The organism is Deinococcus aerophilus, assembly GCF_014647075.1.
Lineage (GTDB): Bacteria > Deinococcota > Deinococci > Deinococcales > Deinococcaceae > Deinococcus > Deinococcus aerophilus.
Genome location: NZ_BMOM01000015.1, coordinates 1 through 56051, shown reverse-complemented (window position 1 = coordinate 56051; position 56051 = coordinate 1). Strand labels below are relative to the sequence as shown.

Sequence of the window (56051 nt, the reverse complement as noted above, 5' to 3'; positions counted from 1 at the left end):
CATGCGGCCCCCCGGCCCGGCCCGCGCTCAGGCCCGCTCACTTCATCACCCGGCCGAGCAGCAGGTAGCGGGTCAGCGCCACGGTGCTCAGAAATCCCAGCAGGCTCAGGACCAGCGCGGCGTCGAGCATCACGATCAGGCGGGTCTTGACGGCGATCAGCGCAATCAGCACGACCAGATTCACGCTCAGAAAGTCAAAGGCCATGATGCGGTCGCCCCAGCTGGGGCCGCGCAGCACGCGCACCGTGACGAGCAGAACCGACAGCGTGACGATGCCCAGGGCCAGGTTGATGATCATGCGGACTCCTCCGGGGCGGCGCTCTGGCCATACAGCGGCAGCAGGGCGTCCTCGACCTTGCGGACGCTGGCGCGGGCGGCGCGCGCACTGTTCAGGCCGATGGTGTGGGCATACAGCACGGTGCGCTCGGGATTGAAGCCCATCGCCACCGAGCCGGGCATCAGGGTGATGGTGGCGGCGAGCAGCGTCTGGGCACTGTCGCCGCGCAGCCGCAGCGGATAGGCGACGATCATGGGATGCAGCGGGGGGTGACGGCGCAGCGCGAACAGCGCGACCTGCACGTTCGCCACCGTCAGCTCGCGCGCGAAGAACCCCGCGAAACGCACGGCGGCCAGCGCGCGCTGGACATACCCGCCGGTGCCCAGCGACAGTGGAAACACGCTCAGGATCAGGAAGCCCAGCAGAAAGCCGACCGCCAGCTCGCGCAGGCTGAATTCCCCCACGAACAGCGTCCAGACCAGGGCGAGCAGGATGTTCAGGGCCAGGCCCCTCATGGCGGTCCCTCCGGAAGCGGGGTGTGGCCGTCCTTGGGCTGCTGCACCTCGTCTCCCTTGGGGCGGGCGGGCAGGTCCACCGGCCGGCTCCCCAGCACGCCCAGGATATAGCGGGTGTTGTTCTTCAGTTCGTCGGCGGTGGCCCCGGCGTAGCCCAGCAGTGGCCCGGCGAACACGGCCAGCGCGGCCACCAGCGCCGAGGCCAGATAGGCGGGCAGGCGCTCGGCCCACGGCACAGCCCCCACCGGATTCTCGCGGGGGCGGCGGCCCCAGAAAAAGCCCCGCCACACGTTCAGCAGGGCGTACAGCGTGATCAGGCTCGACAGCAGCGCGCTTCCCACGGCCACCCCGGCCAGGACGGAGCCCTGTTCCAGCCCGGCACGCACCAGGCCATATTTGGCCACGAAGCCCGCCGTGGGCGGCAGGCCCGCCACGGTGAGCGCACACAGCAAAAAGCACGCGGCGAGCAGCGGCAACACATCGATAAAGCCGCGCGTCCGCACCAGGCGGCTGCGGCCCGCCTGCTCGGCCACGGCGGCGATCAGGAACAGCGCCAGGGTCACGGCCACGCTGACCGCCAGGTACGCCAAGCTGGCCCGCAGCGCGCCGGGCGTGCCCAGCCCCAGCCCAAAAGCCAGGTAGCCCACCGAGCCGACCACCGTGAACGACAGGATGCGCCGCCACTCGCGCTGGCTGAGGGCCCCCAGCGCGCCGTACAGCATGGTCACGGCTCCCAGGATCAGCAGCAGCGTGTTGGGCAGGTCCGGGTCCTGGTTAAAGACGGTGGTGAAGACCCGGATCAGGGCGTACAGACCCACCTTGGTGAGCACTGCGGCGAAGAACGCGCCGGTGGCGTGGGGCAGCGCCGGATAGGTGCCCGGCAGCCAGAAGCCCAGCGGAAACAGCGCTCCCTTGGCCGCGAAGACGATCAGGAGCAGCACGCCCACGGCGGTGACGGTGGCGTTCGGTCCCAGCGCCGCGCTGCGCTGCGCGAGGTGCGCGAAGTTCAGCGTGCCCAGCGTGCCGTAGGCCAGCCCGCAGGCGACCACCAGCAGCGCCGAGGCCGACAGGTTCATCACGATGTATCGGAAACCCTCGCGCAGTTGCTCGCGGGTGGAGCCGAGCACGGCCAGAGCGTAGCTGGCGACCAGCATGACCTCGAAGGCCACGAACAGGTTGAACAGGTCGCCGGTCAGGAAGGACAGCTGCACCCCCGCGAACAGGAACGAGGTCAGCGCGAAGGAATGGTGCTTCTCACGAACCGGGTCGGGCCGCGCGGCCATCAGCCACACCGTGAACACCCCGCACCCGGCGGCCAGAACGCTCATGAACGATCCCAGACGGTCGGCGGTCATGACGATGCCAAAGGGCGCCGGCCAGCCGCCCAGCTCGCTGACCAGCACCGCGCCGCCTGCGGTAACGCCGAGCAGACTCAGCCCGAACAGCAGCGTCAGCACTGCCGAGGCCAGGGCCACGGCCACCTGCCACCCACGCCGCATGGGAGCGAGCAGCAGCACGCCCAGGCCCAGCGGCGTCAGGATCGGGGCCAGCGGCAGCGCGGAGAGCATGATGCCGCTCATGACCGGGCCTCATGATCGGCTTCCGGCTGGTCGGGACTGAGGTGTTCGGGGTCGGCGTACTGGCCGTCGGGGGCGTCGGGGTTGCGGGCCAGGCCGTCGCCGAAGGCCTCCACATCGTCGTGCCCGGCAACCTGATAGGCCCGCAGCGCCACCGTGAGCAGCAGCGCCGTGGTGCCGAAGCCGATCACGATGGCGGTCAGGACCAGGGCCTGCGGCAGCGGGTCCACGTAGGGGCCGGCCAGGGTCAGCAGCGGCGGAGCCTCGTCGCGCAGACCCGCCACGGTCAGAATCGCCAGATTCACCCCGTAAGCGATGAAGGCGAGCCCCAGCACCACCCGGATGATGGTGCGCGACAGCAGCAAAAACACGCCGGCCGCCACCAGCACGCCGACGAGGACAGCAAACAACGATTCCATTACAGGGCCTCCGGGGGAGCGGGAACTCCGGGTGGGCAGGGGAGAGGGCGTGAAACACGGCAGGGGACCGCCTTTCTCTGCTCCGCATCCACGTTCTGCCGCCATGCTGCGCTCCTCATCCGTCTCCCTCCACCCGCTCGTTCGGCTGGACGTCGATCAGGGCGTAGGCCAGCGACAGCCCCGCGCCCACCACCACGAGGTAGACCCCCAGGTCGAAGAACAGGGCGGTCGCCCACTCGAACTCGCCCGTCAGAGCAGTGGTGACGTAGCCGTAATCGCTTTTCAGGAAAGGCAGGCCCAGCAGGTAGGGGACCAGGCCGGTGGTCAGCGACAGGGCCAGCCCCCAGGGAACCAGCTTGGCCGGATTGAGACGCAGGGCGCTTTGGTTGTTGGCAATGCGGTGCAGGATCAGCGCGCACACGGTCATCAGGCCCGCGATGAAGCCCCCACCCGGCGCGTTGTGCCCGCGCCACAGCAGCAGCAGCGCGAACAGCATCACCAGGGCAAAGGCCGCCCGGCTGATGGTTCTCAGGATGGGATCGTGAAGCAGCAGGTCGCCGGGCCGGGGCGGGGCGGGACGGGACGGGTGGGTCGGTCGGGAACGTTTGGGCATTACCGGCGCACCTCCTGATCGGTGGGGGAGGGCTGATTGTTGATGGGGCGAACGGGGATGGTCCGGTTCGGCGACTGCCGGTCGGTATCGGTCTCGGTGGGGGCGCGTCCCCGGCGGCCCAGGCGCACCAGGCTGCCCACCGCCAGGGCCACCACCGCCACCACCACGATCTCGCCCAGGGTGTCAAAGCCCCGGAAGTCCACCAGAATCACGTTCACCACGTTCTTGCCGCCGCCACCTTTATAGGCATTTTCCAGGTAGTACGGCGAGATGGGCGGAGCCAGAAAGCGCAGGCTGGCCAGAATCAGCAGGGTGGCTCCCACCCCCGATGCCCCGGCGAGGACCACGTCCACGGCGTAGCGCGAGCGCCGCCGCGGCAGGTCGCGGATGCCGGGCAGGTACTGAAAGACGAGCAGGAACAGAATGACCGTCACGGCCTCGATCAGCAGCTGGGTCAGGGCCAAGTCCGGAGCGCGCATGGCGAGAAAGGCGGCGGCGCTGCCGAAGCCGGTCAGGCCGGTGAGAATCACGGCGGTCAGGCGGTTGCGCGAGAGCAGCACGCCCATGGCCCCCGCCACCAGCAGCACGGCGATGGGCAGCACGCTGGGGGGCAGCGTTCCGAACGGCTGGAACACCTGTGGCGCGCGCCACACCGCGTACCCGCCCATGAGGCCGGCGGCGGCCAGCGTGATTCGCAACTGGTCGGGCAGTGCCAGCCCCTGCGTCCGCGTGATCAGGGCCGAGGCGAAGGTGCCCAGGCCGCGCAGCAGCGCCCGGTAGCCGCCGTTGGAACTGATCGGCAATTCCAGGCGCAGTTGCAGCGCGTATACCCGCGCCGACTGCCACACCAGCGCCGCTCCCAGGGCCCAGGTGATCAGCGTGGCGATCAGGGCGGGCGTGACTCCGTGCCACAGGTACAGGTGGCCGCCGTATCCGGCGAAGTCCAACGCTGCGCCCACCCGGCGGGTCAGCCACTCGGTGCTCTGCGGCCACACACCGAACAGCAGCGCGCCGGCGGCGAGCAGCGCGGGGGGCAGCAGCAGCCCGGGTCCCGCCTCATGAACGTCCGCCTTCAGGGACCGGCCGCCGTCGTCCACGGGTGCGCGGTAGGAACCGAAGAAAATGGCCACCAGCCGCGCCGAGTAGGCCAGGGTCAGGGCACTGCCCAGCACGGCCACGGCGATAAAGGCGGGGCCAGCGTGCAGCATCGCCTCGTAGAACAGCTCCTTGGAGATAAAGCCGCCCAGCGGCGGCAATCCGGCCATGCTCAGGGCGGCCAGACCTGCGAGCACGAACGTGATGGGCAGCTTGCGGCGCAGCCCCGAGAGCTGGGAGACCTCGCGCGTGCCGGTTTCATGGTCGATGATTCCCACCACGAAGAACAGCGCCGCCTTGAAGGCCGCGTGGTTGAGCAGGTGGGTGGTGGCGGCAAAGCGGCCCTCCGCGTCGGCCAGGCCGTACAGCGCCATCAGCAAGCCCAGCTGCGACACCGTGGAGTACGCGAGCAGCGCCTTGAGGTCGGTCTGTTTCAGGGCGCGCCATGAGCCCCAGAACAGCGTCGCCAGTCCCAGCGGCACGATGATGCCCGCCCACAGCGCGCTGCTTCCAAAGATCAGCCCGAACTTGGCAACCAGCACCACACCTGCCTTGACCATGGTCGCCGAGTGCAGAAAGGCCGAGACCGGCGTGGGCGCTTCCATGGCGGTGGGCAGCCACAGATGAAAGGGCAGCTGGGCACTCTTGGTAAAGGCCGCGAGCAGGGTCAGCAGCAGCGCCGGAACGAACAGCGGCGAGGCGCGCACCGCTTCCAGGTCCAGCTCCGAGAGCAGGGTGCTGCCGCCGGCCATCGAGAGCAGCGCCACGGCGGCGAGCAGCCCCAGCCCGCCCAGCGCACTGATCAGAAAGGCCTTGACCGCTCCGTCACGCGCTTCGCTGCGGGTGTGCCACAGTCCGATCAGCAGGAAGCTGGTCACGCTGGTCATCTCCCAGAAGCCGAACAGGGCGATCAGGTTGTCGCTGAGCACCAGCCCGAGCATCGAACCTCCGAACAGGAGCAGATAGGGATAGAAGCGCCCGAAACGTTCGCGGGGCGACAGGTAGGCCACCGAGTACAGCGAGGCCAGCGTTCCGATCACGCCGATCAGGACGGCAAACAGCAGCGAGAATCCGTCGCCCCGGAAGACCAGGTTCAACCCCAGTTCGGGCACCCAGGGTGTGTTCTGGCTGAGGGCTGTGCCGCCCGGTTCCACGCTGGAACCGGCCAGCGGAGCGGCGAGCAGCAGCGCCGGCACGAAGGCCAGGGCCGCGAGGTAGCCGGTCCGGCGGCCCAGCGGCCGGGCGAGCCACGCACACAGCGCGGCCATCACGAAAGGCAGCAGGACGGCGAGGGTCATGGCCTGGGGGGAAGAGGGGTGAGGAAGGCGGGCATGCGGCCTCTATCAGACCACACTGCGTGTGGGTGCTGCGGTCTGCCGTCCTACCGTCTGCGGCGCAGCGTGTATTTCTCGCAGGTGCGCCCCACCCCGCCTAGACGGCCCGCGCTGCGCCCCACCCCGGCCCCGTACACTGCCCGCATGACCTTCACAGGCGCGTTTTTTTATTGGCCCCGCTGTTTCCGGGCCTAGCGTCGCGCTGTTTTCCGACCCCCTCACCGCCCGGTGCAGCCCCAGAGGCCCCGGGCGGTGTTCGCGTTACGCCCCACAGAACAGTCTTCAGGAGAATCCCATGACCCAGTTGCCCGAGACGGCCCAGTTGCCCGAAACCCAGCCCCTTTCCACCCCCGCCACGCAGACCCCGGCCCCCAGCCGCACCGAGAACCTCAAGGTCTCGGGGTTCACGCCGCTGCCCACGCCGCGTGAACTCAAGGCGGCGCTGCCCCTGACCCGGGAAGCCGAGCGCACGGTGCTCGCGGGCCGCCGGGCGGCGCAGGCCATCTTGCACGGCGAGGACGAGCGCCTGCTGGTGGTGGTGGGGCCATGCAGCATTCACGACTACAGCGCGGCCGTGGCCTACGCCCGCCGCCTGGCCGGGCTGCGCGAGCGGGTGAAGGACACCCTGGAAGTCCAGATGCGCGTGTACGTGGACAAGCCGCGCACCACGGTAGGCTGGCGCGGCTACCTGATGGACCCCGACATGACCGGCGCCAACGATGTGGGCCGCGGCCTGGCCCTGACCCGGCAGCTGATGCTGGAGGTGGGCGAACTGGGCCTGCCGGTCGCCACCGAACTGCTCGACCCCTTCGCGCCGCAGTACCTGTTCGATGCGGTGGCGTGGGCGTGTCTGGGGGCCCGGACCACCGAGTCGCAGACCCACCGGGTCATGGCCAGTGCGGTCAGCGCCCCGATGGGCTTCAAGAACGGCACCGGCGGCGGGCTCAAGCTGGCGGTGGACGCCATTGTGGCTGCCGCGCACCCGCACGCCTTCTTCACCGTGGATGACGATGGGCGCGCGTGCATCGTTCATACGCGCGGCAATCCGGACGGCCACATCATCCTGCGCGGCGGCCGGAACGGTCCCAACTACGCTCCGCAGTTCGTGAGCGAGGCGGCCGCCCTGATGACGGCGGCGGGTCTGGAGGCGGCGGTGATGGTGGACTGCTCGCATGCCAACAGCGGCAGTGATTTCCGGCGCCAGCAGCTGGTGTGGCGTGACGTGTTGCACCAGCGTCTCGCGGGGCAGCGGGCGCTGCGCGGCCTGATGATCGAGAGCAATCTGGAACCGGGCAAGCAGAGCATTCCGGCCGACCTGACCGAGCTGCAGCCCGGCGTGAGCGTCACCGACGGCTGCGTGGGTTGGGCCGAGACCGAGGAACTGTTGCTGGAGGCCCACGCGGCGCTGGCACGGTAGGGCGCTGGCCGCATGCTGGAAGGGACCGCTCCGTCTTGTCTTTAAAGGCCCACCTCTAAAGACAGTCTTCTGCCGCTTCTTGTGTTTCGCCGCCGGGCCTGCGCCAGACTGCGGGGGATGAGAATGATCCTGATGGGGGTGTCGGGCAGCGGCAAGACGGCGCTGGGCCACGCGCTGTCTGCCCGCACCGGCTGGCCCTTTCTGGACGGCGACGATTTTCACACGCCCGCAGCGAAGGCCAAAATGGCTGCCGGAGAGGGTCTGACGGACGCCGACCGCGCGCCTTGGCTGGCCCGCCTGCGCGCCGAACTGCTCGCCCTGCCGCGGGTGATTCTGGCGTGCTCTTCGTTGCGGCACAGTTACCGCGACGTGCTGCGCGTGCCGGGGGCGCAGTTCGTTTTCCTGCACGTTCCAGCCGAACTGCTGGCGGCCCGCCTGCGGCACCGGTCGGGCCATTACGCCCACCTGGATCTGCTGCCTTCTCAGCTGCAGACCCTGGAATTGCCGGGACCGGACGAGGCCGACGTCCTGACCCTGCATGTCACCTCGCAGGACGCCCCGGACGATCTGGCGCAACGGGTGCTGGCCGGACTGGAGGTGGACCATGCCCGGCAGAACTGAAAAGAAGGCCTTTGGCGGAGGACGTCCGCCCTCCGAGCGGGCGAGCAAGGTATGCGCGGTGTGCGGCCGGCCCTTTTCGTGGCGCAAGAAGTGGGAGCGTGACTGGGAGAACGTACGCTACTGCTCGGACCGCTGCCGCGCCGCCGCGAAGACTGCCACCCCGGAGAACCGGGCATGAGCGGGTTGCCCCGGCCCACCTACGGTCTGGTGTGCATGACGGTGGGGCCGGAGGTGCGCTTCCGCACGGTCACCCTGAGCCGTTACCGCGCCCTGTCGCCCGCCGAGCGCGAGGCCAAACTGCTTGACCTGTACACCGACAACATTGCCCGGCTGCGCGGGGCCGCCGAATTCTGTGCGGCGCGCGGCATCCGCCTGTACCGCATGAGTTCCAGTCTGTTTCCCATGCTGGATCTGGAGGGCGACGACACCGGCGCGGCGGTCCTGGCCTCGCTCGCCCCCTCACTGCGCGGGGCGGGGGAGGCGTTTACCACGCGCGGCATCCGCGTGCTGATCCATCCCGAGCAGTTCATCGTGCTGAACAGTGACCGCCCCGAGGTGCGCGCCCGCAGCGTTCATGCCCTGATCGCGCACGCCCGCGTGATGGACGGCCTGGGCCTGGAGCGCAGTCCGTGGAACCTGCTGCTGCTGCACGGGGGCAAGGGAGGGCGCGCCGCCGAACTGACGGCCGTCATTCCTGACCTGCCCGACGGCGTGCGCCTGCGCCTGGGCCTGGAAAACGACGAACGCGCCTACGGCCCCGCCGACCTGCTGCCGGTCTGTCAGGCAGCGGGCCTGCCGCTTGTCTATGACGCCCACCACCACGTCGTCCACGACAAACTGCCCGATCAGGACGATCCCGCCGTGCGCGAATGGGTCCTGCGGGCGCGGGAGACCTGGACGCCGCCAGAGTGGCAGGTGGTTCACCTGTCCAACGGCATCGAGGGGCCGCATGACCGCCGCCACAGCCACCTGATCACGCATCTGCCGTCTGCCTACTTCGACGTGCCGTGGATTGAGGTGGAGGCCAAGGGCAAGGAGGAGGCGGTGGGCGCGTTGATGGGGAAAGCCGGAGCGTAGGGTGCCCAGCGGCCACATTCCGGCTGGCCGGTCGCGCTACCCTGCTCGGCGTGAATGTCGTCGTGTTCGACCTGGAAACCACGGGCCTCTCGCCGGAGCGCGACGCGGTGGTGGAAATCGGCGCGGTGCGCATCATTGACGGCCGCGTGGAGGAGACCCAGAAGTTCGAGACCCTGGTGCGGCCCACCACCGCGGCGGGCGAGCCCCTGCTGATTCCCTGGCGTGCCCAGCAGGTTCACGGCATCAGCAACGACATGGTCCGGGACGCGCCGCACATGGCCGAGGTGCTGCCCGCGTTTCTGGAGTTCGTGGGCCCCTCGGCGGTGGTCGCGCACAACATCGGCTTTGACGGCGGCTTCATGCGGGCCAATGCCCGGCGTCACGGTCTGGAGTGGCGGCCAGCGGCGGAGTACTGCACCGTGCAGCTCTCACGCCGCGCCTTTCCCAGGGAGCGGGCCCACAACCTGACGGTGCTCGCCGAGCGGCTGGGCCTGAGTTTCGCCCCCGGCGGACGCCACCGCAGCTACGGCGACGTGCAGGTCACGGCGCAGGCCTATCTGCGGTTGCTGGAACTGCTGCGGGTCGGGGCCTAGGGAGGAGGCCAGAGTGACCGGGGGCCCAGGCCTCCGGGGAAGGGAACAGTTCCGGGTTGCTGCTCCTGGAGGCTGCCTGCGGTTATTGCGGTGTCTGGACCAGTCCCAGCCCCACGTCCAGCCGGTCCACGTCCGCCACCAGGGGTTCCCGGGTGGCGCTCGCCTTGAGGCGGGTGTCGATGGTCTCGCGGGTCAGGTCGTCCGCCGCGATCAGCCGCTCGAACCACAGCGCCGCGACACCGGCGACGTGGGGAGTTGCCATGCTCGTGCCGCTCATGCGGGTCAGGCCGCCGCCTGCTTTGGCCGACACGATGTCCACTCCGGGGCCGCTGAAGGTCGCGCCGGTGTTGGAAAAGGGAGCGACCTTCAGGTCCTGACGCGGAGCGCCGTTCTGGCCCTGCCCCAGCGCCGCCACCGAGAGAAAGCCGGCGGCGGTGGCGGGCGGGGCCACCCCGACCTCCCAGTCCGGGTTCTGCTGGCGGCGGCTCTCGTTGCCGGCGGCGGCAATCAGCAGGGTGGGGGTGGCGTCTCCGCCCAGGGCGCGGGCGTAGCTCGCGAGCGCGGCGAACAGCTCGAGGTTGGCGCGGTAGTCCAGCAGCGCCTGTGAGGTGGCCAGCTCGGCCGGCAATCCGCGCCGGATCAGCTCGGCCACCCGACCGGGAAAGTCCATGCCCAGTGACATGCTCATCACATGGGCGCGCAGGCCCACCGCCCAGGTCAGCGCGCGGGCGATGCCCTCACTGCTGCCGCTGCCGTCGGCGCCGAGCACCCGTCCGATCAGCGCCCGCTCCACGCCGGGGGCCACGCCGATGCGCCGCCCGTCGACCTCGCGTCCAAAGATGGTGCCGGCGCAGTGCGTGCCGTGGCCCTCGGCATCCACCCCACCATCCTGGTCCCCGCCCGGCAGGGTGAAGTCGCGCCGGATCAATTCGACGCCCGCAAAGGCCGGGTGCTCGGGATCAATGCCCGTGTCGAGAACGGCGACGGTCACGCCACGGCCGCTGTGGGGGCTGGAGTCGGCCCGCACTGCCCGCACCCCCCAGGTCGGGCCGTCGGCCTGCACGTCCACGGCCTCCGAGCGCCGCACCGGGCGAATCAGGCGCATGGGGATGCTCGGCGCGGCCGAGCGCACCGCCGACTCCTGCAGCAGTTCAGGCCATGCGCGGCGGTCCAGGGTCTGAACCTCCAGCCGCAGGGGAGTGGGCGCAGGAACGCCCGAGCGCTCCAGCCCCAGCTCTGCGCGCCGTTCGGCGGCGTCGGCCCGGTTGCCAGTCAAGGTGTCGGCGAGGGCGGTGTCGGCAAGAGAAGTGTAGGTGGACGTGGCGGTGTCCTGTCGCAGGACGATAAAACGATCTTTCTGCATCTGACCCCCAGATGCCCCAGTGTAGGCGCAGAAGATGAATTCTGTCTTGGTGCTAAAAACCCCGGAAAATATGTTCCGGGCGAAAGGGGGTGCAGTCCCCGTACCTAACGGATCGCCGTGCCGCGCGGTACGAAGACGATGGCGTTGGGCACCGGGCGGCTCCAGACGGTGTTGAGGTACGCGCCCAGGTCGGCGTAGCCGCCGCGCAGGTAGGCCGTCGCGCTGCTGCCGCTGTCCATGCGCACGGCGTCGCGCACGCCGGCCCCGGCCAGCGCAGCGGCAAAGGCCTCGGGGGTTCCGAAATCGAAGTAGGCAATGGTGGGCTGGCCGTTCAGAACCCCCAGCGCCGACTGCCGGGTCGGCCGCCAGATGCTGCCCGCCGTATTGAAACCCTCGCGGCGGGGATCGATGGCAACCTTGCCCCCCTGCACGAGCAGCGGCCCCGCGCTCAGGGCGTCCACGGCGCTGTCCCAGGGAGCGTCGGTGGCCTGCCAGTTCAGGGTGACCTTCAGGGGAGCGCCGGCCACCCGGGGCAGCGCCGGAAAGCGGGCCGGGTCGAAGGTCAGCGCGAGCATCCCGGCGGGCGGGATGATCTGGCCGCTCACGGCGCGCGTGACGGCGGCGCTGCCGGGAGAGACGAGCAGGGTGGTCAGTGTGCCCGCGCCCACCGGGGTGCGCCCGTCGCCCACGAAGGCGGTCAGCAGGCTGGCGTCGGGCCGCGCCTTGACGCTGTTCACGGTGACGCTGCCAAACTCGGGACTGCTGAGGACATACCGCGGCCTCGGATAGCCGAACAGGGTCTGGCCCTGGGCCGTGAATCCCACGGTGGCCCGCCGTTCCAGGCTGCCGGCCGTCATCAGGCCGCCCACCGCCACCAGATCGACCGGCAGGCTGCTCGCCGGGTCAAAATAGCCGCCGTTGATCCCGGCCACCCCGGCGACCGACTTCACCAGTTCGGCCACGCCCAGCGCCCGGCCCGGCGGCGCACTGACCACCCGAGGCTGAAACAAGCCCGGGTCGAAGCTCAGCAACTTCAGGGCGCCGCGTTCGCGGTAGGTCACGCCCGGCGGCAGGGCGTCGGGATTCAGCGGTGGGGGCACCCCGGGGTCGGTGTGCGTGGTCGTGTCGATCACCACGCGGTAGGGGTCCTCCAGCGTGAAGATCTCGCTGCGGCCCCCCCCGGTCGTGAGGTGCATGACCGCGCCGCTGCCCAACTGCCGCAGGCTCAGGGTGTCTCCTGAGGGCAGCCGCTGCTCGCTGGCCTGCACGGTAACGCCGGGCAGCGTGACGCTCAGGCCGCCGGCCTCGCGCGCCACGGACTGCGGAGCCGGGGCGCTGAGTTCCAGCACCACCCGCTGCACCTCCACCGTGCGGTACAGCGTGCGGCTGACCCGCACAGTATCCAGATGGGCCACCACCGGTACGTTCAGGGTGGGCGCGGCGGGCGGCACAGGAAGCGCCGGTGCAGGGGCCGCGGGTGCCGGTGGGTGGGGCAGGGTCGGGACCGCTGGGGCAACCGAGACGGCCGGGAGCACAGGAGCGGAGGGGGGAGGCGTGGGCGCCGGCACCCGTGGCCGGGGAGCAGTCACCGCAGCGCCCGCGCTCCCCGGACCGGAACCCGCCGTCTGTGCGGACGGATCCGAGGGGGGCAGGGTGTCCTGCGGCACGCTGACCGGCGCGGCGAAATCCAGCAGGCCGGGGGCATCGGCCAGGGTCCGCACGCCCAGCAGCTTCAAGGCGGCCAGCGGCACGTACAGGCTGACGCCCACCTGCTGCGGCGCGGCCAGCCGGCCGGTCCAGGCAAACCCCAGCGCCCGCCAGCCTGTGGCCGGGCTGTAGCGCAGTTCACGGGTGCCGAGCAGCAGCCGCAGGTCCTCGGGGTCGTTGCGGACCGAGACCCCCAGGCGCGGCAGCGTCCACACCGCCAGCATCTCGCCGCCGGGCAGCGTGCGCGTGTCCAGCGCGGCGGCCTGCGGCAATCCGGCGATGGCCACAGGCCGCGCACCGGCCCCGCTCGGCAGCGTTCCAAACACCAGTCCTCCGAGCAGCAGCGCCGCCCGTCTCCAGCTTTTCCCCGCGGTTCTCCGGCCAGACTTCACGCGGGCGAGTGTAACGCCTGAGCGCCCGCACCGGTCTGACCGCCCGCACACCGAGCGGTGGCCGGAGGCGCGGCTTTCTGTCTTTCTCCCACTGCCTTTACCTCGTCTGCCCCGCCCCGGTTTGTGCTGATTCTGTGCTGAATGCTGTTCATATACTGCTGCATGATCGAACCGTCACTGGCCCTCTATGGCGACGCTTACGCCCGCGTCGACGGCCACATTCAGGAGCTGCTGGACACCACCGGCGTGCGTTATGGCCTGCTGGTCGACCGCAAGGGCTTCGTGCTGTCTCACAAAGAAGCCCTGTGGGCCCCGCGCCCGCCCGCGCTGGACAGCGTCGCCACCCTGGTCGCCAGCAACGCCGCCGCCACCGCCGCGCTGGCGAACATGCTGGGCGAGCGCACCTTCAGCGAACAGATTCACCAAGGCGAGAACGGCACCCTGTACGTGGAATCGGTGGGCGATTCGGCGCTGCTTACCCTGATCTTCGACGTCAGCGTGCCGCTGGGCAAGGTCAAGGTCTATGCCAAGAAGACCGTCGCGCAGCTGAGCGCGATTCTCGAAGAGCTCAAGGACATTCCGCCGGTGCAGTTCACGGAGGACTTCAGCCACGGAGCCAGCGCCCTGCTCGACGACCTGCTGGGCTGAGCGGCCCTGCCCCGCCGCCCGCTTCCCACCCCTATTCTCACCTAATCCCCTGGAGGTTTCACAGCCATGAGTACCATCAACTTTGCCGCCCGCGAGATCAACTGCAAGATTGTGTATTACGGCCCTGGCATGAGCGGCAAGACCACCAACCTCAAGCAGGTGTTCTCCAAGGTGCCCGGCCACCTGCGGGGCGAGATGGTCTCGCTGGCCACCGAGGACGAGCGCACCCTGTTCTTCGACTTCCTGCCGCTGGACCTCGGCAGCGTGCAGGGCTTCAAGACCCGTTTTCACCTGTACACCGTGCCCGGACAGGTTTTTTACAACGCGAGCCGCAAGCTGATTCTGCGCGGCGTGGACGGCATCGTGTTCGTGGCCGACAGTGCCCCCAACCGCCTGCGTGCCAACGCTGAGAGCATGCGCAACCTGCGCGAGAACCTAGCCGAACACGGCATTGACGTGCGCGAGGTGCCCATCGTGCTGCAGGTCAACAAGCGTGACCTGCCTGACGCCCTGCCCACCACCATGATCCGCGCGGTCATCGACCCCCGGGGCGAGCTGCAGATGTTTGAGGCGATGTCGGACAAGGGCGTGGGCGTCTTCGAGACCCTCAAGACGGTCAGCCGCCTGGTTCTCGAACGCCTGTCCAAGAACAAGTAACAAGAACCAAGCAGGCCGCGCTCAGCGCTGGCCGGTGGGCCGGGACAGGGCCCGGTCGGTCACGAAGGTGTGCAGTCCCTGGCGGGCGGCATACTCGCGCGCGAGCCGGGCCAGCGCCGGGGTGTCGGCGTAGTCCAGGGCCACGACGGGCAGTCCCAGATCCTGAAGCCGGACCTGCCAGTAGGCGGTGTAGGCCAGCCCACCCTCGTCGTGCAGGGCATAGGCGGGGCTGTGGGTGGTGCTGAAGGCCTCGAACAGCACGCCGCTGACCTCGGGGGCCAGGTCGGGCATCAGATCGAAGCCGCGGTTGGCAAGCAGGATGGTGTCGGGGTGCCGTGAGCGCAGTTCCTGCACCCGCTCCAGAATGCCGGCGGCGGCGGCGCTGTCCAGCGTGTCCAGCAGCAGGCCGTCTGCGCCGTGGAGGGCCTCGTCGGCCCGGCGGTTCAGGGTCTCGCGCCATCCTGGATGGGCCGCGTCTACCCGCACGCTGCCCCACTCGGGATTGTCGCCCGAGTGGTATGGAGCGCTGCCCGGCACGCAGGCCCAGTCGCCCAGCGCGTGGTCCTCACCCACGCTGAGGTAGCCGAGCACCCGGGTTCCGCCGGCCCGCAGCCGGTTCAGGGCCCGCGGTGGATACAGCGTCGTCTGCACGACCACAGTCTCAAAGGTGCGCAGGGCAGCCAGGGCCCGGGGGGTGGGGGGCCCGTAGTAGATGCTCAGTGGGCGGCGCGGGCGCGGTGCGGGCCGGGTCATGGAGTGGGCTCCAGCGGCGCGACGGTCAGCGACAGGGCCTGATCTCCCAGGCGCAGCTGCGCCGTGGTCCGGGCGCCATAGGTATGGGTGCGGGCGGTAAAGGTGCGGGCCTCCCCGGACTGCGGCGGGTCCGCCACGCCGGTCAGGAACACCACCGGGGAGCCGTCCTGTCCTGCGCCCGGACCACCTCCCCGCAGGGTGACCTGTCCGCGGCGGCGGTCCCAGACCGCGCTGACTCCGTCCTTGGCCCGTTCGTGGCGGGTGCGGTCACTGACATAGGCCCCCAGCTCATTCCAGGTCAGGGTCTGCAGGGGCAGGGTGCTGTGCTGGGTGTACCGGTCCAGCATCGCCCGCACCCAGTCGGTGACCAGGCTGCGGTTCGGCGCGTACTCGCGCAGGTTGCCCTGGTGCATGTAGTGGGGCCATGCGGTTCCCGACAGCACATGAACCAGGCTGCGGGCCGTGTCCTGTTCCAGAAAGGCGGCGTAGTTCAGGGGGGCTTTCCCGCTGGGGGTACGCCGCGCGTTGAACACCCCCACGGCCTCGGCGGGGGTGGTGGCGTTGTACGGCACGTCGTTGGGCCAGCGGGGAATAAGCAGCACCTCCGGGTCCAGCGGGCTGAACACGCCGCAGTTGGGACACGCCGGGTCCCACTGGCTGGGCACGCTGTGGTTGGCCGCGAGATAGCGCACCCCCAGCTGCCGGGCCGCACGGTACACGGCCGGGTTGCCGCCTGCCAGCCCGGAGTCCTGTTTGGCCGCCCCCGGTGTCGGTGCCTTCCAGCCCAGTCCGGAAAGTTCCGGGGTGATCAGCGCCTGCGTGCTCAGCGGCAGGCCCAGTTGACGGCCGATCTCGCGGTTGTGCGCCATCTCGCTCATGGCTTTCTCCTCGGACATGATGTCCATCAGCAGGTGGTCCTTGGTGTGGTTGACCCAGTCGAAGCTGCCGGCAATGCAGCGCGTCACCGCGCTGAGCGGATCCCGGACCTCGGGGCCCGGCCGGCAGGTATCCGGCGCTCCGGGATCGGCGCCCAGCCCGTTAAAGGCCTGGGCCAGCCGGAAACTGCGGGCCACGGCGTACTCCTGGCGGATGCGGCGCTGCTGGTCCCGCAGGCTCAGGGCGTCGGCGGCGCTCAGACGGTAGTCGCGGGGCACGACCTGTCCCGTGGCCGGATCGAAGCGGTCGGCATACAGAAACCAGTCGTCCACGTCCACCTGCAAGAAGCGCCGGTACTCGCCGAGGTGAACGCCCCGGGTCAGCCACTGCACCAGACCGTGACCCAGAAACTGGGTGTGCAGCATTCCCGGGTTCTGGGCCAGCGTCAGCAGAAGCCTCTCGCGCCCGTCCGCCGTGCTGGTGGCGGCGAGCACCCCGCCCTGCGGGTCGGTGATCAGCGGCGTGGTTTCTACCCCCTGGACTGCCGTGCGCTGCGCCGGATAGCGGGCCGCCCCGCGAACGGCCAGCGGCGTGGCGGTCAGGTCGCTGAACAGCCGGCGGCCTGCCGACGTGAGGCCCACGCTGGTGTCGCCGGTCTGGACATCGCCGCCCGCCCGCAGGCCGTAGTCCTCCGGCTGAGTGCCCGGATAGCCGAACAGGGCCAGTTGTCGCACGCCGTAGGCCCTTTCGTAGGCGAACAGGGTGGCCCACTCGCCGGCATCCAGCGCGCTGCCGTACACGCCGGGAGTGGTCTCGATGCTCAGGCCGCTGCTGGTGAGCACCACCCCCTGATACCGGCCCACCCCCTGCGCGTCGATCAGGGTGGCCGCTGTCAGCGGCCGGGCCGTGACATCCAGTTCGGTGAAGGGAATGCCGTGAGAACGCAGCAGGGCGCGCGCCGTGCCTATGCCCGCGCTTTCCTGGCCGGTGTCCAGCACCAGTATTCGCAGCTGAACCCTGTCGGGCTGCACGTTGGCCGGCAGCCGCACCTGCGGGGCCGGAGCACGCAGGTGCTCACCGCTGGGGGGCTGCGTGGAAGGCGTTTGCTGGGTTGAGGTGCCCGTTTTGCAGGCCGTGAGCAGCAGCAGCGCGGCGGCGAGCAGGCGAAAGGAACTCGGCATCAACAAGGCTCTCCCGAAAGCAGGGGTGAGGGAACGGGATGAAGAAGGAGCCGCCGGGAAAAACATGTCCGGCGGCTCCAGCAGCGGTGGTGGTGTCCGGTCAGGCACGCCGCTGGGGCGCGATCCGGGTTACTTGGGGGCCACGAACACGCGGGCGGTGCCGCTGACGTTGCGGTTCTGAATCTGGTAGGCGCCGTAGGGCGTGCCCAGAATCGATCCGGTCAGCGTGACCGGGACGCTGCCTGCCGTGCTCGTCAGGGTCACCAGATTGGTCTTGCGTTCCCAGACCGCGCTCAGGGTGCTCTTGGCCTTGGCCTTCTCTTCCAGGGTCCGGCGCTGCAGGTAGTTGCCCAGGTCATCCCAGCGGTAGGTGTTCACGGGCAGCGTGCTGAACAGCGAGTACTTGCTGAGGGTCGCCTTGACCCAATCGGTGGCCAGGCTCATGCCCGGAGCATACTCGCGCAGGTTGGTTTCGTGCATGTAGTGCGGGAACGCGCCGCCGTCGAGGATGTGCGTCAGGCCCAGGTCGCTTTCCTTGTCCAGGAACTCGCTGTAGTTCAGGGCATGGTCCCAGTACGGCCGGGTGCCGCCCGGCGCGTAGATGCTGTTGTAGGACGCCATGGCCTCTTGCGGGTTGGTGACATGGTAATGCACGTTGTTGGGCCAGCGCGGCACCAGGAAGATCTTGCTGTTCATGGGATGCTGCACGCCACACGTCGGGCACGAGGCGTCCCAGTGGCTGGCGACGCTGTGGTCGGAGGCGAGGTAGCTCACGCGGCTGTTCACGGCGGCGGTGAGCACGTTGGGGTTGCTGCGTTCCAGCCCCAGGTCCTGCTTGGGCAGGTTCACGTCGTCGTCGTTGTGCGTGCCGTCATCGGTGGGGTCCATGTTGCCCAGGCCGCTGTGCTCGCCCGTCACCAGGCTCTTGCGGCTCAGCGTCAGGCCCAGCTTGTTGCCGATGTTGACGTTCTGGATGATCTGGGCGTAGGCGGTGCTCAGATTCATCACGTCCATGCGCAGGTGGTCCCTGGTGTGGTTGACCCAGTCAAAGCTGTCCTTGATGCACTTGGTGACGCTGGTCAGGCCGTCCGGCGAGCTGCTGCCCGGGTCCGTGCATGCCAGGGGCGCGTTGATGTTGGCGCCGCCACCGTTGAAGGCCATGGCGTACCGGAACCCGCTGGCCACCGGGAACTGCTGCTGGACCTGGGTCTGCTGATCGCGCAGGGACAGCATGTCCGCTGCCGACAGCCGGAACGGCGTGTTTCTCAGGGTCATGGTGTCTGGGTCCAGGTGGTCGCTGGACAGGAAGTAATCGTCGATGTCGGCCTGGAAGAAGCGCCGGTGTTCGCCGAGGTGCACGCCCTTGGTCAGCCACTGCAGCAGGCCATAGCTCATCAGCTGGGTGTGCATCAGGGAGGGGTTCTGGGCGGTGGTGACGAGCAGCCGCTCGCGGCCGTCCACGGTGCTCGTCGCGGCCAGCACCAGGCCATTGGGATCCACCATCAGCGGCGTGGTCACCACACCCGCCACCGCCTCCACGGTGGAGGGATAGGTCCAGGCGTACTGCACCGGCAGCGGGGTCCCGGTCAGGTCGCTGAACACGTTCTGTGCCCCTGGAACGAGCTGCATGGACGTGGTGGAGGTCGCCGCGCTGTTCACGGCCCGCAGGCCGTAATCCTCAGGAGACACGCCGGGGTAGCCGTACAGGGCCAGCTGGCGCACGCTGTAGGCCTTTTCATAGGCAAACAGGTCGCTCCACTCGGCGGTGTCCAGGGCGCTGGTGTAATCGGGCAGGTACAGGGCGTTGCTCGTCAGGATGATGCCCTGGTAGCGCCCGATGCCGCTGCTGTCGATCAGCGTGCTCATCGTCAGTGTGGTCTTGCTGGCGTCCAGCACGTCATAGGGCACGCCGCTTTCCTTGAGCATGGAGACGGCGGTGTCCAGGCCGTAGTCGCCCGCGCCGCTGCTCAGCACGAGCACCTTCAGGGCGACCTTGCTGGTCTGGGCATTGGCGGGCAGGGCCTGGGCGCTCAGGCGGGTGCCGCGCAGCACGGTGGCCTCGCCCAGCCGGGCATTGGTGGGCATCTTGCTCAGGTCGGGGCCGGGGGCCACAGCCGTCACGTGTCCGAAGGCGTTGCCGTGGCTATGGCCAGCGTGGCCACCGGTATCGGCCTCTGTGGAGTCAGCGCTGGAGCTGGGAGCAGGAGTCTGAGCGCAGGAGGCGAGGACCAGGGCGAGGGTCAGGGCGGACAGCAGAGTGGATCGTTTCATGAAAGGCTCCTTGGCCGATGCCGGATTCTGTCTGGAGGGCACCATCTGCAAGAGGTAGAGGAAGCGGGGCGGATCAGTTCGGCGAATGGCCGCCTTGCACGGTCTTCAGTGCACAGAAGACGGAGCGGAGTGGTCTCGGGGGCCGGACTCGGGGGAAAGGTCAAGCAGGGCGCGCAAGGAGTCTTCCAGGGTGTACTGGGGCGTAAAGCCGCTGCCGAGCAGCCGGCTCAGGTCGGCGCGCTGGTACGGCACGTCGCCGCTGCGCGGACTGCCGGGGGCGTCTTCCAGCACCTCGCCGTGAAAACCGGTGAGCTGGGCCAGACCCTCGACCAGATCGCGCACGGGCCGGGCCTGACCGCTTCCCACGTTGACCACACCCTGCAGATCGCTGTCCAGGGCGTGCAACACGGCGCGGGCCACATCACGGGCGTCCACAAAATCGCGCTGGGCACCCAGGGGGCCGAACTGCACTGTGGCGGCGCCTTCGCGGGCGGCCCGGGCCAGCTCCTGGGCGGCCCGTCCAGGCAGGGTTCCGGCCCCCAGCCCCGCGCCCAGCGGATTGGTCAGGCGCAGGGCCGCCGCGCGCACGCGCCCGGACCGCACCGCTTCCTCGATGAGGACGGTCGCCGCCAGCTTGGAAGCCCCGTAGGGCGAGCGCGGCGCGGCCACGTCGTCCTCGCGGGAGGCGTGTCCCTCGGGCGTGCGGCCATACTCGGCCGCCGAGGCCAGGTGAACCAGCTTCACGTCGGTCTGGGCCGTGGCTTCCAGCACCTGTGCGGGCAGCAGGACATTGGCGCGGGTGAGTTCCGTCAGGCTGCCGCCGGTGCGGCCCGCCGCATTCACCACGCCCGAGGTGTCGTCCAGCCAGCGGGCCCAGTCGGCCTCAGAAGCGGCCGTCAGGTCGCCCGGCGGGGGTACGCGCACAGCCCGCCCCTCCGCTTCCAGGGCCGCGACCACCTGTCCGCCCAGGAAGCCGCGTGCGCCCAGCACCAGGACGGGGGCCGCGTTGGAGGAAGGGGCGTGCGTCACGTTAATCGGCGGCGCTCAGGGCGAAGTGGGGCAGCAGCACCGGAGCCATCTGTTGCCACTGCTGGTTGGCCATGTCGTAGTCCTCGGGGCGGCCGATGTCCAGCCAGTACCCGCCGAACAGGTCGCTGCCGGGCCGCTGGCCCTCGGCCAGCAGATCGAGCATCAGCGTGTCGAAGCCCAGCACCTGACCGGGGGTGTAGCGCCGCAGCGTCTCCTTGGTCATGGCGTAGATGCCCATGCTGACCTGAAAGCGCACCGTGGGCTTTTCACGGAAGGCCACGATCTGGTCGCCGCTCTCGGTCACGTCCAGCACCCCGAACTCGCTCTTGATCTCGCGGTTGTAGGTCGAGACGGTGACCGGACCGCCACTCTGAACGTGCTTTTTCAGAAACGCGCCGTAGTCCAGGTTGGTCAGCACGTCGCCGTTCATCACCAGAAAGTGCTCGGGCAGATCGTCGAGAACCTGCAGCACCGGGCCGATGGTGCCCAGAGGCGTGTCCTCGTCGGTGTAGGTCACCTCGAGGCCGTAGCGGGTGCCGTCACCGACAAACGCGCGAATCAGGTGGCCCATGTGGCCGATGGCCAGCGTGACCGAGTGGAAGCCGTTGTTGTGCAGCTGGTGCAGCACAATTTCCAGAATCGAGTAGGTGTCCCCGATCGGCACCAGGGGTTTGGGAACACAGGTGGTGTAGGGGCGCAGACGGGTGCCTTTTCCTCCGGCGAGAATCACTGCGTGCATGGGGCGCTCCTTTTCCTGCCAGGACGGGCAGGCGCGGGCGTGGGGCGTACGAAGGGACGGGGGCGTCAGGAGGAGGGATGGGAAGGGGAATTAAAAAGGGGGTTAAACGGTGTATTCGCCTACGCGGTAGCGGGCCAGGTTGGCGGGATCGGTAAACCACTGGGCGGTACGTGCCAGGCCCTCTTCAAGCCGGACCTCGGGCTGCCATCCGGTCAGAGCGGTAAGTTCGGTGTGGTCGGCGAGCAGGCGCATGACTTCGCTGCCTTCGGGGCGCAACCGCTGGTCTTCCTGGGTCACGTTGAGGTCGGCGCCCATCACCTGACCGATCAGCTTCACGGTGTCGCCGACGGTGATCTCGCGGCCCGAGCCGGCGTTCAGGGTGCGGCCCAGCACCGTGTCATTGGCCTCGCCCACGGCCCGGAAGGCGCGCGCGGTGTCCGAGACGAAGTTGAAGTCGCGGGTGGGGCGCAGGTCGCCCAGACGGATCTCCCGCCGGCCCGCCGCCACCTGGCTGATGATGGTGGGAATCACCGCGCGCGCCGACTGACGCGGGCCGTAGGTGTTGAAGGGACGCAGCGTGACCACCGGCAGCCCGAAGCTGAGGTAATAGCTCTCGGCGAGCTTGTCCGCGCCGATCTTGGTGGCCGAGTACGGCGACTGGCCCTGCAGAGGGTGGGATTCATGGATGGGCGCGGTACGGGCGGTGCCGTAAACCTCAGAGGTGGAGGTATGGATCACGCGGGCGGTGCCCAGGTCACGCGCCGCCTCCAGCACGTTGAGGGTGCCGGTGATGTTGGTCTCCACGTACGAGCGCGGCGCGACGTACGAGTACGGAATGGCGATCAGGGCGGCGAGGTGGTACACCGTGCGGGCGTCGCGCATCAGCGCACGGACGCTGCCCGCGTCGCGCACGTCGCCCAGCTGCACCTCGACGTGTTCAAGGACGTCGCCGCTCAGGGTGTCGAGCCAGCCGTACGAGCCCTGCGAGTTGTAGATCGCCATGGCGCGCACGCGGTACCCGGCACGCACGAGCTCCTCGGTGAGGTGCGAGCCAATGAAGCCGTCTGCGCCGGTCACGGCGACCAGGGGACGGTCGGAGGCGGTGGCGGAAGGAGGGGTGGGAACAGCAGTCTGGGTCATCGGTAGCTCCGGGGGTCAGAAAGGGCCTGGACGGTGGGCAGCATCAGGGTGAGGATCAACACGGCGGCCAGTACGGCCAGGGAAACGTTGAGGAACAGTCCGGCGGCGCACAGCGCCCAGATGCCGGAAAGGGGACGGGTCAGGCGCTGGTTGGACAGCCACGCGCTGAGCAGCAGGGCCGCGCCGAACAGCGGCACCAGATACAGGGCGCCGGGCTGCGGCTGAATGCTCTCGGGCAGCGGCAGGGCCAGCGCCAGCGCGGTCCACAGGGCCAGCGCCACACCGTAGCCGCCGGTGCACAGCAGCACCGCCCACAGGCCGGTGCGCCGCAAAGCGCGCAGGTTCCGGCTGCCGCGGGTGGCCGTCTTGAGCCAGTCCTGGGCGTGCCAGACCCCGGCTTCCAGCAGGCCGGCGCTGAGCACGATGGGCAGCAGGGTCCAGGCGCCCAGCCGGAAGGTCAGCACCACGAAGGCGGCGGCCATCGACCAGCCGTAGACGGCGTGGTGCAGGTGCGGGCGCAGGGTGGACCAGCGGGCGGGCAGCAGACCGACCGGGCGGGTGGCGTGCAGGGCCACGCCGGCCGGAACCAGCGCGAGCAGGGCCAGCGCGGCGGCTGTCACTGCCACGGACGGCCACACCAGCAGCAGCAGCGCGGCGAGCACCGGCGCGGCATACGACGCGATCAGGGGCACGGTCCGGCCCAGCGACAGCAGGATGCCCGACGCCGCGATGGCCAGCGAGACCGCGCCGCCCATCAGGGCGCCCACCAGGGCAGTGTCGGCGCCAATCAGTGTGCCGGCGCACAGCGCTCCGCCCAGCACCCCGACCACTCCGCCGATCAGCAGGGTCATGCGCAGGGCGCGCCCCGGGACTGCAAAGGGCTCGCTGTAGCGCACGCCCGCCACCGCCATGGTCCAGCCCCATCCGAAAGCCGAGGCGAAGATGAAGGCCGCCGCCGCGCCCATTCCAAGCTGCTGGGCAATCAGCAGGCCTGCCACCCCGGAGGGCAGGTAGAGGGGACCGCGCAGCAGCATCTGCCACGGAAAGTTCGGGGCCACCGTCCACGCCACGCGGTTGGCGGCCCGTCCGGTGCCTTCCTGGCGGTAGAGCAGTTCGGCCGCGCTGAACAGTCCCGCATGCCCCCGGGTGTTTTTCAGGATGTCGTCGCCCACGCCATCGGCTTCCATATACGCGGCCAGTTCCTCGACGTCGAGGATGTGTTCGCGCTCACGGGCCAGGTGGCGGTCAATCTCGAGCAGGCGCCCGGACAGCACCGGCCGGGGGGTGGCCAGATGCCCGGGCAGCTGGTGCGGCGCGGCGCGGGTCACAGGCCCCTCCCGGACATGGCAAATGGGTAGGCCCGGCGGTAGGCGGTCAGGCAGCCGTCCAGCGTGAACATCTCCATGACCCGCGCCCGTGCGGCGCGGCCCAGCCGGGCGCGCAGTGAGGCGTCGTCCAGCAGGCGCGACAGGGCGCTCGCCACACCCTGATGGTCGCGGGGCTGCACGATCAGGCCGGCCTCGCCCACCGCCTCGGGAACGCCGCCCACCCGGGTGGCCACCGGCGGCCGGCCCATAGCCATGCCCTCCAGCACCGTGTACGGAAAGCCCTCGCTGACGCTGGTGAGGGCCACCACCTGTCCGGCGCGGTAGGCGTCGGTGATGTTCTGGACCCGGCCCTCGAAGGTCACGTGGTCTTGCAGGTGCAGCTCGTGGGTCAGGCCCTGACACTTGCGCAGGTAGCCCTCGTTGCCGGCCGGCGTGCCGCCGAACAGCCGCAGCCGGGCTCCCGTGTTGTGGCGGCGCACCAGATCGAAGGCGCGGATCAGGGTCTCGATGTCCTTGAGGGGATCGATGCGGCCCACCCAGCTCACCACGCTCTCGGCCGGCTCCTGATCGGCGATCGGGAAGATGTCCGGGTCAATGCCGTTGTAAACGCACTTGATCTTGTCCGGGTGCGCGCCCAGCCGCTCTTCCCAGCGCCGGTTGTAGTGCGAGCCGGGCAGCACAAGCACTGCCTCGCGGTACGCCAGGCTGCACAGCAGGCGGTAAAAGCGCAGCAGCATGCTCTTGTACCCGGGGCTGTAGGAACCGCCGCGGAACTCGAGATAGCGCTCGCGCATATAGACGCCGTGCTCGGTGAGCATGAAGGGCGTTCCGTGGGTCCACTGGCCGTTCAGGGCCAGCAGTGCGGCAAATCCATTGCTGACCGCGTGGCCGATCTGGGCCTCGGGGGCGGGGTGGGCCAGCGGACGCAGGGCGTGTTCCAGCCAGACGTGAACATCCAGGGCGTCGGCCACTGTGGGCATGGGCAGCCGGGGGCCGCCGCTGTCTGCGCTGTCGCGCTGCGCGGCGGCGTGCGCCGACCACAGCTCCAGTGTCAGGCGCGAGGCGCGGGCGGTGTCCAGCAGCGCCGTGAAGCTGCCCTGGCGGCCCAGCACGCTCAGGGCCTGCAGCGCGGTGCCGAATGCGTCGAGGTTCATGGTGCACAGGCCGTACAGCAGGTTGCCGTAGGCCTCGTACACCTGTTGCCGGCGTTCACGGCTGGGCCGACCGGCGGCCGGCACGTCTCCCCACAGCGGAACCTGGGTGTATGAGACGTTCGCGGGTACGGTGAGGGCGGGGCGTACAAACGGCAGCCCGGAGATCGCCTGCACCTTGAACTCATGGTCGGTTAATCCGTTGACCAGCTGATCGACCCACACGCTGACGCCACCGTGGGCCTGAGGATAGGTTCCCTCGGTATAGAGGGCAACGATGGGTGGCGCTGAGGATGTGAGGTTTGTCATCTGTAAGCTCCGGCTTGCGTAACGATTCGCACACTGTGACGGCGAAAATTTCAAGTGACCCTACCCAAACAGGTGACGGTTGAGAGGAATTATACACTTTTTACCGAACTGTGTGAAAAATATTGATCTGTCATGCTCCGGGTGCGTCCCATTGGGGGGTTGAAATCTGTCGCTCACTGGTTCATTCAGCGCCGTGCCGGCCATATAGATGCAAGACATAACGACTTAATGATGAGGAAAATAAATTTCCTTTCATTTAAGAATCATCTTCGACTTTTTCATCGGCTGGCGGCTGATCGGCGGCTGCTGAATGATATTGATGCGAATGCCATGTTTTTTAATGAGAATGGTCTCTCGGTATATTCAGAAAGCGGGGTGATGGAACTCTTCTCATACAGCCCGTGTGCGCAGAGACCTGACTTGGTGGCCCGCGCCGTCGCTGCGGCGCTGTGGTGGCCCGCCGGTAACACCTGAGTGCCATTGTTCCTAGGCACCATGATCAGGCCATGATCGGGCGGCAGCGCGGACCCTGTGCTGGCGCGGTGCGCGGCGGCGGCGTCCTTTTGAACGGCCCTGTCCCTGCAGGACTGCCTATACCTGCTCTCATGAGTGGTTCTCATGTGTTGAAGAAGCTCATCGTGCTGGGTTCAGCGACCTCTGGGGTCGGGGAGCCAGCCTCAATCCAGTCCCTACTTCCCGACGCAGAAGTTACGGAACACGGCGTCCACCACGTCTTCCTGAACGTCCTGCCCGGTCAGCTCCGAAAGGGCGCGCAGAGCCTCTTCCAGCTCATAGCTGGCGAGTTCGTCGGGCAACTGCGCAGCCGCCTCGACATGGAACAGCGCCCGCCGCGCCGCATCGGCCTGCCGTTCGGTGGTCAGCCACGCTTCTCCACGGGCGGCGTCCCCCAGCAGCGCCCGGCCGACAGCCTCACGCAGTTCGGGCAGGCCTTGTCCGGTGCGGGCGCTGACCCCCAGCACCCCCTCGGCGCTCCACGCCGCCGGCAGGTCGGCCTTGGTCCGCAGGCCGATCACCCGGGCCCCCTGCGGCCACTCGGCCGACTGCAGGGGTGTGGCGGGTTCGCGGGGCACGCTGCCGTCTTCCAGCACCAGCACCAGGTCGGCGGCCTCTGCCAGCGCCAGGGCCTGTTTTACCCCCGCCGCCTCAATGTCGTCCTCGGTCTCGCGGACGCCGGCGGTGTCGACCAGGGTGACCGGAACGCCCGAGAGTTCCAGCCCCGCTTCCAGGTAGTCGCGGGTGGTGCCGGGGATGGGGGTCACGATGCTGCGCTCATAGCCGACCAGCGCGTTGAGCAGACTGCTCTTGCCCGCATTGGGCCGGCCGATCAGCGCGAGGCGGGCGCCCCGGGTTGCCACCTGTCCGGCGCGGGCGCTGCCCAGCAGGGTCCGCAGCTGGGTGGTCGCGGCGGCCAGCGGCGCGGCGCGGTCCTCGTCGGGCACGCCTTCCTCGGGGTAATCCAGCATGGCCTGCAGCGCCGCGAGGGTCCGGATCAGCTGCGCGGCGATGGCCGCCACCTGGGTCCCCAGCGCTCCGGCCAGACCCAGGCTGGCCTGCCGCCGGGCCGCGTCGGTCTGGGCCTCGACCAGATTCAGCACGGCTTCGGCCTGTGCCAGGTCCAGCCGGCCGGCCAGGTAGGCCCGCAGCGTGAACTCGCCGGGCCGGGCCGGACGCGCCCCCAGTTCCAGCGTGCGCGCCAGCACGCGGCTCAACACTGCGGGGCTGCCGTGCGATTGCAGTTCCACCACGTCGTCCCCGGTGTAGCTGTGGGGGCCGCGGAACACCAGACACAGGCCCTCATCCAGCACCTCGGGGGCCGTGCCATCGGCCGGGGACGCAGCAACCAGCTGGCCGAACAGAAAGCGCCCGCCCGCCACGCGCGAGGGTCGGCGGCGGCCCCGGAACAGACCGTCGGCCACCTCCAGCGCGCGCGGTCCGCTGACCCTCACGATGCCCACGCCCGCGCTGCCCGGCGCGGTGGCAATGGCGGCGATGGTGTCGGACAGTCCGGAGCGGCTCACGGGGCGCAGGCTAACAGGCGCGGGGGCCGGGCATGGTGGGCCGCGCCGTCCAGACGGAGCCGCAGAACGCCCCACGCGAAGGCGACCTGACTCACACCCGTGGCCACGCGCGGCCTGTTATGCTGCTTTGCTTGAAGCGGGGCCGCAGACATGGTGTCTGGAAGTCAGCCCCAGGAGCCGGACCACCGCGGTGAAGGCACAGCGCCAGCAAATGCACGGCGCCAGCACGGACGCCGCCGGGGGCCACGAGGGGTGATTCTTTGACGGCAGCCACAGTTCTTCCAGAAACCTATCCTGCACCGATCAAGTCGGTGGAAACGGACAGCCCGGCGGCCCGCGCGGGCGTGCGCGCCGGCGACGTGCTGCTGCGCGTCAACGGCGAGGCCGTGACCGACGTCCTCGCGTACCGGCACGCGCTGTCGCAGGGCCGGGCCACGCTGGAGATCGCCCGCCCCAGGGAAGCTCCCCGCGCCATGACCGGGGTGCCCGGCACCGCGCAGGACCACCACCGCCTGTTTCTGCCCGCACAGCCCAGCCTGGAAGACACCTTCACCTTCGAGGTGGAGTGGGAGGACCCGGGCCTGGATTTCGAGGAAGTGCTGTTCGACGGCATCAAGAAATGCGCCAACAAGTGCGATTTCTGTTACGTCCACCAGATGCCGCGCGGCTTTCGCAAGAGCCTGTACATCATGGACGACGATTACCGCCTGTCGTTTCTGTACGGCTCGTTCGTCACGCTGACCAACCTCACCGAGGGCGACATCAACCGCATTCTGGACGAGAACCTCTCACCGCTGTATGTCTCGGTCCACACGGCCAACCAGGACCTGCGCCAGGACATGATGAAGTGGTGGAAGCTCAAGGTGAAGGATCCGCAGGCGGTGCAGATCCGCGGCATGATCGAACGCCTGGAGTCCATCGACCTGTACACCCAGATTGTGCTGGTCCCTGGGCGCAACGACCGCGAACACCTGGACGACACGGTGGAATACCTGTCCAGCCGCCCCAACGTGATCTCGGCGGCGGTGGTGCCCATCGGCCTGACCTCGCACCGCACCAACCTGCCCGACGTGCGGACCTTTCAGAAGGAGGAGGCCCAGGACAGCCTGAGGCGCCTGAACGTGTGGCGCAAGAAATTCCTGGCCGAGCGCGGCACCCGCTTTATCTTTCCCTCGGATGAGCTGTACCTGCTTGCCGGTGAGCCGCTGCCCACCGAGGAGGAGTACGAGGGCTTTCCGATGCTGGAAAACGGCGTGGGCATGATTCGCGACTTCCTGACCGAGGGGTTGCCCGAACTGCCCGCCGAACTGCCCGAACCGCGCCGGGTGATCCTGGGCACCGGCACACTGTTCGCCGAGTCCCTGGACCGCGCCGTGGAGCCGCTGCGGGCCATCCGGGGCCTGACGCTGGAAGTGCGCGGCGTCACCAACAAGACCTTCGGGCCGGTGACCACCGTGGCGGGTCTGCTTACCGGGCGCTGCTTTCGCCACGCGGTGAAGCCCGGCGAGGCCGACCTGCTGATCGTGCCGCCCACCACCCTGCGCTACGGCACCGAGCTGATGCTCGACGACGTGAGCCTGGATGAACTGCGTCAGGAGTTTCGCATGGACGTGCGCGCGGGCGGCGCGACGCTGGGCGAACTGGCCCGCGTGATTCTCGACGGGGCTCAGGGCAGCGGCCACCAGTGGGGCATGAGCGCCCACGCCGTCAAAGACGGTGGCCCGGCGGCCCCCGAAACCGAGCGGCCCTCCACCGGAGTGCGCGGGCAGGCCTGAGCGCAAGGCTGCCCTGCGTGGACCCCGACTGTCTAGGCAGCCGGGGTCCACGCCATTGCCGGAAGGAGCGGGCCACCGCAGACTCCAGGGCATGTTCGATGGGTTCAAGAAGTTTCTGCTGCGCGGCAACCTGATTGATCTGGCCGTCGGCGTCATCATCGGGGCCGCTTTCAGTGGGGTGGTCACCGCCTTTACCCAGGGCGTGATCATGCCCATCATCGGGATTTTCGGGGGCGTGCCGAACTTCGATACGCTTCAGTTCACGGTGAACGGCAGCATCTTTAAATACGGCACCTTTCTGACGGCGCTGGTGAATTTCCTGATCACCGCCTCGGTGATCTACTTTCTCGTCCTCGTGCCGGTCAACCGCCTGATGGAGCGCTTCAAGCGCGAGAAGAAGGCGGCGGTTACTGAGCCCTCCAACCAGGAAAAGCTGCTCGCGGAAATCCGCGACGTTCTGAAGGCTTCCCGGCCGGCGGGGCAGGAGGGGGCCACGCCGCCGACGTCTCCCCACTCCTGAGGTCCGGTCCTGAGGATCCGGGACGCGGCGCAGGTGGTGCGGACAGGCCGGACCTCTGGCTGCCGCTGCCGGCGTAGCGTGGAGGCATGACTGACGACCAGCCGCAGCGTTCCCCGACCCCCGGTACCCCGCATGTCGAGCGCGGGGGAGAGGACTCCACCGGTCCCGGGAGCTGGAGCTACGAGACCACCGCCGTACAGTCGGCCATTCCGCGGGGCCTGGGCCAGACCATCGGGATTCCGATCCACGCGGCCGCCGCCTTCCAGTTTGAGACGCTGGAGGAGGCGCAGGAGGAGTTCCAGAACAACACCGGCCTGAGCTACGCCCGCCTGCAAAATCCCACGGTACGTGCGCTGGAGGCGCGTGTGAGTGCGCTGGAGGGGGGCGCGGCCACGGTGGCGGTCGCCAGCGGGCAGGCCGCCACGTTGACGGCCATCCTGAGCGTGTGCCGGGCCGGGGACCACGTGGTTTCGGCGTCCAGCCTGTTCGGCGGCACCACCGGCATGCTCAGCAACATCCTGCCGCTGATGGGCATCCGGGCCACGCTGGTGGAGAACACCCCACAGGCCGTGCGGGCCGCGATGCAGGACAACACCCGGCTCGTGTGGGCCGAGATGATCAGCAACCCCGCCGGGGACATCGCCGACATTGAGCCGCTGGCACAGATCGCGCACGAGCACGGCGCGCTGCTCGCCATCGACAACACCTGTGGCGGCGTGGGGTTTCTGTGCCGCCCGCTGGAGCACGGCGCAGACATCGTGTCGCAGTCGCTGACCAAGTGGGCCGGTGGACACGGCAGCGTGCTTGGCGGCAGCGTCACGGTGGGCACCCACCAGGAGCTGGGCCGCCTGCCAGTCTTCACCGAGGGTGGGACAAACAGCGTGCTGCATCTGCGCGGCGACGCGGCCCTGGCGTGGCGGCAGCGCTGGCTGGGCGCGCACCAGCTGGGCATGACGCTGGCTCCCCACAGCGCCTTCCTGATCGCGCAGGGCCTGGAGACGCTGCCGCTGCGCCTGTCACGCGAGAGCGAGAGCGCCCTGGCGCTGGCCCGGTGGCTGCAGGTCCATCCGGCGGTGGGGCAGGTGAGCTATCCGGGGTTGCCGGAGCATCCCTTCCACGCCCAGGCGCAGCGGTACCTGCGCGGCGGGTTCGGGGCGGTGCTCACCTTCGAGGTGCCCGATCCGGCGGCGTTCCTCTCGCGGCTGCGGGTGCTGAGAATCGCCCCCAACCTGGGAGACGTGCGCTCGCTGGTGGTGCATCCCTGGACGACCACCCACGGCCGCGTGCCCGAGGCCGCCCGCCACGCCGCCGGAGTCACGCCGCAGACCATCCGCATGAGCGTGGGCGTGGAGGCCCTGGCCGACCTGCAGGCCGACATCCAGGGCGCCCTGTCGGTGTAGGCCGCGTGGGGCTGGGGGAGGAGGGGCCGGCCATTACAGCCAGGGTTTGTGGCCGGCCAGATACTCGCGCTCGAAGTCGGCGTCGGATTTGGTAAGGTACAGGACACCCTCGATCAGGCCGAGGACCCCCAGCGCGGTGCTGATCAATCCGGCGAGCGGAACCGTGATGATCAGCCCCAGGCCCAGCGTGACCACGCCCAGCAGCAGGGCCAGAACCCACACGCCGATGTTGGTCCCCAGGATGATCGCGCCCTGGGTGTTCAGGCCCAGGTAGAACTTGTGGATGCCCAGGCTGCCCAGGACGATGGCGAGGAGTCCGGCGACCAGCCGCTTCTGGGCCACGTCCCCGAAGTCTGGACCCGTGACCTGGGGAGACGGCACCGGTTGCCGCTGCGGATCTCCCCAGGACCCGAAGCCGCGGGCCGGCCCGCTGGAGTCTGCTTCGGCGGTGGCTCCGGTGGCCCAGCCGTCTGACCGGGGGGGGGCGGTGGGAGGTCGCGACGGGCTGGGGCGGTCCTGGGCGGGGCCGTGGCCCGGAATCCGCAGGTCGTCGCTGCCCGCCGGCGACTTGCTGAGGTCGGGGCGCGGGGAACCGGAGAACGCGGGTGGATCGCGGTCGGCTGTGCCCCTTGCCGGGGTGCCCAGCACCTCGTCCACCCAGGAGGGCGCGTTGCCCTGCGGTGTGCGCGAACGGGTCGTTCCGGGCTCCCGGGTGGTGGGGGTCGGCTCGGGGCCAGCCGGGTCGGAACCGGTCCCGTTCGGGGAGGGCTTGCCATCCGGGTTCGTCATATCGCACATTACGCGCTCATGGACGCCTGGGTTGCGTCCACCAAAAGTCAGCTTTCCGGCTCCGGGGCGGCGCGCCGCCCGGTGGCGATCAGCACCGGCAGCGGTACGGTCAGTGGCCCATCGGCGAACAGCGCGCGCAGTTCGGCCAGGTGATCGGCCTGGACCCGGCGGCGCACTTCAGGGAGCAGGCCGGGCAGGGGCCCACCTTCCATGCCGGCCTCGATGTCGGCCCAGCGGGCCTCGGGCGTCGGGAGGGTGTAGGGCAGCTCCTCAAGGTCGGCCCGCACCTCGGTAAAGCCCGCTGCCCGCAGCAGGTCGGCCGCCACCTCGGGAGAGGGCAGGCGGCCCAGCGGCGGAAAGCCAGGGTTCACGCCGACTGCCCCCAGCGCCGTGCGCCAGCGCTCCGGCAATTCGCCCATCAGGCCCTGGCCGAACGAGGAAAAGGCCACCCGTCCGCCCGGACGCAGCACCCGCCGCCACTCGCGCAGCGCCGCCTCCATATCGGGCACGAAGAACAGGCCCGAGGCGCAGGCCACGCCGTCAAAGGTGGCGTCGTCAAAGGGCAGCGCCGTCGCGTCGGCTTCCACGAAAGACAGTGTGGGCTGCCCGGCAGCCCGGGCCCGCGCCACCGTCAGCATGCCCGGTGACAGGTCGGCGCCCACCACCCGGCCCTGCGCTCCTACCTCCCCGGCCAGGGCCAGGGCCAGCGTGCCGGTGCCGGTCATCACGTCCAGCAGGGTCTCGCCGGGCGCGGTCCCAAAACGCCCGGCCAGATGCCGCGCCGTCAGCGACAGAAAACCCAGGCGGTCGTAGCTGGGGGCCAGCGCGTCGAACAGCCGGGCGTTGTGCCGGGTACGTTCTGTGGGGTCCATGCTCCAGCTTAAACCCACGGCGGGCGGGGTTACTTGCGCTTGCCTCCGGTCAGTCCCAGCAGCCGCAGCACGATCACGGCCGGCACTGCCAGCACGGCGGTGAGCGCGTTCCACAGCGTGGAGCGCACGCTGGGCAACAGCCGGCCCTGCGCGCGGGTGGGCACCTCGGGAATCACGCGCGGCAGCCGGGCCGTGTCCAGCATCTGGCCCAGGCGGCCGGGCAGGGCGGGTCTGTTCGGCTCCGTGTGGCGCTGCGCCTCGCGCTCCTGCTCGGTGGGGGTGGGATCAATGTGCGCTCCCTTGCTGGCCAGCGCCGCCTTCTTGTCCACGCTCGCCGCGCCCCCCGCACCCGAGCCAAACTTCTGCGAGTACACCCAGGTGACCTCCGCCCCGAAGAAGAAGATCATGCTGGAGAAATAGATCCACAGCAGCAGCACCACCAGCGAGCCGGCGGCCCCAAAGGCGCTGCCCGGCGCGGCGCGGCCCAGGTACAGGCCGATGCCGATCTGCCCGATGGCGAACAGCACCGAGGTGATGGCCGACCCGATCCAGACCTCGCGCCACTGCAACCGGACATTGGGCAGCGTCTTGTACAGCGCGGCGAACACCACCGTCAGGATGCCGGCGCTGACGGCGAACGTGGCGATCCGCACAAACAGCGTGCCCAGCCCGATGGCTTCTCCCAGGTGTTCGGCGATGGCCGAGAGGTAGGTGTTGCCGATCAGGAAGGCGATGATGATCACGCCGATCAGCAGGACCAGCCCGAAGGAGATCAGCCGGGACCTGATCACGTTCAGCACGCCGTTGCCGGGAGCGGGCTCGGCGCCCCACAGGGTGTTCAGGGCGTCTTGCAGCTGCACGAACAGCCCCGTGGACCCCATGAACAGCGTCACGAAGCCTACGATGCTGGCGAGCAGGGTGGACTGTTGCAGCCGGCTGCCGTCGGGCACGATGCCCTTGACGAACTCCACGGCGCTCTGGTTGAGGTTCTGAGCGAGGAACTCGAACAGCCGCTCCTGCACGTTGGCGTTGGCAAGCAGTCCGCTGGCGACGGCCAGCACGAAAAACAGCAGCGGCGCGATAGCGAAGATGGCGTAGTACGCGATGGCAGCGGCCAGCCGGGGTGCCTTGTCCTGACTGAAGGCCAGCGCGGACTCGCGCAGCAGGCTGAGCAGATCGGCGGGCTTGAGCTTCACCCCCGCAGTGTAAGGGGCCTCCGGCGCGGCATCTGCCGAAACCTGTTTAGAGAAAGTGGCGTAATTCCCCGCTTTTCAAAGCGGGGATATAAGCCACCGCCCCTGACGGGGGCGCAATTCGGCGCCGTAGGCGGCGCTTCCTCCACCTGTAGCCCGCTGTCATCTGCTCCCATATGCACATGGCCGGGGAACGTTCCACACGACACGCACACTTCAATCTGAACTACCATCTGGTGTTCACTCCGAAGTACCGCCGTCGTTCGTTCTTTGGCCCGTCCCGTGACCGCCTGATGGAGATATTCGCCGCCACCTGTGCGGAGCGGGACTGGCTCATCCGGGGTATGAAGGTCACGCCGGACCACAAGACGGCCCGCACACTCGTCAACCGTCACGACGCCATCTTCCACGAAGACCTGAACATCATCGGCCTCGCCCGCACCCGCACCGCTAAAGGCGTGCTGGATGCGGGTTAGGCCAGCTTTATCAACATCTTGTCCCTCAAAGCTGTGAACGCTGGAAGGACAGTTCTGGGGGTTGACCCCAACTATACGAGTCAGGATTGCAGCGAGTGCGGCCACAGGCAGAAGGTCAAAATCGGCCACGCCTACGTCTGCGCGAACTGCGGGCTTGCTATGCACAGAGATGTGAATGCCGCCCTGAACATCCTGAATCGGGGCCGGGATGCGGCCTTCAGCGAGGGTGTGAACGTTGCGCCTGTTGACCTGAGAAGCCCCGCGTTAAAACGCGGGGAGTCATCACGGGAAGTTGCGTGTTCTGAACAGCGGCGCGTGCTCTACCCTGGGTTCATGCGTTCCATTCCCGCCGGATTTTCCCAGGCCCTGACCGTCACGGTGACCGATGAGATGACCGTGAATTTCGGGGAACTCGGTGCGGTCCACCCGGTCTACGCGACGTACTGGATGGCCAAACACTTTGAGGAGGCCGGCCGCAAGATCATCCTGCCGTTTCTGGAAGACGGTGAGGGCGGCATCGGCGCGCAGGTCGAGGTGATTCACACCGGGCCGGCCCTGCCCGGTATGACCGTGACCGTGACCGCAACCTTTGAACGCCAGGAAGGGCGGCGCATCTTCGCGGGCATGCGTGCGGTCAATGAACTGGGCGACGAGATCGGCCACGGCAGCACCACCCAGGTCGCGCTGCCCCAGGCCCGCATCGACGCCAACTTCGAGGCGTTGCGGGCACGCTGGGCGGCCCGGACCGCGAACTAGCGTGCAGTCCGGCTATAGACAAGGACCGCGGTCCTATAACCACTTAGACGTCTAAGTTCCAGGTGGGGTGGTGCCCCTCCAGCCCGCTATGCTGGGCGGCATATGCCCAAGGCTCCCCCCGTTTCCCGGTACTACGACGTCAAACGCGATGAGCACGGCGGGCGCTACATCGACGTGCAGGTCACTGGCCTGGCGCTGCTGCAGAATCCGCTGCTGAACAAGACCACCGCCTTCACGCCTGCCGAGCGCCGAGACCTGGGCCTCGAAGGCCTGATCCCGCCGCACACGAGCACCTTTCAGGAGCAGAAGGACCGCACCTACCGCCGCTACCTGCGCTGCACCTCGGACCTGGAAAAGCACGAGTACCTGCGCGCCCTGCAGGACCGCAACGAGGTGCTGTTCTACGCCATCCTCGAAGACCACCTCGAGGAGATGCTGCCGATCATCTACACCCCCACGGTGGGCGAGGCGGTCAAGCTGTATTCCAGCAACTACCGCTACCCGCGCGGCTTCACCGTGAGCACCCAGGACATTGACCGGGTCGAGGAGATGTTGGAGAACGTCACCGTCAACGACGTGCGCATGATCGTGGCGACCGACTCCAGCGCGATTCTGGGCATCGGGGATCAGGGGTTTGGCGGCATGGCGATTTCCATCGGCAAGCTGTCTCTGTACACGGCGGCCGGCGGCGTCGGCCCCGACAAGACCCTGGCGGTCGAGCTGGACGTGGGAACCAACCGCCAGGACCTGATCGACGACCCGCTGTATCTGGGGGTGCACCACCAGCGCCTGACCGGGGCCGAGTACGACGAGTTCCTGGACGCCTTTGTGGAGGCGGTCGCCACGCGCTACCCGAAAGCGATCATCCAGTGGGAGGACTTCTCGCGCGGCACAGCCTTCCGGGTGCTGGAGCGCTACCGCAAGGTGGTGCCCAGCTTCAACGACGACATCCAAGGCACCGGGGCCATGGCCCTGGCCGGAGTGCTGAGCGCGGCGCGCCTCAAGGGTGAGCGGCTTTCGGAGCAGGTGTTCGTGATCGTGGGCGCGGGCGCGGCGGGAATCGGCGTGGCCATCGCCATCCGCCAGGGCCTGGAGGCCGACGGCCTGAGTTACGACGAGGCCAATGCCCGCGTGTTCGTCGTGGACCGCCACGGCCTGCTGATGACCGGACAGGACGATCTGGAACCGCAGCAGCAGAGCTTTGTGCGCCGCAAGGAAGACCTCGCCGGCTGGACCTACGCGGGGGACTATCCCACCCTGCATGAAGTGATCGTGGGAGCCCGCGCGACCGCCCTGCTGGGCTTTACCGGCGTGCCGGGCCTGTTCCGCCGGGAGAGCGTGGAGGCCATGCTGGAACACACGCCCCGGCCGATCATCTTTCCCCTGAGCAACCCGAGCAGCCACGTCGAGGCGCGTCCCGCCGACCTGATCGAGTGGACGCGCGGCGGAGCGATCATCGCCTCGGGCAGCCCGTTTCCCGATGTGGAGTACGGGGGCAAACTGTATCCGGTGGGGCAGGGCAACAACGCCTTTATCTTTCCGGGCCTGGGCTTCGGCGCGGTGGCCGCCCGCGCCCGCGAGATCACCGACAACATGGTCATGGCCTCGGCCCGGACCCTGGCCGAGTTCACGGAAAGCTACGGCGAGCGCGTCTATCCGCCCATTCAGGACCTGCGCGAGCTGAGCATCCGGGTGGCCGTGAACGTGGCGCGCCAGGCCATCACCGACGGGGTGTGTGCCGAACGCCGCATCCGCACCATGACCGATGAACAGCTTGAGGCGGTGATCCGCGCCCGCGCGTGGCTGCCGCAGTACCTGCCGCTGCGCCGGGCGGCGGGGGTAGAGGCGGGCTGAAGGTTGCCGGACCGGTGTCCGCATCACCGCGCGCCGCGCTGTCCCGCACTAGACTGAAAGGCGTGAAGAGGCGTGCGGTGGGTGGTGGGCGGTTGCTGGCTGGTGAATGGGTGCCTGTTGCCGCCCCGCCCGTGCGGGGGGAGGCCCTGTGAGCGCCATCTATCAGCGTGCCCGGCCCATCCGCTGGGATCAGGTGGTGGGGCAGGAACACGTCAAGGACGTGCTGCGGGCGGCGCTGGAAGCCGGGCGGGTGGGGCATGCCTACCTGTTCTCGGGGCCGCGCGGGGTGGGCAAGACGACCACTGCCCGCCTGATCGCCATGACCGCCAACTGCACCGGGCCGGCGCCCCGACCCTGCGGCGAGTGTGAGTCCTGCCTGAGCGTGCGGGCCGGCTCGCACCCCGACGTGCTGGAAATCGACGCGGCGAGCAACAACTCGGTGGACGACGTGCGCGATCTGCGCGAGAAGGTCGGGTTGGCGGCCATGCGCGGCGGCAAGAAGATCTACATCCTCGACGAGGCGCACATGATGAGCCGGGCGGCCTTCAACGCGCTGCTCAAGACGCTGGAGGAGCCACCGGGCCATGTGATCTTCATCCTGGCCACCACCGAGCCCGAAAAGATCATCCCGACCATCCTGTCGCGCTGCCAGCACTACCGTTTTCGCCGCCTGACGCCCGAGGAGATTGCCGGCAAGCTCGCGGGTCTGGCGGCGGTGGAGGGCATGACCGCCGACCCGGACGCCCTGAACCTGATCGGGCGGCTGGCCGACGGCGCGATGCGCGACGGCGAGAGCCTGCTCGAGCGCATGCTCGCGGCGGGTCAGGTGGTCACGCGGGCGGCGGTGGAGGAGGCGCTGGGGCTGCCCCCCGGTGAGCGGGTGCGCGGCATTGCGGCGGCGCTGGTGGCCGCCGACGCGGGGGCGGCGCTCTCGGGAGCTGGACAGCTGTACCGCGACGGTTTCGCGGCGCGCACGGTGGTGGAGGGGCTGGTCTCGGCGCTGGGCGCGGCGCTGCATGCCGAGCTGGGCCTGGGCGGCGACGGCCGGCTCGAGGGCGCGACCGTGCCCCGGCTGCTCAAGCTGCAGGCCGCGCTGGACGAGCAGGAGGCCCGCTTTGCCCGCTCTGCCGACGGCCAGAGCCTGGAACTGGCCCTGACCCACGCCCTGCTCGCCGCCGATGGTGGTGGGGGTGTTGAAGGAGCCGCCGTACCGGGCGGCGCGGCGGCGGTTCCGGCCGACCTGCTGCAGCGGCTGAACCGGCTGGAAAAGGAACTGGCAGGTCTGCGGGCCTCGGGCGGAGCGGCCGCGCCCGTGGCGGCCTTCGACCCGGCGGCGCGGCGGGGTCCGGCCCCAGCGCGTGAGGTGGTGGGCGAGGCGGTGGCGGCCACGAGGTCCGGCGCGGCGGCTGCCGGGGCCGCGTCCCAGGACGCCGCGCCGACGGGCACCTGGGCCGACGTGGTCCGCGCCGCGAGCATGCAGCTGCGCGCCTTTCTCAAACCCGCCCGCACCCACGCCGAGCCGGGCTATGTCAGCTTGACCTACGACGAGAAGAATGCCTTTCATGCCAGACAGGTGGTCGCCAAATTCGACGACGTTGCGGCGCTGGCGCTCAAGGTCTTTGGCCCCGTGACCTTTGAGCTGATCGCCCCGGAGGGCAGCCGCCGGACCAAGCTGGGCGGCGCGGGTGGGGGAGAGGGCATGGCTGCTCCTGCCGCGTCCCCTTCCCCGGCCCCGGCTCCAGCCGCACCCGCCGTCTCTGCCCCGGAGATCGCTCCCTTCGATCCTGCGGCGCGCCGCGCCAGCCGGGGGCCGGACTTCGCCCCGGTGGAGGCGGTCCCGGCCACAGCGCAGCCGGCGGCCGCGACCTCGGTCGCCACCCGGGAGGCTCCTCCACCCCGGCCCCAGACCCGTCCTGCTCCGCCGCCCGCTGTCCCGGCCCGCGCCCCCGAGACCCGTCTGGCCCGGCCCGCCAGCCCGGACGACGTGGCTCCCGCGCCGCTGCCCGACGCCGCTCCGCCCGGAGCCGCCCGCGAGCTGTACGTGGTGGAGGCCATCACCGAGGAACCCGACTGGGACGACATAGGCGGTCCCATCGACGACGCCGGCCCACCCACCCTGGACGACGCGCCGTATGCCAGCCTGGCGGTGGAGCGTCCCGCCCCGGTCCCACGCGCGGCGCCGGCCCCGACTGCCCAGGTCACCGCTCCACCAGTGCCCGCGGGCGCGGCCCCCTCACGTCCCGGGGACATCCGGGCCCATCCCATGTACGAGGAGATCAAGGGCCGATTCAATGGCCGGGTGCGCGAGATCGGCAAGAACCGCAATCCGGTGCCCGCCACGGCCGCGGAGGACGAGCCTGACGAGGACGCGGAGGCCTAACGCCCGGCCCGCCGGGGCATGCCGCCAGAAAGGCAGTAAACAAGAAAGGCCGCCCTTTTCCGGGCGGCCTGTGCTCGCTGGGGTCAGGTCCACGTACTTGGGGTGCCGGCCGAGCTCTTGTCGGCATCAACGCTGGTCAGCATGGCCATGAAGGGAGCGGTTTTGGTGGTGCCCGACACGTCGGGGGCCGCCATGCGGTTGCAGGATGCGAGCGCGAGTGAACCGAGAACGGCCAGCAGCAGCGGTCTCTTCATAACTTTAGCTCCCTGAACTGATGGTGCCCCGGCACGCCAACACGCACCGGGGCCGGGTTTGGGCGAAGGCGCGGGCGGAACCGTTGCTGGGGGCGGAAGGCACCGGGAGGGACGGCGGCGGCGTGCCTTCATCCCCCGGGGTGCGGGGTGCGCTAGCCTGCTGGACAAGACCATGACGCTTCCTCCCCTGCGCCGCGCGGCACTGCTGACCTTCCTGCTCACCCTCGGGACTGGCCTGGGCGGCTGGAGCCCAGCGCAGGACACGGCCGCGCCCGAAGTGCCGCCCGCGGCTCCCGCTTCTGCCAGCCCAAGCCCGGCGCCCGCGCCGGAGGTGCCCCCCCTCCCGGTGCTGGAGCCGGTGCTGCCTCCCCCCACGTCTCCCGGTCCGCTGCCCGCCGCACCCCTCCCTGGAGCCGTGACCACTCCGCCGCCGGCCGGGTCCCTGCCCGAGAAGCCGGCCCCCGACCTGCCGAAACCGTTGTCACCCAGGCCGGTGGTGGGCAGTGCGGTCCGTGGCCTGTGGGTGGACGCCTTCGGGCCAGGCCTCAAGACGCGGGCGCAGGTGCAGGCGATGGTGGAGGACGCGGCGCGTATGGGCGTCAACACCCTGTTCGTGCAGGCGATCCGGCGGGCCGACTGCCTGTGCCGCAAGTCCAGCGTTCCGGTGGTCACCGACGCCGATCTGGAAAAGGATCTGGACCCGCTGGGGCTCGTCGTGCGGCTGGCCCATGCGCGGGGCATGCGTGTGATCGCCTGGGTGAGTGTCACGGGCATCGCCAACGTGCTGGCCCCGAACACCAACCCGGCGCACATCTCGCGCACGCACGGGCCGACCTCCGGCGCGGCGTCGTGGATGGCCCGCCGCCCGGACGGCAGCTGGCAGGAGGGAGGCCGTGACGGCTGGCTGGATCTGGCGATTCCCGAGGCCGCCGAGTACGTGACCCAGGCGATCGTCAGTCTGGTCAGGAATTACGCCGTGGACGGTGTGCAGCTTGACCGCATCCGCTACCCCGACGGCGACGTGTGGGGCTATGACCCCAAGGTGCTTGCCCGCTACCGCGCCGAGACGGGCCGCGCCGGGACGCCGGGGGTCAACGACCCGCTGTGGGCCGAATGGAAGCGCCAGCAGGTGACCAATGTGGTGCGCCGCGTGACGCTGGAGGTCAAGACCCTGCGCCCCGACGCGTGGATCACGGCGGCGACCATCACCTATCAGGCCCCGCCGCAGCCCGGCGATCTGGCGGCCTTCCGGCGCACCCGCACCTACAGCGACGTGCTGCAGGACTGGCCCGGCTGGATGCGCGACGGCCTGATTGACCTGAACGTGCTGATGAACTACAAGCGGGACGTGGTGGGCGAGCAGGGCGAGTGGTTCGATGGCTGGAACCGCTTTGCCCGCAGCGTGCTCGCCCGCCCGGACGGCGCGAGCGCGGGTGTGGCCGCAGGAACGGCCATGTACCTCAATGGCGCTCCCGTGACGGCGGCCCAGGCGGCGCGCAGCGTGGGGGCGGGTCTGGGCTGGGTGGGGTACTCGTACCGCACGCCCACGGCGGACGTGTACGGCCAGCGCGAGACCACCGCGCAGGGCCTCACGGCGGTTCAAAAGCTGCTGACCGCGCCGGGGGCCGTGCTCGCCACGCCCATTCCCTGGAAGGAGAAGCCGCCCACGACCCGTGGCCTGCTTGGCCGCATCACCGGCACGCCGGTACCCGGCTTCCGGATGGTCGAGGCGCTTCAGAACGGGGTGGTGGTCGCCCAGACCCGCACCGACGGCAGCGGCTACTACGGATTCGCCGCGCTGCCGACCGGCCTGACCGAGGTGCGCGTGAGCGGTCAGCGCTGGGTCGACCGGGTGCCCGAACGCGGCGTGGTGCGCCTGCCTGACCTGTCGGTGCGGGACCTGCGGCCGGTCACGGCGCTGCCGGCTTCCCTGGCCGAGCCTGCGGCCGCGCCGTCCCAGCCCTGAGGGCTGCTTGCCCCGTAAGGGCAGGTAAACTCGCCCCATGACCTCTCGTGAACCCACCGCGACCGGACCACAGCAGCCGGGCGTGACTCCGCTGGAATTTCGCCAGACCTTGGGCCGTTTTGCCAGCGGCGTGACCGTCATCACCGCGAGCGACGGCGAGACCCGCCGGGGCATGACCGCCAGCGCCTTCGTATCGGTCAGCCTGACCCCGCCCCTGATTCTGGTCAGCGTGGACCACCGCGCCTCCATGTACGCCCTGCTGGGCGAGGAGCGCGTCACGCACTTCGGAGTCAACGTCCTGAGCGCCGCGCAGCGTCACCTCAGTGACCACTTCGCCGGCCGCCCCGGCCCCGAGGAGTCGGTGCCGTGGTTCACGCACGAGGGGTTGCCGCTGATCGGCGGCAGCGTGGCGCAGCTGGTATGCCGCAAACATGAGGTCATTCCCGCCGGGGACCACACGCTGTTTCTGGGCTACGTGGAATACAGCCGCTACACCGATGACGATCCGCTGTTGTACTTCCGGGGGCAGTATCACGAACTGGGCTGAGCCGGCCCGGGGTGCGGCTGGGAACCGCTCCTGGCGCACGCAGCGCGGCACTCCTCCCGCATCTAAAGGGCTGCTTACAGACTGCATGAAAGCGGTCAGGCGGGCTGCTCTAGACTCAGGGTCATGATTCGCCTCGCCATCCTCGCGGACCTGCACGCCAATCTGGCGGCCACGCTCGCGGTACATGCGGATGCGGAGCGGCGCGGCCTGAACGAACTGTGGGTGCTGGGCGACCTGGTGGGCAAGGGCCCGCGCCCGCGGGAGGTGCTGGAGTGGACCCAGGCGCACGCCAGCCGCGTGATCCAGGGCAACTGGGACGCCCGCGTCGCCGGAGCCAGCCACCGGCCTCAGGACCTGTGGCCGCGCAGCAAGCTCACGCCGGGGGACCTGAGCTACCTAGAAGCCCTGCCCTACGGCATCGAGGAACAGTTCAGCGGCGCGTGGTGGCGTTTTGTCCACGCGAGCAGCCGCGGCCTGTTTCACCGCCTGTATCCGCACAGCAGCCTCTCGGACCAGATCGACGCCTTTGCGCCCAGTCCGCAGTTCGGCCTGACCCAGTACGCGGACGCCCTGGTATATGCGGACATGCACGAGGCCCTGTTGCTGGACGTGGAGGGCCGTCCGCTGATCAACTGCGGTTCGGTGGGCAACCCGCTGGACAGCACCCTGCCGTGTTACCTGATCCTGGAATTTGATTCGGACGGTCCCGGCTACAGCGCCACATATGTCCGGTTGACCTACAACCGCGACGAGGAGATCAGCGCCGCCGAGGCCAGCGGCATGCCCTTCACCCGGGAGTACGTGACCGAACTGCTCACCGGAGCCTTTCAGAAACGGCGGGCACGCACCGGCGAATAGGTCCGCACACTGCGTAGGCTGGATGCCCGGGGAGACGACGAAAAACCGCTCGCCGCACCTCCCCGGACGCCGGACGCCTACGCCTGCGGGCTGGCGAGCAGGGCTCCCAGTTTCTCGGTGTCGGCGGCAAACGAGCGGATGCCCTCGTTGAGCTTCTCGCCCGCCATCGCGTCCTCGGCCAGGCTGTAGCGGTACTGCGCCTCGGTGATGGCGTCTTCCTTCTCGCTGCCCATCTCGGCGTTCAATTTCACTGTCAGCGGGCCGGTATCGGCGGCAAGTTCGCCCAGCAGCTGCGGGCTGACGGTCAGGCGGTCACAGCCGGCCAGGGCTTCCACCTGCGCGGCGCTGCGGAAGCTGGCTCCCATGATCACGGTGGGGTAGCCGTGTGCCTTGAAGTGCGCGTAGATCTCCCGCACCGAGTTCAGGCCGGGGTCTTCCTCGACCGAGTACGTCTGGGTGCCGGTGCTCTTCTTGTACCAGTCGGTGATGCGGCCCACGAAGGGCGAGATCAGGTAGGCGCCGGCCTGGGCGCAGGCAATCGCCTGGGTCAGCCCGAAGATCAGCGTCAGGTTGCAGCGAATGCCCTCTTTCTCCAGCACCTCGGCGGCCCGGATGCCTTCCCAGGTGGCGGCCAGCTTGATCAGGATGCGCTCGCGGCCCACGCCGTTTTGCTCGTACAGCGCGATCAGGTGCCGGGCACGCTGCAGCATGGCGTCCCGGTCAAAGGACAGCCGGGCGTCCACCTCGGTGGACACGTCGCCGGGCACAATGCGCGTCAGCTCGGTGCCGATGCGGACGGTCAGACGGTCAATCACGTCGTCGACGCTCTGGCCGTCGCGCAGCCAGCCGCGCGCCTCGGAGAGCAGGCCAGCGTAGGCGGGCAGCTGCGCGGCCTTGAGGATCAGGGACGGATTGGTGGTGCAGTCGCGCGGCTGGTACTCGCGGATGGCCTCGATGTCGCCGGTGTCGGCCACGACCACCGAGACGGCCTTGAGCTGCTGCAACTTGTTCGTGCCGACGGCGGTCTGGTCGGTCAGGGTCTGGGCTGAATTCATGGCAAACCTCCTGGGAAAGAGCGGTGCGGGATGCGGACGTCAGGCCAGTGCGCCGCCGGATGGGGCGGGCCACGTTCCCCAGCATGCCGGAGTGCGGCGCTTCCCGGCAAGCGCCGTCTCCACCGAACGTTCATGCGGGCAGGCCCCGCCTCAGCCCGCCGCGCGGCCGTGCGCCGCGGCGAGGGCGGCCGCCGGCGGAGCGGTGCTGCCACGCACGATCAGGCGGCTGGGGAACATGCGGTGCTCGGACACCGGCTGACCTTCCAGGTGCGCGAGCATCAGGGCCGTGGTGGCCCGCGCCATCTCCTCGACCGGCTGGTCCATGACCGTGATGGGCGGCTCAACCAGGGCTGTCCACGGGTAATCGTCGAAGGTGAGCAAAGACAGGTCGCCCGGGATCTGCAGGCCGCGCTCCCGGATTGCGCGGTAGGCCCCGATGGCCTGGGTGCCGGCCAGGGCGATCAGGGCGGTGGGCGGCTGCGGCAGGCCCAGCAGTTCGTGGGTCAGGGAGTAGGCGGTGTCCTCGGTGAGCAGGGTGACGCGCTGGTATTCGGGGTAAACGCGCAGACCGCAGGCATTCATGGCTTCCGGAAAAGTGCGGCTGCGTTCCTCGGGGTGAATGACCGGGTGGTAGGTTCCCAGCGCCGCGATGCGCCGGTGCCCCAGGCCGTGCAGGTATTCGACGGCGCTGTACATCGCGCGCGGGTTGTCCAGGGTGACGCTGGAGTAGGGGCTGTGGGGAGGCGCGTAATCGTACTCGACGATGCCCACACCGCGTCCGGTCAGGCGCGTCAGATAATCCCGGCTCTCGGCGCCGTAGCCGGGCCGCAGCATGATGCCCGCAACCCGCAGTCCGTACAGCCGCCGCAACTCCTCGAGCTCACGCGCGGCGCTGTACTCATTCTCGCTGATGATCAGGGTATAGCCACTGTCGGCCAGCACGCGCGTGGCGGTGCGGGCGAACTGCGCAAAGAACGGCTCCAGGATGCTGCCCACGATCAGGCCAATGATGCTGCTCTGGCCCGCGCGCAGTCCGCCTGCCCGCAGGTCCGGTTCGTAGTGCAGCTGCTCGATGGCCTGCTGCACCCGCGCGAGCGTGGCGGGCGTGAGCTTTTCGGGCTCACGCAGGGCCCGTTTGGCGGTGGTGGGGGCGACGCCCGCAAGCCGGGCGACGTCTTCGATGGTGGACACGAGACCAGTGTAGTACAGATGGATCTGGAGGCCGCTGTCCGGCGGGAGGGCACAACCCGCGCGGCAGAAAATACCGCTCCTGGCCACGAGATCATGGAGATGGGCATGCGGCGCTCGCGGCAGTCCCTAGACAAAACCAGGGGAGTGTGGTTCACTGATGGTCACGAGACCATTTGTACGCATAGAAACCGTTCAGCAGTGAACAGCCGGGTGGAGCGGCCACCTGGCTCGCCCTGACCCCCGTCCTGGGGGCAGGGTGATCGCCGCCGCGCCGTTTTCGCCGGGTGACCTGCTGGCCACCCCGCCCCTTCCCGGAGGTTCTCATGAAACGACTGTTGCTGCTCAGCCTCGCCCTGACCGCCACGGCCCAGGCGGCCACCACCATCACGATCGCCACCGTGAACAACCCGGACATGGTGACCATGCAGAAGCTGACGCCGGAGTTCACCAAGAAGTACCCGGACATCAACGTGAAATGGGTGGTGCTGCCCGAAAACGAGCTGCGCCAGAAGGTCACGCTGGACGTCGCGAGCAACGCGGGCGGCTTCGACGTCGCCACGGTGGGGGCATACGAGGTGCCGATCTGGGCCAAGAACGGCTGGCTCGATCCGCTGACCCCGATGTTCGCCAAGAACCCCGAGATTGCCAAGAGTTACAACGTCGACGACATTATCCCCGGGGTCCGCAAGGCGCTGACGGTCAACGGCAACCTGTACGCCGTACCGTTCTATGCCGAGAGCAGCATGACCTTCTACAACAAGGATCTGTTCAAGGCTGCCGGTCTGACCATGCCGCAGAGCCCCACCTGGAGCCAGATCCAGAACTTTGCGGCCAAGATCCATAACCCGTCCAAGGGCGTTTACGGCATCTGCCTGCGCGGGCTGCCCGGCTGGGGCGAGAACGCCGCCGTGTTCAGCACCGTGGTGAACACCTTCGGTGGGCGCTGGTACGACAACAACTGGCAAGCGCAGCTCAACTCGCCGGCGTGGAAGAACGCCATGACCTTCTACGTCGACACCATCCGGAAGTACGGCCCTCCCGGCGCCACCGGCAACGGCTTTACCGAGAACCTGACCCTGATGAGCCAGGGCAAGTGCGGCATGTGGGTGGACGCCACCGTGGCCGCCGGTTTCCTGAGCGATCCGAGCAGCTCCAAGATCACCAAATCGGTGGGCTTCGCCAACGCGCCGGTCGGCCCCGGCACCCCCAAGGGCAACCACTGGTACTGGAGCTGGAACCTGGCGATTCCCAAGAGCACCAAGAAGGAGGACGCCGCCTTCAAGTTCATCACCTGGGCCACCAGCCAGGACTACATCGCGCTGGTCGCCAAGGAAAAGGGCACCTGGGCCTCGGTTCCCCCCGGCACCCGCACCAGCACCTACAACAACCCCAACTACAAGAAGGCCGCCGGAGCGTTCAGCGGTCTGGTCCTGAGCGCCATCAACAGCGCCGACGTGACCAACGCCACCAAGGACCCCGTTCCCTACACGGGCATCCAGTACGTCGCCATTCCGCAGTTCCAAGCGCTGGGCACCCAGGTGGGCCAGTTCCTGGCCGGGGCCATCAGCGGTCAGACCACCGTGGATCAGGCCCTCAAGCAGGCGCAGAACGCCGCCCAGAAGGTCGCCAAGGACGGCGGCTACCAGAAGTAACCTCCGGCGTTTCTGGCCACAGACGGGGAGGAGGCCGGGCAACGTTGCCGGACTCCTCCCCATCTTTTCCTGGACGGGCTTTTCCTGGACAGGACGGCTGACCGCGAGGGGCCGCGCTGACCCCCATCCACCGCCCGGGCGCCATTGCCGCCACCCACCGCCGCGACAAGGGGACCTCCATGACCACCGTTGCCCACCCCACCACGACGACCGCCAGCCCGCCCGCACCCAAACGCGGCCTGCGCCTGACTCCCGCCGCGCTGATCTGGCCGGCCATGCTGTACCTGATCCTGACCACCCAGGTGCCGTTCTTCATGACGGTGTACTACTCGTTCTTCCGCTACAACCTGGTCATCCCGGACGAGCGGCCCTTTATCGGCTTCGGCAACTACGCCTCGCTGCTGACCAACCCGCAGAACCTGCAGGTTGTGCTGAACACTGTGATCCTGGCGGGCGGCACCCTGATTCTGACCCTGCTGATCGGCGGCGCGATGGCGATGCTGCTCAACCGCAACTTTCCGGGCCGGACGCTGCTGAGAACCCTGATGATCAGCTCGTTTCTGGTGATGCCCATCGTCACGGCGGTGGTCTGGAAGAACATGCTGCTCAACCCGGTGTTCGGCTTCTTCTCGTGGGTGGTGGCCTCGCTGGGCGGGCAGCCGGTGGACTGGCTGGCGCAGTATCCGATGGCCAGCGTCATCGCCATGATCACCTGGGAATGGACGCCCTTTGCCATGCTGATTCTGCTGACCGGCCTGCAGAGCCTGCCCGACGATCAGCTGGAAGCCGCCCGCCTGGACGGAGCCAGCCCGCTGCAGGAGTTCCGGCACATCGTGATGCCGCACTGGACCCAGGCGATCCAGGTGGTGGTGCTGATGGAGACCATCGCGCTGCTGCAGGTCTACGGCGAGATCTACGGCTCGACGTCCGGGGGGCCGGGCCTGGCCACCACCAATTTGCCGTACTTCATCTACCAGAAGGCCTTCGCCGAGTACAACATCGGCCTGGCGAGCGCGGCAGGGGTGATCACGGTCATTCTGACCAACATCCTGGCGATCTACCTGCTGCGGATGATCAACCGCACCAACATCACCAACAAGGGAGGCTGACATGACCACCGCACCCGCCAGACCGGCCATCAACCACGCCGCCCGCACCCGGGGCCGCAACGCTGTGCTGACCGTCATCACCTACCTCATCGCCATCGCCTTCCTGTTTCCGCTGGTGTGGATGTTCCTGGCCGCCTTCAAGACCGAGGCCGAGGCCTTTGCCAGCCCGCCCGTCTTCGTCTTCACGCCGATTCTGGAAAACTTCCAGAACGCGCTGCCCAGCTACTTTCCGGCCCTGAAGAACAGTCTGGTGGCGGCCATCGGCAGCACCGTGCTCGCCTTCGTGCTGGGGTTGCCGGCCGCCTTTGCGCTGGCGGTCTATCCCACCACCCGGGCACAGGGCACGCTGACGTGGATGCTGTCCACCAAGATGATGCCGGCGGTGGGTGTGATCGTGCCGCTGTTCTTGCTGTTCCGCAATCTGCAGCTGCTCGATACCCTGCCCGGACTGATCCTGATGTACACCACCATGAACCTGCCGCTGGTCGTGTGGATGATGCACTCGTACATGACCGAGATTCCGTTCGCCATCTACGAGGCCGCCAAGGTGGACGGCGCGTCGGTGGCGCAGGAGTTCTTCCGGATCGCGCTGCCGCTGTCCACGCCGGGCATGGCCGCCACCGCGCTGCTCGCGGTGATCTTCGCGTGGAACGAGGTCTTCTTCGCCGTCAACCTGACGAGTTCGGACGCCGCGCCGCTGAGCGTCTTTATCAGCTCGTACAAGACCAGCATGGGTCTGTTCTGGGCGCAGATGAGCGCCGCCGCCGCGCTGACCGTGCTGCCGGTACTGATCTTCGGATGGGTGGCCCAGCGTCAGCTGGTGCGCGGCCTGAGCTTCGGGGCCGTCAAGTAGGGCGGGGCGCGGTATGACTGATCCCCTGTCCGGCCCGCCCGTCCTGCGGGCCACCACCGCCGACCTCGCGGCGCGGGTTCAGGCGCTGGCCATGCCGGGTGGGCGCACGGTTCTGGGCCTCACGGGAGCGCCCGGCGCCGGCAAATCGACCCTGTGTACGGCACTGGCCGGGGCACTGGGCACGCAGGCAGCGGTGGTCGGTATGGACGGATTTCACCTCGCAAACGCCGAACTGGAACGGCTGGGCCGCCGGGACCGCAAGGGGGCCCCCGACACCTTCGACGCAGGCGGCTACGCGGCGCTGCTCGCGCGGCTGCGCGCGGGCGGCGAGGACACGGTTTACGCCCCGGCCTTTGACCGCACGCTGGAAGAGTCCATCGGCAGCGCGGTGCCGGTGCCCGCCGGGACCCCGCTGATCCTCACCGAGGGCAATTACCTGCTGCTGGAGGACCCCCCGTGGCCCGAGGTGCGCCGCCAGCTGGACACGGTGTGGTTTCTGGAGGTGCCGGACGAGGTGCGGGTGCCCCGGCTGATTTCGCGCCACGTGGCGTTCGGCAAGACTTCCGCACAGGCCGAGGCCTGGGCCGCGCAGGTGGACGGGCGCAACGCCGCGCGGATTCAGGCCTCGCGCTCCCGGGCCGACCTGATTGTGCAGTGGACCGGCTGAGCGTGAGCTCCCGTGCCGCCCCGTCCCACCACCTCGCCCCACCGCCCCACCATTTTCAGGAGACTCCCCATGGTTAAACTCACGTCCTCGGCCCTGAACCACCTTGGCCCGACCGTGGCCGTTCCGGCCTACGACCCCGCCACCCTGACTGCGGGCATCGTTCACTTCGGGGTGGGGGGCTTTCACCGCTCGCACGAGGCGATGTACCTCGACCGGCTGCTGAACTCCGGCCAGGGGCAGGAGTGGGCCGTCTGCGGCGTGGGGGTGCTGCCCTCCGACGCCCACATGCGCGACGTGCTGGCGGCGCAGGACCAGCTGTATACGCTGGTGACCCGCTCGCCGGACGGCCACAGCGAGGTCCGGGTGATCGGGGCCATCGTGGACTTTCTGCTCGCGCCGGACGATCCGGAGGCGGTGCTGGCCAGACTCGCCGATCCCGCCACCCGCATCGTCTCGCTCACCGTCACCGAGGGCGGCTACAGCATCAACAACGCGACCGGCGAGTTCGATGCCTCGGGCGCGGACATCCGGCACGACCTGACGGCGGGGGCCACGCCGCGCACCGTCTTCGGCTTCATCACCGAGGGGCTGCGCCGCAGGCGTGACCGGGGCCTGCCGCCTTTCACCGTGATGTCCTGCGACAACATCCAGGGCAACGGACACGTCACGCAGCGGATGCTCACGGCCTTTGCGCGCCTGAAGGACCCGGAACTGGGTGACTGGATCGAGCGGCATGTCGCCTTTCCGAACTCGATGGTGGACCGCATCACGCCGGCGACCACCGACCGTGACCGTGAGGAACTGGCCGCGCAATTCGGCATCGAGGATGCGTGGCCGGTGGTTGCCGAGAGCTTCACGCAGTGGGTGTTAGAAGACCACTTCAGCATGGGGCGGCCCGCGCTGGAAACCGTGGGCGTGCAGGTGGTGGCCGACGTCGAACCGTACGAGCTGATGAAGCTGCGGCTGCTCAATGCCTCGCACCAGGCCCTGGGGTTTCTGGGCCTGCTGGCCGGGTATACCCATGTCCACGAGGCGTGCGCCCACCCGCTGTTCGTGGAGTTCCTGCTGGGCTACATGGCCCGCGAGGCGACGCCGACGCTGCGGCCCGTGCCCGGCATGGACCTGGAGGCCTACCGGCACGAGCTGATTGACCGCTTTGCCAGCACCGCCATTCAGGACACCCTGTCCCGCCTGATCTTCGACGGCTCCGAGCGGATTCCCAAATTCCTGCTGCCGGTGGTGCGCGAACAGCTGGAGCGCGGCGGTGAGATCGAGCGGGCGGCGCTGGTGGTCGCGGCCTGGAGCGTGTACATCGGGGGAGTGACCGAGGGCCTTTTCCCGCCCCTGCAGGACCAACGGGCGGCCCAGCTGACGGACGCGGTGGCCCGGGAAGCGCAGCAGCCGGGCGCGTTTCTGGAATTGACCGGGGTCTTCGGCGACCTGGGCCAGCACGAACGTTTTCGGTCTGCCTATCTGGAAGCGCGCGCCAGCCTGCGCGGGCATGGAGCCCTGGGCGCGCTGCAGGCGGTGCTGGACCGGCCGGTGGCCCCTCCCGGAGCCGCAGCGCGCTCCGGCTCCCTGCCGTAGGTGGCCCGCCAGTTTTCCCGCGCGGCGGTGCTGTTTGCCCCGACCTTCCCTCAGAAAAAGGTGTTGCCATGACCTCCACGGAATCTGTCTCGACCACCCCCGCCGCCCCCGAACCCCGGACCTCACGGACCAGCGTGCTGCACGGCACCCATGATCTGCGCTGGGAGACGCGCACGGTGGCTGCCCCCGGCCCGCGCGAGGTGCGGGTGCGGGTGCGTCGCATCGGCGTGTGCGGCAGCGACGTGCATTACTACACCCACGGTCGCATCGGATCATTCGTGGTGGAGGCGCCGCTGGTGCTGGGCCACGAGGTGATGGGCGTGGTCGAGGCGGTGGGCGAGGGCGTGACCCGCGTCGGGGTGGGGGACCGGGTGGCGCTGGAGCCGGGCGTGCCGTGCCGGCGGTGCGTGTACTGCAAACGCGGCGAGTACAACCTGTGTCCCGGCATGACCTTCATGGCGACGCCGCCGGTCGACGGAGCGCTGGGCGAGTACGTGCTGTGGCCCGACGACTTCGTTTTCCCGCTGCCCGATACCCTCAGCGACGACGCGGGCGCGCTGCTCGAACCGCTGGCGGTGGGGGTGTGGGCGGCGCGCAGGGGCGAGGTGGGGCCGGGTGACCGGGTGGCGGTGTTCGGCGCCGGGCCGATCGGCTGCACCACCATCCAGGCGGCGCGCGCGGCGGGAGCGACCACCATCATCGCCGTCGATCTGGAGGACTTCCGGCTGGACCTGGCCCGCCGGGTGGGGGCCACCCACACCATCAATGCCCGCACGGCCGACGTGCTGGCCGTGATCCACGAGCTGACCCGCGGTGACCTGCCGCTTTCCCATGCCGGAGTGGACGTGGCCTTCGAGACCGCCGGCAGCCTGCCCACCACCCGGCTGACCCTGGCCGCGCCGCGCCCCGGGGGCCGGGCGGTGCTCGTGGGTCTGCCGCCCGATCCGGAAGTCAGCCTGGACATCGTGTCGGCGGCCAGCCGCGAGGCGACCCTGCGGGGGGTCTTCCGTTACGCCAACTGCTACCCCGCCGCCATCGCGCTCGTCCAGAGCGGCGCGGTGGATCTGGACGCCCTGGTCACCCACCGCTACGCCTTTGGGGACACCCCCGAGGCCTTCGCCTTCGCGGACCGCGAGAAGAGGGCGAGCATGAAGGTCATGATCGAGGTCGGCTGACGCGCACTGGGCCGGGGAATATGGAACACCGGGATCAGGCGGGCACAACGGCAGGGTGTGCTCTGAACACAAAAGGAAGCCGCGCAACTCAGGCGCGGCTTCCCCGGATGGTCTGGCACCCTGCGGCTACGCCCGCAGCTCTCCGCGTTCGCGCATCGCGGCGGCGAGCTTGGCGGGTTCCAGCAGGCTGGCGTCCGGCCCGTAGCGGCGCTTGACCGCGTTCTGCACAAACCAGATGGCGGCGAACACGCCCACCAGACTGATCACCAGCCCCGGCACGCGCATGATGGCGTTCACGGCGGCAATCTGGGCATTGAAGTCGTCGGTGCCGAATTTGGCGGTCACGCGGGCGTAGTTGACCACGCTGTTGACCACCCCGCCGATCAGGTCCACCACCGCGAAGACCACCGTGCCCAGCACCAGCCCACGGTGAACGCCAGGGTCGCGCATGGCCTGCTGGGTGGCGGCGCGGTCCTCGGGCTTCTCACCGATGCTGGCAGCGTCCAGAAACACCCGGAACAGGGGCACGCTGGTCGCCGCGCTGATCAGAAACAGGATGCCGGTGAGGTACGAGCGCGCGCTGTCCTTGATGGCGTACCAGAAGCCGTCCACGTACCAGAAGGCGAGCGCTCCTGAGAAGATCGCGCCCGCTCCGCCGATCAGGGCCACCGGGCTGACGTTGCGGTTGACCCCCAGGTCCCACAGCACGTACACGACCGGAATCAGCGCGGCGAGCAGGTAGGCCCGCACGTTGCCGCCGGTGCCGCCGCCAAACACGGTGTCCGAGATGCTGATGCCGCTGCCCAGGATGTTGGGGCTGAGAATCAGGATGGGAATCAGCAGGGTGAACACCAGATCCCACACGGTCTTGGGCACGCGGGTGCGGGCCTTCTGGGGTGGATTGGACTGGGGCGGGGTTGCGGAAGAGGCCGGGTCGCTCATACGGGCCGCATTCTGTCATTCCTGGGTGAGGGAGACCGGCACTGCCCGCACGAAGCGTCCACGTCCGGTCAGGTCGGCGTGGACGGTGGTGTTCCAGCCCTGAGGGCGCAGCTCGGCGGCGAAGGCGGGGGCATTGCGCGGGTCGAGTTCCAGCCACAGCACGCCGCCCGGACCCAGGCGGCTGCGGGCCTGCGGGGCCAGGCGGCGGGCCAGGGCCAGCCCGTCCGGGCCGGAATACAGCGCCAGGTCGGGGTCATACCGCACTTCCGGATCGGCCCCGGCGCGGTCGGTGTCGGGCAGGTACGGCGGATTGCTGACGATCAGGTCAAACGGGCCGGTCACGCCGGTCAGCAGGTCCGTCTGGACGAAGGTGACGTTCAGGGCGTTCAGAGCACTGTTCTCGCGGGCAAGGTCCAGTGCCGCCGCGCTGAGGTCGGTGGCGGTAACGTGCGCGCCGGGCCGGGCCGCCTGCACGCCCAGGGCCAGCGCGCCGGTGCCGGTGCCCACATCGGCCACCCGTGGGACGGCGTGCGCGGGGAGGTTCTGCAGGGCCAGGTGCAGCAGCCACTCGGTCTCGGGCCGGGGAATCAGTGCCCGCCCGTCCACCCGCAGCTGCACGCCGCCCCACTCCAGCGGGCCAAGCAGGTACTGCAGCGGCACGCGGTCCTCACGCCGCCGCAGCAGGGCCTCCAGCCGCGCGGCGTCGTCGGGGTCGACCGGATCCGCGCCGCGCAGCAGCAACGCGGTGGGGGAGAGGTTCAGCGCCCCCAGCACCAGCGCCCGGGCGTCGGCCTCGGGCGAGGGCACGCCCGCCCCACGCAGGCGGTGAACGGCGCTCAGGAGGTGGTCGCGCAGGGTGGGCATGCCGGGCAGGTGGAAAAAGCCCTCAGCTGTGGCGCGGCCGGATAATCAGGCGCCGGGCCGCGCCCTCGCCCACGGACTCGCTCATGACGTCGGGGTGTTCCTTGAGGGCGATGTGGATGACGCGCCGCTCGGCGGCGGGCATGGGCTGCAGCTCGTGGGGCTCGCCGCTCTTGGCCACCCCGATGGCGAGGCGCTCGGCAAGCTTGGTCAGGGTGTCGGCCTGCCGCCGGCGGAAGCCGCCCACATCCACGCGCACGCGCAGGTCGCCGCGGCCTTCCTGCTTGGCAAGCACGGTGTACGCGATCACCTCGATGGCTCCCAGGGTGCGGCCGTCGCGTCCGGCGAGCCGGGCGGCGTTTTCCCCGCTGATCTCGGCCTCCAGGGCCTCCTCCGTTTCACGGACGGTCACGCTCAGTTCGGGGTCAATGCGGGCGATCAGGCCGCGCAGGAAGCGTTCCAGGACGGCCTTGGGGGACTCGTTTGCGGCGTCCGGCAGGGGCGCGGCGGTGGTGTCCGGCGCGGGCGGCAGCGGCGCACTCTCCTCCGCGTCGCTGATGCCCAGCCCCGCGAGGTAGTCGTCAAGGTTCGTCCGGTTGTCCATACGCTGCAGTCTACCGCGCCGCTCTCACCCGTTTCCCACAGGGCGGGGGTTACCCGCCTTGCCGGGTCCGGCCATACACCAGTCGCCGCACCAGCCACTCCAGAGGTCCGGTTCCAAAACGGCGCAGCCACCACGCGCTGAGCGGCAGCTGGGCCAGTGCCAGGACCAGCGCCAGCCCCACCGCCGCCGCCGCTCCCCAGCGCCCGAACTGCGCTCCGGCATAGGGATAGAACACGGCGGTCATGACCACGCTCTGCGCGAGGTAATTGCTCATGGCGACCCGCCCGCTCGCCGCGAAGGCCTCCAGCGGTCCCAGCCGCTCCCGCACCGTCAGCAGGCCGATAATGCCCACATATCCCAGCGCACTGGCCAGTCCTCCTCCCATGCGCACCGGAACCGACAGCACGCCGCTGGCGTAATCGCCGCGCGTGTTCATCCACGCGAGCAGGCCCCCCAGCGGCAGCCCGATCACGAGGCCCCAGACCGAGAGCCCGCGCAGCAGGCGCAGATGTTCGTGCGGACGCAGCAGCACCCCGGCCTGCCGCGCCGCCGCGCCCAAGCAGAACAGGGCCAGCAGCCACGCGCCGTTGTACAGGGCGCCGCCGATCAGGTTGCCCAGGAAGTCGACCGCTCGCTCGGTCACCACGGCTCCGTAGGTCTCCCCGCTGTCCAGTGGGGGCAGGCCAGAAAAACGGGCCGCCTCCATCCCGCGCTCCAGCGCGGCCAGACCTTCGAGCACGCCCAGCCCCAGCCACCATACGCCCAGCCCCCCGGCCAGCCACAGCAGGCCGCGCACGTTCAGGCGCAGGGTGAACAGCAGGGCAAAGGCCACCACGGCGTACAGCGAGATGATGTCGCCGTGCCACACCAGCACGTAATGCAGCGTGCCCACCGCCAGCAGCACCAGGTGGCGGCGCAGGAACACGCCCGCTCCCTGCCGCGCGAGCAGGCCCGACGCTCCCCAGCCGAACAGCATGGCAAAGATGCTGATAAAGCGCCCGTTGGCGAAGACATCGGTAAGTACCTGAACAGCGCGGTCGGCCCCGGTCTGGGTCCATTCACGGAACCCTGCGAAGTCCTGTGCATTCACGAGCAGAATGCCCAGCAGCGCCACGCCCCGCAGGACGTCCGGCAACGGCGCCCGCCGACGCACCGGACCGCGCGGCGAGGCGGGTGGCCCGGCCTGTTCGGGTGGAACGGCGTCCGGCGGCAGGGAAGACGGGGCGGTCATCCTTCCAGGCTAACGTGCGCGGAGGCCCAGGTTCCGGAACGTCTTTTTCTTCCCCTGTGCGGGGGGCCCGGCCCGGAGGTCCCGGCTTGAGTCGGGGTTTAGAGAACGGCAGCTTTACCCGCGCTTAAGGCAGTTTTTTCTAGGATGACGCGGTACATCCGTGAGGCCATGTTCGCCGTGTTCTTCTGCTGTGTTCCCGCGCCCAACTTTCCCGGAGGTTGTTCCATGACCCAGCCCGCCGCTTCGACCCTGACCCGCATGTTGCAGACCCATCCGCAGATGGGCCGCTCCCCGTTTTCCATGGAAGCCCTGACCGAGTGCCTCGCGGCCTGCTTTGAGTGTGCCCAGGCGTGTACCTCGTGT

At 69.2% G+C, this 56051-nt stretch carries 51 protein-coding genes and 2 pseudogenes (1 of these 53 running past the window's edge); 25 read left to right on the top strand and 28 right to left on the bottom strand.

The window, feature by feature from the left end:
- The 7 genes from mnhG to mbhE form a co-directional block, all read right to left on the bottom strand.
- Positions 1 to 3, bottom strand: the beginning of a protein-coding gene (gene mnhG, locus IEY21_RS10375; RefSeq protein WP_188904121.1) for a monovalent cation/H(+) antiporter subunit G. 372 nt of this gene lie to the left of the window's left edge; only the first 3 of its 375 coding nucleotides appear in the window; it begins with the start codon at positions 1 to 3; the stop codon falls past the left edge of the window.
- A 34-nt stretch (positions 4 to 37) separates the two neighbouring features.
- The gene (locus IEY21_RS10370) at positions 38 to 298 is read right to left on the bottom strand and encodes an MrpF/PhaF family protein (protein WP_039682283.1); all 261 of its coding nucleotides are present in this window, start codon (positions 296 to 298) and stop codon (positions 38 to 40) included.
- Complete coding sequence (locus tag IEY21_RS10365; protein ID WP_188904119.1) at positions 295 to 792, bottom strand: Na+/H+ antiporter subunit E; 498 nt, start codon at positions 790 to 792, stop codon at positions 295 to 297. The genes IEY21_RS10370 and IEY21_RS10365 overlap by 4 nt, the downstream gene beginning before the upstream one ends.
- Positions 789 to 2372, bottom strand: a complete 1584-nt coding sequence (locus IEY21_RS10360) for a complex I subunit 5 family protein (protein ID WP_188904117.1) — start codon at positions 2370 to 2372, stop codon at positions 789 to 791. Before IEY21_RS10360 ends, IEY21_RS10365 begins: the two co-directional genes overlap by 4 nt.
- Positions 2369 to 2788 (bottom strand): Na+/H+ antiporter subunit C, encoded by a 420-nt coding sequence (locus IEY21_RS10355; RefSeq protein WP_188904115.1) that lies wholly within the window; start codon positions 2786 to 2788, stop codon positions 2369 to 2371. The genes IEY21_RS10360 and IEY21_RS10355 overlap by 4 nt, the downstream gene beginning before the upstream one ends.
- Before the next feature lie 115 nt (positions 2789 to 2903).
- Entirely contained in the window at positions 2904 to 3401 is a 498-nt protein-coding gene (locus IEY21_RS10350) for a Na(+)/H(+) antiporter subunit B (RefSeq protein ID WP_188904113.1), read from the bottom strand.
- Complete coding sequence (gene mbhE, locus IEY21_RS10345) at positions 3401 to 5794, bottom strand: hydrogen gas-evolving membrane-bound hydrogenase subunit E (RefSeq protein WP_188904111.1); 2394 nt, start codon at positions 5792 to 5794, stop codon at positions 3401 to 3403. Before mbhE ends, IEY21_RS10350 begins: the two co-directional genes overlap by 1 nt.
- A gap of 331 nt (positions 5795 to 6125) precedes the next feature.
- Here mbhE and IEY21_RS10340 point away from each other — a divergent pair, with 331 nt between their 5' ends.
- The 5 genes from IEY21_RS10340 to IEY21_RS10320 all read left to right on the top strand — a co-directional run bounded on the left by IEY21_RS10340 (position 6126) and on the right by IEY21_RS10320 (position 9538).
- Positions 6126 to 7247, top strand: a complete 1122-nt coding sequence (locus IEY21_RS10340; RefSeq protein WP_188904109.1) for a 3-deoxy-7-phosphoheptulonate synthase — start codon at positions 6126 to 6128, stop codon at positions 7245 to 7247.
- A gap of 117 nt (positions 7248 to 7364) precedes the next feature.
- A complete protein-coding gene (locus tag IEY21_RS10335; RefSeq protein ID WP_188904107.1) occupies positions 7365 to 7868 on the top strand; it encodes a gluconokinase in 504 nt (167 codons plus the stop codon).
- A complete protein-coding gene (locus tag IEY21_RS10330) occupies positions 7852 to 8046 on the top strand; it encodes a DUF2256 domain-containing protein (RefSeq protein ID WP_188904105.1) in 195 nt (64 codons plus the stop codon). Before IEY21_RS10335 ends, IEY21_RS10330 begins: the two co-directional genes overlap by 17 nt.
- Positions 8043 to 8945 carry a UV DNA damage repair endonuclease UvsE gene (gene uvsE / locus IEY21_RS10325; protein ID WP_188904103.1) on the top strand — a complete coding sequence of 301 codons (903 nt, stop codon included), beginning with the start codon at positions 8043 to 8045 and terminating at the stop codon, positions 8943 to 8945. Before IEY21_RS10330 ends, uvsE begins: the two co-directional genes overlap by 4 nt.
- Positions 8946 to 8995: 50 nt before the next feature.
- Positions 8996 to 9538: a 3'-5' exonuclease gene (locus IEY21_RS10320; protein ID WP_188904101.1), complete on the top strand. Its 543-nt coding sequence runs from the start codon at positions 8996 to 8998 to the stop codon at positions 9536 to 9538.
- 82 nt (positions 9539 to 9620) lie between these two features.
- Here IEY21_RS10320 and IEY21_RS10315 read toward each other — a convergent pair whose 3' ends face one another.
- Complete coding sequence (locus tag IEY21_RS10315) at positions 9621 to 10901, bottom strand: S8 family peptidase (RefSeq protein WP_188904099.1); 1281 nt, start codon at positions 10899 to 10901, stop codon at positions 9621 to 9623.
- A 104-nt stretch (positions 10902 to 11005) separates the two neighbouring features.
- On the bottom strand, positions 11006 to 13000 hold the full coding sequence (locus IEY21_RS10310; RefSeq protein WP_308424835.1) for a phosphodiester glycosidase family protein: 1995 nt from the start codon (positions 12998 to 13000) through the stop codon (positions 11006 to 11008).
- A 162-nt stretch (positions 13001 to 13162) separates the two neighbouring features.
- On the opposite strand from IEY21_RS10310, the gene mglB reads away from it, so the two are divergent.
- Together mglB and mglA are read left to right on the top strand one after the other, a co-directional pair.
- Positions 13163 to 13648, top strand: coding sequence for a GTPase-activating protein MglB (gene mglB, locus IEY21_RS10305; protein ID WP_188904097.1), 486 nt, complete (start codon positions 13163 to 13165; stop codon positions 13646 to 13648).
- Between the two features lie 66 nt (positions 13649 to 13714).
- Positions 13715 to 14305, top strand: a complete 591-nt coding sequence (mglA, locus tag IEY21_RS10300) for a GTPase MglA (protein WP_188904095.1) — start codon at positions 13715 to 13717, stop codon at positions 14303 to 14305.
- Between the two features lie 21 nt (positions 14306 to 14326).
- On the opposite strand, the gene IEY21_RS10295 is transcribed toward mglA, so the two are convergent.
- From IEY21_RS10295 to pelF, 8 genes are all read right to left on the bottom strand, one after another.
- Positions 14327 to 15058, bottom strand: coding sequence for an endo alpha-1,4 polygalactosaminidase (locus tag IEY21_RS10295; RefSeq protein WP_188904093.1), 732 nt, complete (start codon positions 15056 to 15058; stop codon positions 14327 to 14329).
- Positions 15055 to 17115, bottom strand: coding sequence for an Agd3-related carbohydrate-binding protein (locus tag IEY21_RS10290; RefSeq protein WP_188904091.1), 2061 nt, complete (start codon positions 17113 to 17115; stop codon positions 15055 to 15057). Before IEY21_RS10290 ends, IEY21_RS10295 begins: the two co-directional genes overlap by 4 nt.
- Positions 17116 to 17244: 129 nt before the next feature.
- On the bottom strand, positions 17245 to 19386 hold the full coding sequence (locus IEY21_RS10285; protein WP_188904089.1) for an Agd3-related carbohydrate-binding protein: 2142 nt from the start codon (positions 19384 to 19386) through the stop codon (positions 17245 to 17247).
- Positions 19387 to 19491: 105 nt separating this feature from the next.
- Entirely contained in the window at positions 19492 to 20415 is a 924-nt protein-coding gene (locus IEY21_RS10280; RefSeq protein WP_188904087.1) for an NAD-dependent epimerase/dehydratase family protein, read from the bottom strand.
- A 1-nt stretch (position 20416) separates the two neighbouring features.
- Complete coding sequence (locus tag IEY21_RS10275; protein WP_188904085.1) at positions 20417 to 21154, bottom strand: nucleotidyltransferase family protein; 738 nt, start codon at positions 21152 to 21154, stop codon at positions 20417 to 20419.
- A 102-nt stretch (positions 21155 to 21256) separates the two neighbouring features.
- Complete coding sequence (locus IEY21_RS10270) at positions 21257 to 22294, bottom strand: GDP-mannose 4,6-dehydratase (protein WP_188904083.1); 1038 nt, start codon at positions 22292 to 22294, stop codon at positions 21257 to 21259.
- The gene (locus tag IEY21_RS10265) at positions 22291 to 23622 is read right to left on the bottom strand and encodes a hypothetical protein (protein ID WP_229753023.1); all 1332 of its coding nucleotides are present in this window, start codon (positions 23620 to 23622) and stop codon (positions 22291 to 22293) included. Before IEY21_RS10265 ends, IEY21_RS10270 begins: the two co-directional genes overlap by 4 nt.
- Entirely contained in the window at positions 23619 to 25082 is a 1464-nt protein-coding gene (gene pelF, locus IEY21_RS10260; RefSeq protein WP_188904081.1) for a GT4 family glycosyltransferase PelF, read from the bottom strand. The genes IEY21_RS10265 and pelF overlap by 4 nt, the downstream gene beginning before the upstream one ends.
- A gap of 159 nt (positions 25083 to 25241) precedes the next feature.
- Here pelF and IEY21_RS10255 point away from each other — a divergent pair, with 159 nt between their 5' ends.
- Complete coding sequence (locus IEY21_RS10255; RefSeq protein ID WP_188904079.1) at positions 25242 to 25556, top strand: hypothetical protein; 315 nt, start codon at positions 25242 to 25244, stop codon at positions 25554 to 25556.
- Between the two features lie 215 nt (positions 25557 to 25771).
- Here IEY21_RS10255 and mnmE read toward each other — a convergent pair whose 3' ends face one another.
- Positions 25772 to 27121: a tRNA uridine-5-carboxymethylaminomethyl(34) synthesis GTPase MnmE gene (gene mnmE, locus IEY21_RS10250; protein ID WP_188904077.1), complete on the bottom strand. Its 1350-nt coding sequence runs from the start codon at positions 27119 to 27121 to the stop codon at positions 25772 to 25774.
- 260 nt (positions 27122 to 27381) lie between these two features.
- Between mnmE and IEY21_RS10245 the strand changes: the two genes are divergently transcribed.
- The 3 genes from IEY21_RS10245 to IEY21_RS10235 all read left to right on the top strand — a co-directional run bounded on the left by IEY21_RS10245 (position 27382) and on the right by IEY21_RS10235 (position 30816).
- A complete protein-coding gene (locus IEY21_RS10245) occupies positions 27382 to 28896 on the top strand; it encodes a DUF512 domain-containing protein (protein ID WP_188904075.1) in 1515 nt (504 codons plus the stop codon).
- A 91-nt stretch (positions 28897 to 28987) separates the two neighbouring features.
- A complete protein-coding gene (gene mscL / locus IEY21_RS10240; protein WP_188904073.1) occupies positions 28988 to 29416 on the top strand; it encodes a large conductance mechanosensitive channel protein MscL in 429 nt (142 codons plus the stop codon).
- Between the two features lie 86 nt (positions 29417 to 29502).
- Positions 29503 to 30816, top strand: a complete 1314-nt coding sequence (locus IEY21_RS10235) for an aminotransferase class V-fold PLP-dependent enzyme (protein WP_188904071.1) — start codon at positions 29503 to 29505, stop codon at positions 30814 to 30816.
- A gap of 33 nt (positions 30817 to 30849) precedes the next feature.
- Here the strand turns inward: IEY21_RS10235 and IEY21_RS10230 are convergent, their stop codons facing one another.
- Genes IEY21_RS10230 through IEY21_RS10220 form a run of 3 tightly spaced genes read right to left on the bottom strand, consistent with a single transcriptional unit; the run spans position 30850 to position 33673 of the window.
- Positions 30850 to 31605: a TM2 domain-containing protein gene (locus IEY21_RS10230; protein WP_188904070.1), complete on the bottom strand. Its 756-nt coding sequence runs from the start codon at positions 31603 to 31605 to the stop codon at positions 30850 to 30852.
- A gap of 47 nt (positions 31606 to 31652) precedes the next feature.
- A complete protein-coding gene (locus IEY21_RS10225) occupies positions 31653 to 32477 on the bottom strand; it encodes a methyltransferase domain-containing protein (RefSeq protein ID WP_188904068.1) in 825 nt (274 codons plus the stop codon).
- A gap of 29 nt (positions 32478 to 32506) precedes the next feature.
- Positions 32507 to 33673 carry a YihY/virulence factor BrkB family protein gene (locus IEY21_RS10220; RefSeq protein WP_188904066.1) on the bottom strand — a complete coding sequence of 389 codons (1167 nt, stop codon included), beginning with the start codon at positions 33671 to 33673 and terminating at the stop codon, positions 32507 to 32509.
- 173 nt (positions 33674 to 33846) lie between these two features.
- Here IEY21_RS10220 and IEY21_RS17185 point away from each other — a divergent pair.
- From IEY21_RS17185 to dnaX, 5 genes and pseudogenes are all read left to right on the top strand, one after another.
- Positions 33847 to 34035 (top strand): annotated as a pseudogene (locus IEY21_RS17185) (transposase); the annotation flags it as partial.
- Positions 34036 to 34155: 120 nt separating this feature from the next.
- Positions 34156 to 34326 (top strand): annotated as a pseudogene (locus IEY21_RS17120) (zinc ribbon domain-containing protein); the annotation flags it as partial.
- Between the two features lie 153 nt (positions 34327 to 34479).
- Complete coding sequence (locus tag IEY21_RS10205; RefSeq protein ID WP_188904151.1) at positions 34480 to 34902, top strand: thioesterase family protein; 423 nt, start codon at positions 34480 to 34482, stop codon at positions 34900 to 34902.
- A 102-nt stretch (positions 34903 to 35004) separates the two neighbouring features.
- Positions 35005 to 36756: an NAD-dependent malic enzyme gene (locus tag IEY21_RS10200; protein WP_188904064.1), complete on the top strand. Its 1752-nt coding sequence runs from the start codon at positions 35005 to 35007 to the stop codon at positions 36754 to 36756.
- A gap of 148 nt (positions 36757 to 36904) precedes the next feature.
- On the top strand, positions 36905 to 39136 hold the full coding sequence (dnaX, locus tag IEY21_RS10195; protein WP_188904062.1) for a DNA polymerase III subunit gamma/tau: 2232 nt from the start codon (positions 36905 to 36907) through the stop codon (positions 39134 to 39136).
- Between the two features lie 83 nt (positions 39137 to 39219).
- Here dnaX and IEY21_RS10190 read toward each other — a convergent pair whose 3' ends face one another.
- Positions 39220 to 39390, bottom strand: coding sequence for a hypothetical protein (locus IEY21_RS10190; protein ID WP_188904061.1), 171 nt, complete (start codon positions 39388 to 39390; stop codon positions 39220 to 39222).
- A gap of 172 nt (positions 39391 to 39562) precedes the next feature.
- Between IEY21_RS10190 and IEY21_RS10185 the strand changes: the two genes are divergently transcribed.
- The 3 genes from IEY21_RS10185 to IEY21_RS10175 all read left to right on the top strand — a co-directional run bounded on the left by IEY21_RS10185 (position 39563) and on the right by IEY21_RS10175 (position 42761).
- Positions 39563 to 41356 carry a glycoside hydrolase family 10-like protein gene (locus IEY21_RS10185; RefSeq protein ID WP_188904059.1) on the top strand — a complete coding sequence of 598 codons (1794 nt, stop codon included), beginning with the start codon at positions 39563 to 39565 and terminating at the stop codon, positions 41354 to 41356.
- A 37-nt stretch (positions 41357 to 41393) separates the two neighbouring features.
- Positions 41394 to 41903: a flavin reductase family protein gene (locus IEY21_RS10180; protein WP_188904057.1), complete on the top strand. Its 510-nt coding sequence runs from the start codon at positions 41394 to 41396 to the stop codon at positions 41901 to 41903.
- A gap of 123 nt (positions 41904 to 42026) precedes the next feature.
- Positions 42027 to 42761, top strand: coding sequence for a metallophosphoesterase family protein (locus IEY21_RS10175; protein WP_188904055.1), 735 nt, complete (start codon positions 42027 to 42029; stop codon positions 42759 to 42761).
- Between the two features lie 77 nt (positions 42762 to 42838).
- On the opposite strand, the gene tal is transcribed toward IEY21_RS10175, so the two are convergent.
- Both tal and IEY21_RS10165 read right to left on the bottom strand, forming a co-directional pair.
- Positions 42839 to 43816, bottom strand: a complete 978-nt coding sequence (gene tal, locus IEY21_RS10170) for a transaldolase (RefSeq protein WP_188904053.1) — start codon at positions 43814 to 43816, stop codon at positions 42839 to 42841.
- Between the two features lie 150 nt (positions 43817 to 43966).
- A complete protein-coding gene (locus IEY21_RS10165; protein ID WP_188904051.1) occupies positions 43967 to 45007 on the bottom strand; it encodes a LacI family DNA-binding transcriptional regulator in 1041 nt (346 codons plus the stop codon).
- A gap of 323 nt (positions 45008 to 45330) precedes the next feature.
- Here IEY21_RS10165 and IEY21_RS10160 point away from each other — a divergent pair, with 323 nt between their 5' ends.
- The 6 genes from IEY21_RS10160 to IEY21_RS10135 all read left to right on the top strand — a co-directional run bounded on the left by IEY21_RS10160 (position 45331) and on the right by IEY21_RS10135 (position 52050).
- Entirely contained in the window at positions 45331 to 46659 is a 1329-nt protein-coding gene (locus IEY21_RS10160; protein WP_188904048.1) for an ABC transporter substrate-binding protein, read from the top strand.
- Between the two features lie 179 nt (positions 46660 to 46838).
- Complete coding sequence (locus IEY21_RS10155; protein WP_188904045.1) at positions 46839 to 47768, top strand: carbohydrate ABC transporter permease; 930 nt, start codon at positions 46839 to 46841, stop codon at positions 47766 to 47768.
- A 1-nt stretch (position 47769) separates the two neighbouring features.
- Positions 47770 to 48621: a carbohydrate ABC transporter permease gene (locus IEY21_RS10150; RefSeq protein WP_188904043.1), complete on the top strand. Its 852-nt coding sequence runs from the start codon at positions 47770 to 47772 to the stop codon at positions 48619 to 48621.
- A 13-nt stretch (positions 48622 to 48634) separates the two neighbouring features.
- Positions 48635 to 49288, top strand: a complete 654-nt coding sequence (locus IEY21_RS10145; protein WP_188904041.1) for a nucleoside/nucleotide kinase family protein — start codon at positions 48635 to 48637, stop codon at positions 49286 to 49288.
- Between the two features lie 69 nt (positions 49289 to 49357).
- Positions 49358 to 50875, top strand: a complete 1518-nt coding sequence (locus IEY21_RS10140) for a mannitol dehydrogenase family protein (protein WP_188904039.1) — start codon at positions 49358 to 49360, stop codon at positions 50873 to 50875.
- Positions 50876 to 50943: 68 nt separating this feature from the next.
- Complete coding sequence (locus IEY21_RS10135; protein ID WP_188904037.1) at positions 50944 to 52050, top strand: NAD(P)-dependent alcohol dehydrogenase; 1107 nt, start codon at positions 50944 to 50946, stop codon at positions 52048 to 52050.
- A 126-nt stretch (positions 52051 to 52176) separates the two neighbouring features.
- On the opposite strand, the gene IEY21_RS10130 is transcribed toward IEY21_RS10135, so the two are convergent.
- From IEY21_RS10130 to IEY21_RS10115, 4 genes are read right to left on the bottom strand one after another with little or no spacing between them, the layout of a single operon-like run.
- Positions 52177 to 52992, bottom strand: coding sequence for a VC0807 family protein (locus IEY21_RS10130; RefSeq protein WP_188904035.1), 816 nt, complete (start codon positions 52990 to 52992; stop codon positions 52177 to 52179).
- Positions 52993 to 53007: 15 nt separating this feature from the next.
- Positions 53008 to 53856 (bottom strand): peptide chain release factor N(5)-glutamine methyltransferase, encoded by an 849-nt coding sequence (gene prmC, locus IEY21_RS10125; protein WP_188904033.1) that lies wholly within the window; start codon positions 53854 to 53856, stop codon positions 53008 to 53010.
- 22 nt (positions 53857 to 53878) lie between these two features.
- Complete coding sequence (locus tag IEY21_RS10120) at positions 53879 to 54457, bottom strand: Jag family protein (RefSeq protein WP_188904031.1); 579 nt, start codon at positions 54455 to 54457, stop codon at positions 53879 to 53881.
- 49 nt (positions 54458 to 54506) lie between these two features.
- Positions 54507 to 55688 carry a DUF418 domain-containing protein gene (locus IEY21_RS10115; RefSeq protein ID WP_188904029.1) on the bottom strand — a complete coding sequence of 394 codons (1182 nt, stop codon included), beginning with the start codon at positions 55686 to 55688 and terminating at the stop codon, positions 54507 to 54509.
- Positions 55689 to 56051: the final 363 nt, after the last annotated feature.

Excerpts from the sequence above, each read along its gene's own strand:
- IEY21_RS10370 (WP_039682283.1), bottom strand. The coding sequence starts at position 298 with ATGATCATCAACCTGGCCCTGGGCATCGTCACGCTGTCGGTTCTGCTC.
- IEY21_RS10360 (WP_188904117.1), bottom strand. The coding sequence starts at position 2,372 with ATGAGCGGCATCATGCTCTCCGCGCTGCCGCTGGCCCCGATCCTGACG.
- IEY21_RS10200 (WP_188904064.1), top strand. The coding sequence starts at position 35,005 with ATGCCCAAGGCTCCCCCCGTTTCCCGGTACTACGACGTCAAACGCGAT.
- IEY21_RS10355 (WP_188904115.1), bottom strand. The coding sequence starts at position 2,788 with ATGGAATCGTTGTTTGCTGTCCTCGTCGGCGTGCTGGTGGCGGCCGGC.
- IEY21_RS10225 (WP_188904068.1), bottom strand. The coding sequence starts at position 32,477 with ATGGACCCCACAGAACGTACCCGGCACAACGCCCGGCTGTTCGACGCG.
- IEY21_RS10365 (WP_188904119.1), bottom strand. The coding sequence starts at position 792 with ATGAGGGGCCTGGCCCTGAACATCCTGCTCGCCCTGGTCTGGACGCTG.
- IEY21_RS10295 (WP_188904093.1), bottom strand. The coding sequence starts at position 15,058 with ATGACCCGGCCCGCACCGCGCCCGCGCCGCCCACTGAGCATCTACTAC.
- IEY21_RS10185 (WP_188904059.1), top strand. The coding sequence starts at position 39,563 with ATGACGCTTCCTCCCCTGCGCCGCGCGGCACTGCTGACCTTCCTGCTC.
- IEY21_RS10155 (WP_188904045.1), top strand. The coding sequence starts at position 46,839 with ATGACCACCGTTGCCCACCCCACCACGACGACCGCCAGCCCGCCCGCA.
- IEY21_RS10150 (WP_188904043.1), top strand. The coding sequence starts at position 47,770 with ATGACCACCGCACCCGCCAGACCGGCCATCAACCACGCCGCCCGCACC.
- IEY21_RS10285 (WP_188904089.1), bottom strand. The coding sequence starts at position 19,386 with ATGAAACGATCCACTCTGCTGTCCGCCCTGACCCTCGCCCTGGTCCTC.
- IEY21_RS10350 (WP_188904113.1), bottom strand. The coding sequence starts at position 3,401 with ATGCCCAAACGTTCCCGACCGACCCACCCGTCCCGTCCCGCCCCGCCC.
- IEY21_RS10330 (WP_188904105.1), top strand. The coding sequence starts at position 7,852 with ATGCCCGGCAGAACTGAAAAGAAGGCCTTTGGCGGAGGACGTCCGCCC.
- IEY21_RS10335 (WP_188904107.1), top strand. The coding sequence starts at position 7,365 with ATGAGAATGATCCTGATGGGGGTGTCGGGCAGCGGCAAGACGGCGCTG.
- IEY21_RS10315 (WP_188904099.1), bottom strand. The coding sequence starts at position 10,901 with ATGCAGAAAGATCGTTTTATCGTCCTGCGACAGGACACCGCCACGTCC.
- uvsE (WP_188904103.1), top strand. The coding sequence starts at position 8,043 with ATGAGCGGGTTGCCCCGGCCCACCTACGGTCTGGTGTGCATGACGGTG.
- IEY21_RS10140 (WP_188904039.1), top strand. The coding sequence starts at position 49,358 with ATGGTTAAACTCACGTCCTCGGCCCTGAACCACCTTGGCCCGACCGTG.
- IEY21_RS10205 (WP_188904151.1), top strand. The coding sequence starts at position 34,480 with ATGCGTTCCATTCCCGCCGGATTTTCCCAGGCCCTGACCGTCACGGTG.
- IEY21_RS10340 (WP_188904109.1), top strand. The coding sequence starts at position 6,126 with ATGACCCAGTTGCCCGAGACGGCCCAGTTGCCCGAAACCCAGCCCCTT.
- IEY21_RS10190 (WP_188904061.1), bottom strand. The coding sequence starts at position 39,390 with ATGAAGAGACCGCTGCTGCTGGCCGTTCTCGGTTCACTCGCGCTCGCA.
- IEY21_RS10230 (WP_188904070.1), bottom strand. The coding sequence starts at position 31,605 with ATGACGAACCCGGATGGCAAGCCCTCCCCGAACGGGACCGGTTCCGAC.
- IEY21_RS10115 (WP_188904029.1), bottom strand. The coding sequence starts at position 55,688 with ATGACCGCCCCGTCTTCCCTGCCGCCGGACGCCGTTCCACCCGAACAG.
- IEY21_RS10135 (WP_188904037.1), top strand. The coding sequence starts at position 50,944 with ATGACCTCCACGGAATCTGTCTCGACCACCCCCGCCGCCCCCGAACCC.
- IEY21_RS10235 (WP_188904071.1), top strand. The coding sequence starts at position 29,503 with ATGACTGACGACCAGCCGCAGCGTTCCCCGACCCCCGGTACCCCGCAT.
- IEY21_RS10120 (WP_188904031.1), bottom strand. The coding sequence starts at position 54,457 with ATGGACAACCGGACGAACCTTGACGACTACCTCGCGGGGCTGGGCATC.
- prmC (WP_188904033.1), bottom strand. The coding sequence starts at position 53,856 with ATGCCCACCCTGCGCGACCACCTCCTGAGCGCCGTTCACCGCCTGCGT.
- IEY21_RS10175 (WP_188904055.1), top strand. The coding sequence starts at position 42,027 with ATGATTCGCCTCGCCATCCTCGCGGACCTGCACGCCAATCTGGCGGCC.
- pelF (WP_188904081.1), bottom strand. The coding sequence starts at position 25,082 with ATGACAAACCTCACATCCTCAGCGCCACCCATCGTTGCCCTCTATACC.
- IEY21_RS10160 (WP_188904048.1), top strand. The coding sequence starts at position 45,331 with ATGAAACGACTGTTGCTGCTCAGCCTCGCCCTGACCGCCACGGCCCAG.
- IEY21_RS10180 (WP_188904057.1), top strand. The coding sequence starts at position 41,394 with ATGACCTCTCGTGAACCCACCGCGACCGGACCACAGCAGCCGGGCGTG.
- mbhE (WP_188904111.1), bottom strand. The coding sequence starts at position 5,794 with ATGACCCTCGCCGTCCTGCTGCCTTTCGTGATGGCCGCGCTGTGTGCG.
- IEY21_RS10290 (WP_188904091.1), bottom strand. The coding sequence starts at position 17,115 with ATGCCGAGTTCCTTTCGCCTGCTCGCCGCCGCGCTGCTGCTGCTCACG.
- mscL (WP_188904073.1), top strand. The coding sequence starts at position 28,988 with ATGTTCGATGGGTTCAAGAAGTTTCTGCTGCGCGGCAACCTGATTGAT.
- IEY21_RS10275 (WP_188904085.1), bottom strand. The coding sequence starts at position 21,154 with ATGCACGCAGTGATTCTCGCCGGAGGAAAAGGCACCCGTCTGCGCCCC.
- IEY21_RS10130 (WP_188904035.1), bottom strand. The coding sequence starts at position 52,992 with ATGAGCGACCCGGCCTCTTCCGCAACCCCGCCCCAGTCCAATCCACCC.
- IEY21_RS10145 (WP_188904041.1), top strand. The coding sequence starts at position 48,635 with ATGACTGATCCCCTGTCCGGCCCGCCCGTCCTGCGGGCCACCACCGCC.
- IEY21_RS10270 (WP_188904083.1), bottom strand. The coding sequence starts at position 22,294 with ATGACCCAGACTGCTGTTCCCACCCCTCCTTCCGCCACCGCCTCCGAC.
- tal (WP_188904053.1), bottom strand. The coding sequence starts at position 43,816 with ATGAATTCAGCCCAGACCCTGACCGACCAGACCGCCGTCGGCACGAAC.
- mglB (WP_188904097.1), top strand. The coding sequence starts at position 13,163 with ATGATCGAACCGTCACTGGCCCTCTATGGCGACGCTTACGCCCGCGTC.
- mglA (WP_188904095.1), top strand. The coding sequence starts at position 13,715 with ATGAGTACCATCAACTTTGCCGCCCGCGAGATCAACTGCAAGATTGTG.